Source organism: Pseudomonas sp. PSB18, assembly GCF_014596565.1.
GTDB lineage: Bacteria > Pseudomonadota > Gammaproteobacteria > Pseudomonadales > Pseudomonadaceae > Aquipseudomonas.
This window is the reverse complement of record NZ_NOIN01000006.1, coordinates 1-56,820: the sequence shown is the minus strand read 5'-3', so window position 1 is coordinate 56,820 and position 56,820 is coordinate 1. Positions and strand designations below refer to the sequence as shown.

At 61.0% G+C, this 56,820-nt stretch carries 49 protein-coding genes and 1 pseudogene; 23 read left to right on the top strand and 27 right to left on the bottom strand.

The window, feature by feature from the left end:
• The first annotated feature begins 212 nt into the window (after positions 1-212).
• From galU to ahpF, 4 genes are all read left to right on the top strand, one after another.
• A complete protein-coding gene (galU, locus tag CGA22_RS15435) occupies positions 213-1,052 on the top strand; it encodes a UTP--glucose-1-phosphate uridylyltransferase GalU (protein ID WP_003182953.1) in 840 nt (279 codons plus the stop codon).
• Positions 1,053-1,270: 218 nt separating this feature from the next.
• Positions 1,271-2,626 (top strand): glutathione-disulfide reductase, encoded by a 1,356-nt coding sequence (gene gorA / locus CGA22_RS15430; RefSeq protein ID WP_041022204.1) that lies wholly within the window; start codon positions 1,271-1,273, stop codon positions 2,624-2,626.
• Positions 2,627-2,799: 173 nt separating this feature from the next.
• Entirely contained in the window at positions 2,800-3,363 is a 564-nt protein-coding gene (gene ahpC / locus CGA22_RS15425; RefSeq protein ID WP_020294651.1) for an alkyl hydroperoxide reductase subunit C, read from the top strand.
• A gap of 124 nt (positions 3,364-3,487) precedes the next feature.
• Complete coding sequence (ahpF, locus tag CGA22_RS15420) at positions 3,488-5,050, top strand: alkyl hydroperoxide reductase subunit F (RefSeq protein WP_041022203.1); 1,563 nt, start codon at positions 3,488-3,490, stop codon at positions 5,048-5,050.
• A 227-nt stretch (positions 5,051-5,277) separates the two neighbouring features.
• Here the strand turns inward: ahpF and gloA are convergent, their stop codons facing one another.
• Complete coding sequence (gloA, locus tag CGA22_RS15415; protein ID WP_041022202.1) at positions 5,278-5,799, bottom strand: lactoylglutathione lyase; 522 nt, start codon at positions 5,797-5,799, stop codon at positions 5,278-5,280.
• Between the two features lie 173 nt (positions 5,800-5,972).
• Between gloA and CGA22_RS15410 the strand changes: the two genes are divergently transcribed.
• On the top strand, positions 5,973-6,509 hold the full coding sequence (locus CGA22_RS15410) for a DUF4946 domain-containing protein (RefSeq protein ID WP_041022201.1): 537 nt from the start codon (positions 5,973-5,975) through the stop codon (positions 6,507-6,509).
• 93 nt (positions 6,510-6,602) lie between these two features.
• Here CGA22_RS15410 and CGA22_RS15405 read toward each other — a convergent pair whose 3' ends face one another.
• Positions 6,603-6,968, bottom strand: a complete 366-nt coding sequence (locus CGA22_RS15405) for a histone-like nucleoid-structuring protein, MvaT/MvaU family (RefSeq protein ID WP_041022200.1) — start codon at positions 6,966-6,968, stop codon at positions 6,603-6,605.
• A gap of 319 nt (positions 6,969-7,287) precedes the next feature.
• Complete coding sequence (locus tag CGA22_RS15400) at positions 7,288-8,154, bottom strand: LysR family transcriptional regulator (protein WP_041022199.1); 867 nt, start codon at positions 8,152-8,154, stop codon at positions 7,288-7,290.
• A 144-nt stretch (positions 8,155-8,298) separates the two neighbouring features.
• On the opposite strand from CGA22_RS15400, the gene CGA22_RS15395 reads away from it, so the two are divergent.
• Together CGA22_RS15395 and hppD are read left to right on the top strand one after the other, a co-directional pair.
• Positions 8,299-9,243: a DMT family transporter gene (locus CGA22_RS15395; protein WP_041022198.1), complete on the top strand. Its 945-nt coding sequence runs from the start codon at positions 8,299-8,301 to the stop codon at positions 9,241-9,243.
• 248 nt (positions 9,244-9,491) lie between these two features.
• Complete coding sequence (hppD, locus tag CGA22_RS15390; RefSeq protein ID WP_041022197.1) at positions 9,492-10,568, top strand: 4-hydroxyphenylpyruvate dioxygenase; 1,077 nt, start codon at positions 9,492-9,494, stop codon at positions 10,566-10,568.
• A 125-nt stretch (positions 10,569-10,693) separates the two neighbouring features.
• On the opposite strand, the gene rarD is transcribed toward hppD, so the two are convergent.
• The 3 genes from rarD to CGA22_RS15375 all read right to left on the bottom strand — a co-directional run bounded on the left by rarD (position 10,694) and on the right by CGA22_RS15375 (position 14,311).
• The gene (rarD, locus tag CGA22_RS15385) at positions 10,694-11,578 is read right to left on the bottom strand and encodes an EamA family transporter RarD (protein WP_041022196.1); all 885 of its coding nucleotides are present in this window, start codon (positions 11,576-11,578) and stop codon (positions 10,694-10,696) included.
• Between the two features lie 176 nt (positions 11,579-11,754).
• Positions 11,755-12,768, bottom strand: coding sequence for an aldo/keto reductase (locus CGA22_RS15380; RefSeq protein ID WP_041022195.1), 1,014 nt, complete (start codon positions 12,766-12,768; stop codon positions 11,755-11,757).
• Positions 12,769-13,000: 232 nt separating this feature from the next.
• Positions 13,001-14,311, bottom strand: coding sequence for an MFS transporter (locus tag CGA22_RS15375; protein WP_041022194.1), 1,311 nt, complete (start codon positions 14,309-14,311; stop codon positions 13,001-13,003).
• Positions 14,312-14,470: 159 nt separating this feature from the next.
• Here CGA22_RS15375 and CGA22_RS15370 point away from each other — a divergent pair, with 159 nt between their 5' ends.
• From CGA22_RS15370 to CGA22_RS15340, 8 genes and pseudogenes are all read left to right on the top strand, one after another.
• Positions 14,471-15,595 (top strand): sugar diacid recognition domain-containing protein, encoded by a 1,125-nt coding sequence (locus CGA22_RS15370; RefSeq protein WP_041022193.1) that lies wholly within the window; start codon positions 14,471-14,473, stop codon positions 15,593-15,595.
• A 222-nt stretch (positions 15,596-15,817) separates the two neighbouring features.
• Positions 15,818-16,954 (top strand): glycerate kinase, encoded by a 1,137-nt coding sequence (locus CGA22_RS15365; RefSeq protein ID WP_041022192.1) that lies wholly within the window; start codon positions 15,818-15,820, stop codon positions 16,952-16,954.
• 185 nt (positions 16,955-17,139) lie between these two features.
• A pseudogene (locus tag CGA22_RS27495) lies at positions 17,140-17,859 on the top strand (MCP four helix bundle domain-containing protein); the annotation flags it as partial.
• Positions 17,860-17,901: 42 nt separating this feature from the next.
• Positions 17,902-18,765: a methyl-accepting chemotaxis protein gene (locus tag CGA22_RS27490; RefSeq protein WP_370444494.1), complete on the top strand. Its 864-nt coding sequence runs from the start codon at positions 17,902-17,904 to the stop codon at positions 18,763-18,765.
• A gap of 42 nt (positions 18,766-18,807) precedes the next feature.
• Positions 18,808-19,989, top strand: coding sequence for a pyridoxal phosphate-dependent aminotransferase (locus CGA22_RS15355; RefSeq protein WP_041022190.1), 1,182 nt, complete (start codon positions 18,808-18,810; stop codon positions 19,987-19,989).
• 319 nt (positions 19,990-20,308) lie between these two features.
• On the top strand, positions 20,309-21,106 hold the full coding sequence (locus CGA22_RS15350; protein ID WP_041022189.1) for a hypothetical protein: 798 nt from the start codon (positions 20,309-20,311) through the stop codon (positions 21,104-21,106).
• A 180-nt stretch (positions 21,107-21,286) separates the two neighbouring features.
• Entirely contained in the window at positions 21,287-23,320 is a 2,034-nt protein-coding gene (locus CGA22_RS15345) for a hypothetical protein (RefSeq protein WP_041022188.1), read from the top strand.
• 231 nt (positions 23,321-23,551) lie between these two features.
• Positions 23,552-25,861 (top strand): autotransporter outer membrane beta-barrel domain-containing protein, encoded by a 2,310-nt coding sequence (locus CGA22_RS15340; protein ID WP_139648677.1) that lies wholly within the window; start codon positions 23,552-23,554, stop codon positions 25,859-25,861.
• An 88-nt stretch (positions 25,862-25,949) separates the two neighbouring features.
• Here the strand turns inward: CGA22_RS15340 and CGA22_RS15335 are convergent, their stop codons facing one another.
• From CGA22_RS15335 to CGA22_RS15325, 3 genes are all read right to left on the bottom strand, one after another.
• Complete coding sequence (locus CGA22_RS15335; protein ID WP_041022186.1) at positions 25,950-26,396, bottom strand: hypothetical protein; 447 nt, start codon at positions 26,394-26,396, stop codon at positions 25,950-25,952.
• A 172-nt stretch (positions 26,397-26,568) separates the two neighbouring features.
• Positions 26,569-29,670 (bottom strand): efflux RND transporter permease subunit, encoded by a 3,102-nt coding sequence (locus CGA22_RS15330; protein ID WP_041022185.1) that lies wholly within the window; start codon positions 29,668-29,670, stop codon positions 26,569-26,571.
• A gap of 14 nt (positions 29,671-29,684) precedes the next feature.
• Positions 29,685-30,836: an efflux RND transporter periplasmic adaptor subunit gene (locus CGA22_RS15325; protein ID WP_041022184.1), complete on the bottom strand. Its 1,152-nt coding sequence runs from the start codon at positions 30,834-30,836 to the stop codon at positions 29,685-29,687.
• A 266-nt stretch (positions 30,837-31,102) separates the two neighbouring features.
• Between CGA22_RS15325 and CGA22_RS15320 the strand changes: the two genes are divergently transcribed.
• Both CGA22_RS15320 and CGA22_RS15315 read left to right on the top strand, forming a co-directional pair.
• Positions 31,103-31,804 (top strand): response regulator transcription factor, encoded by a 702-nt coding sequence (locus tag CGA22_RS15320; RefSeq protein ID WP_024777367.1) that lies wholly within the window; start codon positions 31,103-31,105, stop codon positions 31,802-31,804.
• Positions 31,805-31,808: 4 nt separating this feature from the next.
• The gene (locus CGA22_RS15315) at positions 31,809-33,113 is read left to right on the top strand and encodes an ATP-binding protein (protein WP_041022183.1); all 1,305 of its coding nucleotides are present in this window, start codon (positions 31,809-31,811) and stop codon (positions 33,111-33,113) included.
• A 63-nt stretch (positions 33,114-33,176) separates the two neighbouring features.
• Here CGA22_RS15315 and CGA22_RS15310 read toward each other — a convergent pair whose 3' ends face one another.
• Both CGA22_RS15310 and pncA read right to left on the bottom strand, forming a co-directional pair.
• A complete protein-coding gene (locus tag CGA22_RS15310) occupies positions 33,177-33,818 on the bottom strand; it encodes a DUF1345 domain-containing protein (protein ID WP_041022182.1) in 642 nt (213 codons plus the stop codon).
• A 3-nt stretch (positions 33,819-33,821) separates the two neighbouring features.
• The gene (gene pncA / locus CGA22_RS15305) at positions 33,822-34,451 is read right to left on the bottom strand and encodes a bifunctional nicotinamidase/pyrazinamidase (RefSeq protein WP_041022181.1); all 630 of its coding nucleotides are present in this window, start codon (positions 34,449-34,451) and stop codon (positions 33,822-33,824) included.
• A gap of 246 nt (positions 34,452-34,697) precedes the next feature.
• Here pncA and CGA22_RS15300 point away from each other — a divergent pair, with 246 nt between their 5' ends.
• Together CGA22_RS15300 and CGA22_RS15295 are read left to right on the top strand one after the other, a co-directional pair.
• Entirely contained in the window at positions 34,698-36,776 is a 2,079-nt protein-coding gene (locus tag CGA22_RS15300) for a putative bifunctional diguanylate cyclase/phosphodiesterase (RefSeq protein WP_041022180.1), read from the top strand.
• A gap of 248 nt (positions 36,777-37,024) precedes the next feature.
• Entirely contained in the window at positions 37,025-37,333 is a 309-nt protein-coding gene (locus CGA22_RS15295; protein ID WP_041022179.1) for an RcnB family protein, read from the top strand.
• Between the two features lie 4 nt (positions 37,334-37,337).
• Here CGA22_RS15295 and CGA22_RS15290 read toward each other — a convergent pair whose 3' ends face one another.
• A complete protein-coding gene (locus tag CGA22_RS15290) occupies positions 37,338-37,661 on the bottom strand; it encodes a protealysin inhibitor emfourin (RefSeq protein ID WP_041022178.1) in 324 nt (107 codons plus the stop codon).
• A complete protein-coding gene (locus tag CGA22_RS15285) occupies positions 37,661-38,722 on the bottom strand; it encodes a M4 family metallopeptidase (RefSeq protein ID WP_041022177.1) in 1,062 nt (353 codons plus the stop codon). Before CGA22_RS15285 ends, CGA22_RS15290 begins: the two co-directional genes overlap by 1 nt.
• Positions 38,723-38,899: 177 nt before the next feature.
• Between CGA22_RS15285 and CGA22_RS15280 the strand changes: the two genes are divergently transcribed.
• Entirely contained in the window at positions 38,900-39,241 is a 342-nt protein-coding gene (locus CGA22_RS15280; protein WP_041022215.1) for an FKBP-type peptidyl-prolyl cis-trans isomerase, read from the top strand.
• A 16-nt stretch (positions 39,242-39,257) separates the two neighbouring features.
• On the opposite strand, the gene CGA22_RS15275 is transcribed toward CGA22_RS15280, so the two are convergent.
• Positions 39,258-40,379, bottom strand: coding sequence for a cytochrome P450 (locus CGA22_RS15275; RefSeq protein ID WP_041022176.1), 1,122 nt, complete (start codon positions 40,377-40,379; stop codon positions 39,258-39,260).
• 82 nt (positions 40,380-40,461) lie between these two features.
• Here CGA22_RS15275 and CGA22_RS15270 point away from each other — a divergent pair, with 82 nt between their 5' ends.
• Positions 40,462-41,217, top strand: coding sequence for an ArsR/SmtB family transcription factor (locus CGA22_RS15270; RefSeq protein ID WP_041022175.1), 756 nt, complete (start codon positions 40,462-40,464; stop codon positions 41,215-41,217).
• Positions 41,218-41,324: 107 nt separating this feature from the next.
• Here CGA22_RS15270 and CGA22_RS15265 read toward each other — a convergent pair whose 3' ends face one another.
• The 5 genes from CGA22_RS15265 to CGA22_RS15245 form a co-directional block, all read right to left on the bottom strand.
• Positions 41,325-42,344 (bottom strand): branched-chain amino acid aminotransferase, encoded by a 1,020-nt coding sequence (locus tag CGA22_RS15265; RefSeq protein WP_041022174.1) that lies wholly within the window; start codon positions 42,342-42,344, stop codon positions 41,325-41,327.
• 230 nt (positions 42,345-42,574) lie between these two features.
• Positions 42,575-43,960 (bottom strand): dihydrolipoyl dehydrogenase, encoded by a 1,386-nt coding sequence (lpdA, locus tag CGA22_RS15260; RefSeq protein WP_188258640.1) that lies wholly within the window; start codon positions 43,958-43,960, stop codon positions 42,575-42,577.
• 14 nt (positions 43,961-43,974) lie between these two features.
• Entirely contained in the window at positions 43,975-45,249 is a 1,275-nt protein-coding gene (locus tag CGA22_RS15255; RefSeq protein WP_041022172.1) for a dihydrolipoamide acetyltransferase family protein, read from the bottom strand.
• Positions 45,250-46,308, bottom strand: coding sequence for an alpha-ketoacid dehydrogenase subunit beta (locus CGA22_RS15250; RefSeq protein ID WP_041022171.1), 1,059 nt, complete (start codon positions 46,306-46,308; stop codon positions 45,250-45,252).
• 1 nt (position 46,309) lies between these two features.
• Complete coding sequence (locus tag CGA22_RS15245) at positions 46,310-47,545, bottom strand: 3-methyl-2-oxobutanoate dehydrogenase (2-methylpropanoyl-transferring) subunit alpha (protein ID WP_041022170.1); 1,236 nt, start codon at positions 47,543-47,545, stop codon at positions 46,310-46,312.
• Between the two features lie 191 nt (positions 47,546-47,736).
• On the opposite strand from CGA22_RS15245, the gene bkdR reads away from it, so the two are divergent.
• Positions 47,737-48,225 (top strand): Bkd operon transcriptional regulator BkdR, encoded by a 489-nt coding sequence (gene bkdR / locus CGA22_RS15240; RefSeq protein ID WP_003202929.1) that lies wholly within the window; start codon positions 47,737-47,739, stop codon positions 48,223-48,225.
• Between the two features lie 126 nt (positions 48,226-48,351).
• On the opposite strand, the gene CGA22_RS15235 is transcribed toward bkdR, so the two are convergent.
• On the bottom strand, positions 48,352-49,215 hold the full coding sequence (locus CGA22_RS15235) for an MBL fold metallo-hydrolase (protein WP_041022169.1): 864 nt from the start codon (positions 49,213-49,215) through the stop codon (positions 48,352-48,354).
• A gap of 138 nt (positions 49,216-49,353) precedes the next feature.
• Here CGA22_RS15235 and CGA22_RS15230 point away from each other — a divergent pair, with 138 nt between their 5' ends.
• Positions 49,354-50,154: a sulfite exporter TauE/SafE family protein gene (locus CGA22_RS15230; RefSeq protein WP_041022168.1), complete on the top strand. Its 801-nt coding sequence runs from the start codon at positions 49,354-49,356 to the stop codon at positions 50,152-50,154.
• 52 nt (positions 50,155-50,206) lie between these two features.
• Here CGA22_RS15230 and CGA22_RS15225 read toward each other — a convergent pair whose 3' ends face one another.
• The 7 genes from CGA22_RS15225 to CGA22_RS15195 all read right to left on the bottom strand — a co-directional run.
• Positions 50,207-51,076 carry an aldose 1-epimerase gene (locus CGA22_RS15225; RefSeq protein WP_041022167.1) on the bottom strand — a complete coding sequence of 290 codons (870 nt, stop codon included), beginning with the start codon at positions 51,074-51,076 and terminating at the stop codon, positions 50,207-50,209.
• A 192-nt stretch (positions 51,077-51,268) separates the two neighbouring features.
• Positions 51,269-52,549, bottom strand: a complete 1,281-nt coding sequence (locus tag CGA22_RS15220; RefSeq protein WP_041022166.1) for a TRAP transporter large permease — start codon at positions 52,547-52,549, stop codon at positions 51,269-51,271.
• Positions 52,549-53,076, bottom strand: coding sequence for a TRAP transporter small permease (locus tag CGA22_RS15215; RefSeq protein WP_041022165.1), 528 nt, complete (start codon positions 53,074-53,076; stop codon positions 52,549-52,551). Before CGA22_RS15215 ends, CGA22_RS15220 begins: the two co-directional genes overlap by 1 nt.
• Before the next feature lie 76 nt (positions 53,077-53,152).
• Positions 53,153-54,121, bottom strand: a complete 969-nt coding sequence (locus CGA22_RS15210; protein WP_041022164.1) for a TRAP transporter substrate-binding protein — start codon at positions 54,119-54,121, stop codon at positions 53,153-53,155.
• Positions 54,122-54,178: 57 nt separating this feature from the next.
• Positions 54,179-55,084, bottom strand: coding sequence for an SMP-30/gluconolactonase/LRE family protein (locus CGA22_RS15205; protein WP_041022163.1), 906 nt, complete (start codon positions 55,082-55,084; stop codon positions 54,179-54,181).
• Between the two features lie 43 nt (positions 55,085-55,127).
• Positions 55,128-55,949, bottom strand: a complete 822-nt coding sequence (locus CGA22_RS15200) for an NAD-dependent epimerase/dehydratase family protein (protein ID WP_041022162.1) — start codon at positions 55,947-55,949, stop codon at positions 55,128-55,130.
• Positions 55,950-56,227: 278 nt separating this feature from the next.
• On the bottom strand, positions 56,228-56,820 hold a 593-nt coding region (locus CGA22_RS15195; protein ID WP_188258639.1), incomplete at its 5' end, for an OprD family outer membrane porin.

Here is a 56,820-nt window from a genome sequence, read left to right as displayed (position 1 = left end):
CAAGGGCGCCATGATACGCCAAATGCACGCAAACGGTGCCTACGGGCTTGCGGCAGGACCGTTGAACCCCCGAAACGAAAGGCGATTGAACTATCCGCCGGTTTATTTCTCTATGATGGCATCGGTTGGCCAGTGCAGGCATTGTAAGGTGCCCGCGGCCTGATTAGACTGCGCCGAAACTCGTCGTACACACCGCCTTTTAAAGGATTCATATGATCAAGAAATGCTTGTTCCCTGCAGCCGGTTACGGTACTCGCTTCCTGCCAGCGACTAAGGCCATGCCCAAAGAAATGCTGCCGGTGGTGAACAAGCCACTGATCCAGTACGGTGTCGAAGAAGCCCTCGATGCGGGCCTGACGGAAATCTCCATCGTGACCGGCCGTGGCAAGCGCGCGCTGGAAGACCATTTCGACATCAGCTACGAGCTGGAAAACCAGATCAAGGGCACCGACAAGGAAAAATACCTGGTCGGTATCCGCAAACTGCTGGATGAGTGTTCGTTCTCCTACACCCGCCAGACCGAAATGAAAGGCCTGGGCCACGCGATCCTGACCGGCCGTCCGCTGATCGGCGACGAACCCTTCGCCGTGGTGCTGGCGGACGACCTGTGCGTCAACCTGGAAGGCGACGGCGTGCTGACCCAGATGGTCAAGCTGTACAAGCAGTTCCGCTGCTCCATCGTGGCGATCCAGGAAGTCGATCCGCAGGAAACCAACAAGTACGGCGTGATCGCTGGCGAAATGATCCGCGACGACATCTATCGCGTGCACAGCATGGTTGAAAAGCCAAAGCCTGAAGACGCTCCGTCGAACCTGGCAATCATCGGCCGCTACATCCTGACGCCGGACATCTTCGACCTGATCGAACAGACCGAACCAGGCAAGGGCGGTGAGATCCAGATCACCGACGCCCTGATGAAGCAAGCCCAGAACGGCTGCGTCATGGCCTACAAGTTCAAGGGCAAGCGTTTCGACTGCGGTGGTGCCGAAGGCTACATCGACGCGACCAATTTCTGCTTCGAGAACTTCTACAAGACCGGCAAGGCTTACTGATAGCCCACGCTGCGAACTGAAAAAAACGCCCCGACTGGTTCGGGGCGTTTTTTTTGGGGCAATGTATTGCCGTGTCTGGCATAGAACCCTGTGGCGAGGGGATTTATATCCTCGATGAACCTCACCCTGGCATTTTCATTTTCCGCCCCCATAACCAACGCAACGCTGACCCGTCTGGAAACAGCGGGTATGCTGATGGCCTGCCTAAGGAGACAGTAATGGCCTACGATTTTGACCTGTATGTGATTGGCGCCGGTTCCGGTGGTGTGCGGGCTGCGCGGTTTGCCGCCGGTTTTGGCGCCAGGGTGGCCGTGGCGGAAAGCCGTTATCTGGGCGGTACTTGCGTGAACGTCGGTTGCGTGCCGAAGAAACTGCTGGTCTATGGCGCGCATTACGCCGAGGATTTCGAGCAGGCTTCGGCCTATGGTTGGTCGGCGGGCGAGGCAAGTTTCGACTGGGCCACGCTGATTGCCAACAAGGACCAGGAGATCAATCGCCTCAACGGCATCTATCGCAATCTGCTGGTCAACAGCGGCGTGGCGTTGCATGAGGGCCATGCGAAGATCACCGGGCCCCATGAGGTCGAAATCAACGGTCAGCGCCATACCACCGAGCACATCCTGGTCGCCACCGGTGGCTGGCCGGTCATCCCGCAGATTCCGGGGCGCGAGCATGCCATCAGTTCCAACGAGGCTTTTTTCCTCAAGGAACTGCCCAAGCGCGTACTGGTGGTGGGGGGTGGCTACATCGCGGTGGAGTTCGCGGGGATTTTCCATGGCATGGGCGCGCAGACGTCCCTGCTGTATCGCGGTGAGTTGTTCCTGCGCGGCTTTGACGGTGCAGTGCGCAAGCATCTGGCCGAAGAACTGACGCGCCGCGGCCTGGATCTGCAGTTCAATGCCGATATCCAGCGCATCGACAAGCAGGCCGACGGCAGCCTGGCGGTGACCCTCAAGGACGGCCGCACGCTGGTGACCGATTGCGTGTTCTACGCCACCGGCCGGCGGCCGATGCTCGATAACCTCGGCCTGGAGAACACCGCTGTCACCCTGGATGAGAAGGGCTTTGTCCAGGTCAATGAAAAATACGAGACCACCGAGCCGTCGATCCTTGCCATTGGCGACGTGATCGGGCGCGTACAGCTGACACCCGTTGCCCTGGCCGAAGGCATGGCGGTGGCGCGGCGTCTGTTCAAGCCCGAGCAGTACCGCCTGGTGGACTACCGGATGATTCCCACCGCAGTGTTCAGCCTGCCGAACATCGGCACGGTCGGCCTGACCGAGGAACAGGCCCGGGAAGAGGGGTATGAGGTGCAGATTTTCGAAAGCCGCTTCCGGCCGATGAAGCTGAGCCTGACCGACTGCCAGGAACGTACGCTGATGAAACTGGTGGTGGATGCCCGGACCGACAAGGTCCTGGGCTGCCATATGGTCGGTCCGGACGCCGGGGAAATCGTCCAGGGCCTGGCCATTGCCCTCAAGGCCGGCGCCAGCAAGCGCGATTTTGACGAAACCATTGGCGTGCATCCGACTGCCGCCGAAGAGTTCGTCACCATGCGCACCCCCGCGGCCTGACGCTGTTGCATAGGAGCTGCCGGGCTGTGGCAGCTTCTACAGATTTTTTCTATCTATACAGTTCCCTGATAGCCAAAACCAATTATTCGCATCAGCTTTGCCAATGAGCCAGCTCGGGCATGAGTGGGTAAGCTTCTCTCCATCAACTTTTCAACCCTGATGGAGAAACACCGATGCCTATCATCAACAGCCAAGTTAAACCGTTCAAAGCTACCGCATTCAAAAACGGCGCCTTCGTCGAAGTGTCGGACGCCGACCTGAAAGGCAAGTGGTCTGTCGTGTTCTTCTACCCGGCTGACTTCACCTTCGTTTGCCCGACCGAGCTGGAAGACCTGGCCGACAACTACGCCGAATTCCAGAAGCTGGGCGTCGAGATCTACAGCGTGTCGACTGACACCCACTTTGCCCACGCTGCCTGGCACAACACTTCGCCAGCCATCGGCAAGATCCAGTACACCATGATCGGCGACCCGACCCTGACCATCTCCCGCAACTTCGACGTGCTGATCGAAGAAGCTGGCCTGGCTGACCGCGGTACTTTCGTGATCAACCCAGAAGGTCAGATCAAGATCGTCGAAATCAACGACGGCGGTGTAGGCCGTGACGCTTCCGAGCTGCTGCGCAAGATCAAGGCCGCCCAGTATGTCGCCGCTCACCCTGGTGAAGTCTGCCCAGCCAAGTGGAAAGAAGGCGAGGCCACCCTGGCTCCGTCCCTGGACCTGGTTGGCAAGATCTAAGCCCATGGGTCATCCGAGGGCGATCAGCTCTTGACCTAGTAAGCCGCTTCGCCCTCAAAAACGCCCGGGCGAGATTCGCTCGGGCGTTGTTTTTTCTGAAATTCAAAAAATGGAAATCGCCCGTATGTTGGACGCCAATCTTAAAGCTCAGTTGAAGTCATATCTGGAACGGGTCACCCAGCCGATCGAGATCGTTGCCTCCCTCGACGACGGTGCGAAATCCCAGGAAATGCTGGCGCTGCTCAAAGACATTGCCAGTCTCTCCACCCAGATCATGTTGCTCGACAACGGCACCGATGCGCGCAAGCCATCGTTCTCGTTGAACCGCCCGGGAGCCGATATCAGCCTGCGTTTCGCCGGTATCCCCATGGGCCACGAATTCACTTCGCTGGTGCTGGCCTTGCTGCAAGTCGGCGGTCACCCTTCGAAGGCCAGTGTCGAAATCATTGAACAGATCCGCGCCCTTGAAGGCGAGTTCAACTTCGAGACCTATTTCTCGCTGTCGTGCCAGAACTGCCCGGACGTGGTCCAGGCGCTGAACCTGATGGCGGTGCTGAACCCGAACATCCGTCACGTTGCCATTGACGGTGCGTTGTTCCAAGCCGAGGTCGATGAACGTCAGATCATGGCCGTACCGAGCATCTACCTGAACGGTGAGAACTTCGGTCAGGGCCGCATGGGCCTCGAAGAGATTCTCGCCAAGATCGACACCAGCGGCATCGAACGCCAGGCCGAAAAAATCAGCGCCAAGGACGCCTTCGATGTGTTGGTGGTGGGCGGTGGTCCGGCCGGTGCGTCGGCGGCGATCTATGCGGCCCGTAAAGGCATTCGCACTGGTGTGGCGGCCGAACGCTTCGGCGGTCAGGTGCTCGATACCATGGCTATCGAGAACTTCATCTCGGTGCAGGAAACCGAAGGGCCGAAACTGGCCGTGGCCCTGGAAGAGCACGTCAAGCAGTACGACGTGGACATCATGAACCTGCAACGTGCCGATACGCTGGTGCCTGGCACGGACGGCGCGCTGCACGAAGTCCGGTTCGCCAGCGGTGCGCGCCTCAAGGCCAAGACCGTGATCCTGGCGACCGGTGCCCGCTGGCGTGAGATGAACGTGCCGGGCGAGCAGCAATACCGCAACAAAGGCGTGGCGTACTGCCCGCACTGTGACGGTCCGCTGTTCAAGGGCAAGCGCGTGGCGGTGATCGGCGGGGGCAACTCCGGTGTCGAAGCGGCCATCGACCTGGCCGGCATCGTCGCCCATGTCACTTTGCTGGAGTTCGATGTGCAATTGCGTGCCGACGCGGTGCTGCAGCGCAAGCTGCACAGCTTGCCGAACGTGACGGTGATCACCAACGCCCAGACCACCGAAGTGACGGGCGATGGCCAGAAGGTCAACGGCCTGCGCTACAAGGATCGTCCGAGCGGTGAAGTGCGCGATGTGACGCTGGAAGGGATTTTCGTGCAGATCGGCCTGTTGCCCAACACCGACTGGCTCAAAGGTACCGTCGAGCTGTCACCGCGTGGCGAGATCATCGTCGACGCCCGGGGTGAAACCTCCATCCCTGGCGTGTTCGCCGCCGGTGATGTAACCACCGTGCCATACAAGCAGATCGTGATCGCCGTAGGCGAGGGGGCCAAGGCTTCGTTGAGCGCCTTCGACCATCTGATCCGTACCTCGGCGCCGGCATAAACAGCCGGGCACCGGAAAGACAAAACCCCATGGGCCTGGCCCATGGGGTTTTTTATCGAGCTTTCATATCCACCACCGAGTCCTGTGGGAGCAAAGCTTGCTCGCGATAGCGCTAGACCAGTCAACATTGTTGCTGACTGAATTTACCGTAGTCGCGAGCAAGCTTTGCTCCCACAGATTTGTGAAGGGCAAGCCTTGCCCACCACAGGTAGGTTTCTCGGTGGGTCTTAGAGCGGCGCAGGCTGGATAATCTCGACCCAGTAGCCATCCGGGTCCTTGATGAACGCCAGGCTTTTCATGCGGCCGTCGCTCAGGCGCTTCTGGAAGTCACAGCCTAACGCTTCGAAGCGTTCGCAGGCGGCGACCACATCCGGTACCGAGATGCAGATGTGACCGAACCCGCGTGGATCGGTGTTGCCGTTGTGATAGGCGAACGCCGGGTCGCTTTCGGTGCCATGGTTGTGGGTCAGTTCCAGGATGCCGGGGATCGATTTCATCCACTGGGTGCGTGCCGCAGCGTCCGCCGGGATCTGGCGCTTGTCCACCAAGGCGAGGAAATACAGGCTGAATTCGGCTTCAGGGAAGTCGCGTTTTTCCACCAGCGAGAAACCCAGGACGCGAGTGTAGAAATCCAGGGACTTGCTGATGTCCTTGACCCGCAGCATGGTGTGGTTGAAGACGAAGTTGGCCGTGGCGGCATCGGGTTGGGCAGTGACGCCCGGGAAAGTGTCGAGTTCGTGCAGGCTCATGGGCCCTCCGGAAAATAAGTGGGGCAAACGACGTCGCAGGGCTTGGCGCGACGGTTCTGTGGCTTGCTTGAAACATGATACGCAGGGGGCGCCGCATCGCCAAACCATGTGCGGCTATTGCCTGGTGCTGCGGTGAGCTTCAGACTTCGCGATTCGTCCTTGAGTGCAGCGCAATGATTCGACCGTTCCTTTCGTTGTTCGTCCTGTTTTTTGCCATTGTTGCGAGTGCCAGCCTCCAGGCCGCCGAACCGCAGGTCACCTGGCCCCAGGGCTGGTTCATCGAGCCGCTGCCTGCCGGTGCATCTGTCGCGCCGGCGGCACCGGGAACTTCTCGGCAACGGGCGACCAAGAATGACCCGGCAGGCAACGCCGTTATGGTCATGGAGCTGACCGCTACGCCCATCGAGCCCGGTCATCAAGTCAACTTGCAAGGCGTGCTCCTGGAAATGCGCAAGTCGATCCAGAAGGATTTTTTCCAGGGTGGTTATCAAAGTGTATGCAATAAGATTCATGCATCCCTATTGGGCGGGGTAACCGCCCTGGAAACTACCTGTACGATCACGCAGAACGGCCGACATGTGTTGTCTCAGACACTGGTCGCAGCACTTAATGAAGGCCGGGCTTATGTACTGTCCTATGCGGGACAGGCGCATGTGTTTATTGAAAGCCAGGATGAAATACAGTCGGTACGAAATAGCCTGAAACTATAGGGCTATCAACCTAATACGCCAGGTTTACTCCATAAGTTTGAGCCCATGAAAAAAGCCCTGAGGTATTCAGGGCTTTTTTATTCATCCTGGATGTCAGGTACGTACCCAGGAGTCGACGGTGCTCGCGCCGTATTGTTCTTTCCAGGCTTTCAGGCCGCGGTGATTGCCGCCCTTGGTTTCGATCAGTTCGCCGGTGTGCGGGTTCTGATAGACCTTGACCACTCGAGCACGGCGGGTTTTAGGCGCCTTGGCCGATGAAGAGCCCGCTTTTGACGGGTTTGGGTCAAGAATTGCGATGATATCGCGCAGGCCCTTGCCGTAGGTCTTCATCAGTGCCTGGAGCTTTTCTTCGAATTCGATTTCTTTCTTGAGCCCGGCGTCATTCTTCAGCAATTCCAACTGTTTGAGCTGATCCTGAAGGGCCTTTTCGGCTTTACGAAATTCAACGAGTCTGGACAATTATCGTTACTCCAATCAAATATTTGGCTGAGACCAACCGCAGACAAAGCTATAAGCCAAGCGCTTTGAAGCGCCTCGGTGATAAATGACTCTCCTGCTATCCAGCACAGGCAGAAAAATTGTAGTAGTTAAACCGGACAGTGTAAATCGTATCTTTTTCCTCATGTAACAAGAGCAAACGTTTTCCTCAAGTTGAATCGCTATCTGGCGGCAGGCCGGTGTGTACAAAGTATAGATTCAAATGGGTAATCCGATTGGAAGTTGCTTCGATTGTCGATAGATGGCATTACGCTATCGATCGGTAGAGCCCAGCCTTTCTTCATTCAACAGACAAAGCCAATTCGATAAATGCCCGAGTGGCGGGCGAAACCTGGCGACTGTCCAGTACCGCCAGGCCTATCTGGCGAGGAACTGGAGGCGACAAAGGCCGTACGACGAAGCCAGGGTGATCCCCCGGTGGCAGCGAGCCTTCGGAGACCACGGTGACGGCCTCACCCCGGCTGACAGTGTTCAAGGTGCTGAGCAACTGTGAGCAGCGATAGCGCACGTTCGGGGTGAGCCGCGCGGCATTGAACAGGCGAGTGACCAGCTCCGCCGATCCGGCCTCGGTGAGCACGAAGGGGTCGTGGCACAGATCGCTGAGACTCAAGTTGGTCCGGGCGGCGAGGGGGTGGGCGACGGGAAGGAGGGCGACCATCTGGTCTTCCATCAAGGCGAACGTATCGAAACGGTCCTCGGGCAGTACCACGAAGCCGACATCGACCCGTCGCTCATCCAGCCATTGGATGACTTGCCGGTCCGGCCCTTCGTCGATGTGCATTTCAATCCCCGGATGCAAGACGCGATAACGCTGCAGGATGGCCGGCAAAAGCTTCATCGATGAAGTCGGGCCGAACGAGCCGATGCGCAAAGTGCCACGGCGCATGCCGCGGGCGTCGGCGGCTTCCTGGCGCAGGGTATTGGCCAGTCCGAGCATGGCGCGGGCACGCAAGAGCAATTGCTGGCCGATGTCGCTGGGCTCCACCACGGACTGGTGGCGCCTGAACAGTTCGACCCCCAGTTCCTGTTCCAGCGACTTGATGGCGTGGGACACCGCTGACTGACTGATGCCCAAGCGCGTCGCTGCAGCGGTGAAACCATGCAACTCGGCGACCAGGGAGAAGATTTCGAGCTGGGTGAGGGTCATGAGGAAATGTTCATTTTACGATGACTTATTATGAGCTTGATAATGGGGCATCCGATTCGAACTGGATAGACACCACCTTGTGGCGAGGGGATTTATCCCCTCGCCACAAGGTGGTGTACCCCGTTTTATTTGTCTGTGGTGAACATGAAAAACCTCGAACACACTTTTTCGCCCCCCTCGGACCTGCCGGTCTACCTGAAGCTGTCCATGGTCACCATGATCTGGGGCGGCACCTTCGTGGCCGGCAGGATCCTGTCCGATGCCCTGGCGCCCCTGTTGGCCGCCAGCCTGCGCTTTCTGCTGGCCAGTGTGGCGCTGCTGCTGTTCCTCGGCCTGGCGAGGATCCCGCTGGCCAGGCCGACCGTGAAACAGGGCCTGCAATTGGCGGTGTTGGGGTTCTTCGGCATCCTTTTCTACAACCTGTGTTTCTTCTACGGCTTGCACTACATCAATGCGTCTCGGGCTTCGCTGATCGTGGCCTTGAACCCGGCGGTGATCGGCCTGGCGTCGTGGTGGCTGTTCAAGGAGCGACTGAGCCGGTCGAAGGTCGGTGGAATTGCGCTGTGCATCGGCGGCGCCGGGCTGGTCATCGTCAGCCGCGATCCTTCCTTGCTGCAGGCATCCACCCAGGGCTGGATCGGTGATCTGCTGATTTTCGGCTGCGTGCTGGGGTGGGGCATCTATTCGCTGTTTTCCCGGAACCTGAATGAAAGCCTCGGCCCATTGCAGACCGTCACCTGGTCGATTCTGCTGGGCACGCTGATGCTGTGGCTGGCCTGTGCAGCCGGGGGCGAGGTTCGCTTCGAAGCCCTGCGCGGGCTGGACATCAGGCAATGGCTGAGCCTGCTTTATCTTGGCGTGTTGGGCTCAGCCCTGGCCTACATCGCCTGGTACGACGGTATTCGCCGGATCGGCGCGACCCGTTCCGGCGTATTCATTGCCCTTAACCCGCTGACGGCGGTGCTGCTGGGTGCGCTGCTATTGGACGAACGGCTCACGGCCTTGATGTGCGTGGGCGGCGGGCTGATCCTGACGGGCATTTTCCTGTGCAACCGACCCCTTGCGCGGTCGGCGAAAAAGGCGATTTGATAGAGGAGGCGGACAAATCAGGTTACGCTGTGTAGAATCGATTTACGCATACAAGAATAACGACTTCTGGCAGCAGAAGCCTCGCCCGCAAAAGCCTTGGGTCGACAATGAAGATACTTGGGTTACAACTGATCTATGGCGATTTCCTCGCCCGCAGCGTTCGCGGTATCTCCTGCGCGCCACCTTGCACCCTCAGCATGGCCAGCAACTAACGTTCCGTTAATTGATAAGCATGATGAGGCGCCGACATGGCAGATCTATACGAAAACCCGATGGGCCTGATGGGCTTTGAATTCATCGAATTCGCATCCCCTACACCCAATACCCTGGAGCCGATCTTCGAGATCATGGGCTTCACCAAAGTCGCCACGCACCGTTCCAAGAACGTGCACCTGTATCGCCAGGGCGCGATCAACCTGATCCTCAACAACGAACCCCATAGCGTGGCGTCCTACTTTGCGGCCGAGCATGGTCCGTCGGTATGCGGCATGGCGTTCCGGGTCAAGGATTCGCAGCTGGCCTACCGGCGTGCCCTGGAACTTGGCGCCCAGCCGATCCATATCGAAACCGGTCCGATGGAACTGAACCTGCCGGCGATCAAGGGCATCGGTGGCGCGCCGCTGTACCTGATCGATCGTTTTGGCGAAGGCAGCTCGATCTATGACATCGACTTCGTGTTCCTCGAAGGCGTCGACCGTCACCCGGTGGGCGCGGGGCTGAAGATCATCGACCATCTGACCCACAACGTGTATCGCGGCCGCATGGCCTACTGGGCCGGCTTCTACGAGAAGCTGTTCAACTTCCGCGAGATCCGTTACTTCGATATCAAAGGCGAATACACCGGGCTGACGTCCAAGGCCATGACCGCCCCGGACGGCATGATCCGTATTCCGTTGAACGAAGAGTCGTCCAAAGGCGCGGGGCAGATCGAAGAGTTCCTGATGCAGTTCAACGGCGAGGGCATCCAGCACGTGGCGTTCCTAACCGACGACCTGATCAAGACCTGGGATGCGTTGAAGAAGATCGGCATGCGCTTCATGACCGCGCCGCCGGACACCTACTACGAAATGCTCGAAGGTCGTTTGCCGAACCACGGCGAGCCGGTGGACGAGCTGCAATCGCGGGGCATCCTGCTGGACGGTTCTTCCAACCCGGACGACAAGCGCCTGCTGCTGCAGATCTTCTCGGAAACCCTGATGGGCCCGGTGTTCTTCGAATTCATCCAGCGCAAGGGCGACGATGGGTTTGGCGAAGGCAACTTCAAGGCACTGTTCGAATCCATCGAGCGTGACCAGGTGCGGCGTGGGGTGTTGGCGACCGAGTAATACCTGAAGCCCTGTTACCCTGTGGGAGCGAGCCTGCTCGCGATGGCAGTGTGTCAGTCACCGCTGCATTGACTGACAGGCCGCCATCGCGAGCAGGCTCGCTCCCACATGGGGCGGGGTAACTCTCAGGCCCGGCGCCGCTGCCGCGTCAGGTGCTTGAAACCTTCGAACACCAACACCGCCACCGCCATCCAGATGGGGATGTAGGTCAGCCACTCGGCGGCCTTGATGCTTTCCCCCAACAACAGCGCTACGCCTAGCAGCAACACCGGTTCGACGTAGCTCAACAACCCGAACAGGCCGAACGGCAACAGCCGGCTGGCGATGATGTAGGACACCAGCGCCGACGCGCTGATCACCCCGAGCACCGGGATCAGCAGCGACAGCCACGGGTACTGATCGAACACATTGAAGCCTTGCTCACCGCTCTGCACGAACCAGAGTGCTACGGGCAGCATCAGCGTCATGTCCAGCCAGAGCCCGCCCAGGTTATCGGTCTTGATGCGTCTGCGCAGGACGAAGTAGATGGGATAGCCGATCACCACTAGCAAGGTCGCCCAGGAAAACCCACCTACTTGATAGAACTCGTTGCACACGCCAAGGGTGGCGAAGAACACCGCGACTTTCTGCAGGTATGACAGGCGTTCGCCATAGACGATGCGCCCGGTCAGGACCATCGACAGCGGCAACAGAAAATACCCCAATGACACATCCAGGCTGTAGCCGTTGAGCGGCGCCCACATGAAAAGCCAGACTTGCGCGCCCATCAGTGCCGAAGAAACCATCGCGCCGATCAGCAATCGTGGAGTGTCGATCAGGCGCTGAACCAGTGCAGTGACCAGTTTCCATTCCCGCGCCACCAGCATGAACACTGTCATACAGGGCATCGTCAGCAGCATGCGCCAGCCAAAAATCTCCACGCCGGTCAGCGGTGCGAGCAACGAGGTGTAGTAATACATGACGGCGAACAGCGCGGAGGCCGAAACCGATAGGGCGATGCCTTTGGACACGATAAGTCTCTGGAAGAATGAAACAGCACCTGAACAATGAGCACAACACTGTGGGAGCAAGGCTTGCCCGCGATGAAGTCTACGCGATTCACCTGGGGACCGAGGGGCCTTCGTCGCGGGCAAGCCTTGCTCCCACAGCCAGCACGCCACCATGAGGTTCGCTGCACTCAGTGGTTTTATGACGTGCGCGGCACGCGCCCCGGCACGAAATGCCCCACGTCATTGAAGCCCGGCGTCGACGCATGCCCCGGCGTCACCAGCGAATCGATGAAGGCTTCGTCCTCGGCGGTGATCGTCACGGCCTGCGCCTTGGTGTAGCCATCCCACTGTTCCTCGGTGCGCGGCCCGACGATGGCCGAAGTGACGGCGCGGTTGTTCAGCACCCAGGCGATGGCGAACTCGACGATGCCCACGCCTCGTTCCTGGGTGTACTGCTGGATCTGCTGGGCAATGCGCAGGGACTCGACCCGCCATTCGGTTTCCAGGATGCGTTTGTCCTGGCGGCCGGCGCGGCTGTTGGCGTCCGGCGCTACGTCCGGCGCATATTTGCCGCTGAGCACGCCCCGGGCGAGTGGGCTGAAGGGCACCACGCCAAGGCCATAGTTCTGGGCGGCGGTGATCTGCTCGGTTTCCGCCTGGCGGTTGACGATGTTGTACAGCGGTTGACTGATCACCGGGCGGTCGATGCCCAGGCTGTCGGCGATGCGGATCACTTCGGCGATGCGCCAGCCACGGTAGTTCGACAGGCCCCAGTAGCGGATCTTGCCTTGGCGGATCAGGTCGCCGATGGCCGACACGGTGACGTGCAGCGGTGTGTTGTGGTCTTCGCGGTGCAGGTAGTAGATGTCCAGGTAATCGGTGCCCAGGCGCGTGAGGCTGGCCTCGATGCCATTGAACAGGTGCTTGCGGCTCAGGCCGCTGCGGTTGGGCACGCCATCCGCCGGGCCGAAGCCGACCTTGGTGGCGAGCACCCATTCCTGGCGGCGACTGGCAATCGCCTCGCCGACGATTTCTTCGGAACGACCGTTGGTGTAGACGTCCGCCGTGTCGATGAAGTTGATGCCCTGGTCCCAGGCCTTGTCGATGATCCGCAGCGAATCCTCGGTGCTGGTCTGTTCGCCGAACATCATGGTACCCAGGGTCAATGTCGAGACGTGTAACCCGGAATGACCCAGTGTGCGGTAGCTCATGACAAGATCCTTTTTATCGATGGGAAAGGCTCAATCAAACCCCAGAACGACCGTATGGATCAAACACATTTATCAAACACCCAGGAGCCCATATGGGTGAGCCACTGTAGGAGCATGGCTTGCCCGCGATGAATGCGACGCTGTTCCAAGCTCAAACCGCGTTGACTTCATCGCGGGCAAGCCTTGCTCCCACAGTCTTGCTGTCAAAGCCATGCTCCCACAGGGTCTGGTGTCAGGCTTTCAAGGTACGTGTCATGCGCAACGCCAGCCCGCTCCCGCAGACAATCACCCCCGCCAGCAGGTACAACGCCGCATCGGTCGATCCGCTGGCATCTTTCACCCAGCCCACTAGGTACGGGCTGAGGAAGCCCGCCATCTGCCCCATGGAGTTGATCAACGCCAGGCCGCCGGCCGCCGCGCCCGCGCTGAGCAGGGCGGTGGGCACCGGCCAGAACATCGGCAAGCCGGTGAGGGCGCCCATGGTGGCGATGGACAGGCCCAGTATGGCGATGACCGGGGTGCCGGCGAAGTTGACCGCGATCAGCAGCCCCAGCGCGCCCATCAGCATCGGCACCACCAGGTGCCAGCGGCGCTCCTTGTGCAGGTCCGCCGAGCGTCCCACCAACAGCATGAACAGCGCAGCCAGTAGATAGGGAATCGCGCTCAGCCAGCCGATGGTCAGGTTATCGCTGAAGCCCAGGTTCTTGATGATCGACGGCAGCCAGAAGTTGATCGCGTACACGCCACTCTGGATGCAGAAGTACACCAGGCCGAACGCCCAGATCGCCGGGTTCCTGAACACGGCCAGCAGGGAGTCGCTGGCGGTCTTCGGCTTGTCCGCCAGGTCTTGTGCGTGGTCGGCGGTGAGCACGGCGCGTTCTTCAGCGGTCAGCCACTTGGCGTTGGCGAAGGTGTCGCTGAGCAGGAAAAACGCCAGGGCCCCGAGGATGACGGTGGGGATACCCTGCAGCAGGAACATCCACTGCCAGCCCGCCAGGCCACCCTGGCCCGCCGCGAAGTGGTTGAGGATCCAGCCGGAAAACGGGCTGCCCAGCAGGCCGGACACCGGGATGGCCGACATGAACAACGCCATGATCCGGCCCCGGCGGAACGTCGGGAACCATTGCGAGAGGTACAGCACCACGCCGGGGAAGAACCCGGCTTCGGCCGCGCCGGTGAGCAGCCGCAAGGTGTAGAACTCGGTGGGGGTGGTGACGAACAGCAGGCACGTCGACAAGGTGCCCCAGGTAATCATCATCAATGCGATCCAGCGCCGTGGGCCGAATCGGGTCAAGGCCAGGTTGCTCGGCACACCGCACAGCACGTAGCCGATGAAGAAAATCCCGGCGCCGAGGCCGTACACGGTTTCGCTGAACTTCAGCGCGTCGAGCATCTGCAGCTTGGCGAAGCCGACGTTGACCCGGTCAAGGTAGTTGAACAGGTAGCAGATGAAAATAAAGGGGATCAAACGCAGGGTGATGCGTTTGTAGACGCTGTTTTTTTCGTCTGGAGTAGCCAGGACGGCTGTGGCGCTCTGGGACATGGCGAGTCTCTCTTTATTATGATTTTTGCGAGCCAGGGGGTAACGTTGACCGCCCCTTGAGTCTCGGCCAGCCCAGGGCCCCGTGTCTTTGTGCCTGGGCACAGGGTTTGCCCCCGGACCCTGTGCGCCTGACCAATCCCCTTGCAAGGAACTCCGCCCATGTTCGAACTCGATCACGACCTGGCGCAGGACATCGTCGACCGGGCGATGGCGATCCTGCCGTACAACGTCAATGTCATGGACAACCAGGGCCTGATCCTGGGCAGTGGCGAACGCGAGCGGATCAATACCCGTCACGAGGGCGCGCAACTGGTCCTGGCCAACGGCCGGGTGGTGGAGATCGATGCGCATACGGCCTTGCAACTCAAGGGGGTACAACCGGGCATCAACCTGCCGCTGATGCTCGATCAACGGCTGATCGGCGTGCTGGGCATCACTGGCGAGCCGGAGCAGTTGCGCACCTATGCCCAGCTGGTGCGCATGACCGCCGAAATGCTCCTGGGCCAGCGCAACCAGCAGGCCGAACAGCAATGGCGCCGCCAGCGTTGCGATGACTTGCTGGCGTTGTTGCTGGGGGACGCGGGGGATTCGCCGCGGTTGTTGGATGAGGCGCGACAGATGGGCCTCAAGCCGCAGTTGTCGCGGGTGCCGTATCTGTTCGAGTTGGGGCTGGAACATGGGCCAGGGCAGACCGTCGAGGCGCTGAGCGCCTGGCTGATGTCCCGCTACCCCGACAGTTGGTGCTTGACCTCGTCCAAGTCCTCCTTGCTCTGGTGTCGCCCGGTCACCGCCTCGGTGGAGAACGAGCGCTTGCTGGGCAAGCTCGACGGGCTGGGCTGGAATATCCTGCGGGTCGCGGTGGGCGGCCAGGCCGAAGGGCTGGCGGGCCTGCGGCGTTGCTACCGGCGCGTGGGGGACCTGTTGGCCTATGGGCGGGATGTGCTGCCGCAGTCGAGGTTGCTGACGCTCAGTCGCTATCGGCTGCCGGTGCTGCTCTGGCGCCATCGCGACGATGACGCCCTGGACGAGTTGCTCACGCCGTTGCGCAAGGTCATCGCCAAGGACAGCAACGGCCAACTGCTCGCGACCTTGCGCAGTTGGTGCGAGCACGACGGCCAGAGCCAGGCCTGCGCCGAAGCCCTTGGCATTCATCGCAACAGCCTGCGTTACCGCATGGAACGCATCGCCGAGCTCAGCGGCGTAGACCCGCTGCGGCTGGATGGAATGCTGGCGTTGTACCTTGGCATCCAACTGCTGCCACAGACCGAAAGTCCCGCCACATAACCCTGTGGGAGCGAGCCTGCTCGCGATAGCGTCAGTTCAGTCAACATCGATGTGGACTGACACACCGCTATCGCGAGCAGGCTCGCTCCCACAGTGGATCTTCGGTGTACGCACCGGTATTTGTGAATCTGAACAATAATCCCAGGTGTCTTTTGTGCGGCAGACCGGCGCTACGGCAGCGGTCTGCTGGCAGCATGTCGAGCATCGGAACTGGAGACCAAAATGAAAATAATCATCGCCCCCGACTCGTTCAAGGACAGCCTCAGCGCCCAGGGCGTAGCCGATGCCATCGCCGCCGGCCTGGGTGAAGTCTGGCCGGAGGCGCAGTTGATCAAATGCCCGATGGCCGATGGTGGCGAGGGGACGGTGGAGTCTGTGCTGGCTGCGTGCAACGGCGAATGGCGTCGTACCCGCGTCCGGGGGCCCTTGGGCATCGCGGTCGAGGCGCGTTGGGGCTGGTTGGCCGACAGCCGCACGGCGATCATCGAAATGGCCGAGGCCAGTGGTCTGCAGTTGGTGCCGCCGGGGCAACGGGATGCGTGTACCAGCAGCACCTATGGCACCGGCGAGTTGATTCGTGCGGCCCTGGATGAAGGGGCCGGGCGGGTGATCCTGGCGATCGGCGGCAGCGCCACCAACGATGCCGGTGCGGGTGCCATGCAGGCACTGGGCGTGGCGTTGCTGGATGAGCACGGACGACCTCTGCCACCCGGCGGCCTGGCCCTGGCAAAACTGTCGCGCATCGACTTGAGTGGCCTGGACCCGCGCCTGGCCGGGGTGAGTGTCGAGATTGCCGCCGATGTCGACAATCCCCTGTGCGGGCCCCATGGTGCTTCAGTGATTTTCGGTCCCCAGAAAGGCGCTTCCGTGCAGCAGGTGCAGCAACTGGATAAGGCCCTGGCGCACTTCGCCGAACAGTGCGCCCAGGTGTTGAGTCGCGATGTAAGAGACGAACCGGGCAGCGGCGCCGCCGGTGGCCTGGGGTTCGCGGCCAAGGCGTTCCTGGGCGCGCAGTTTCGCACCGGTGTAGACGTCGTCGCCCAACTGACCGGCCTGGCCGCTGCCATCGAGGACGCCGACCTGGTCATTACCGGAGAAGGCCGCTTCGACGCCCAGACCCTGCGAGGCAAGACGCCGTTTGGCGTGGCTCGCATTGCGCGCCGCCATGGCGTACCGGTGCTGGTCATTGCCGGCACGCTGGGGGAGGGTTACCAGGCGCTGTATGAGCATGGCATTGATGCCGCCTTCGCACTGGTCAGCGGGCCGATGACGTTGCAGGAGGCCTGTGCCGACGCACCACGCCTACTGCGCGAACGAGCCCGGGACATCGCCCGGCTCTGGCAGGCCGCAACCCGCTAACCGGTCAATCGTGGCGAGGGGGCAAGCTCTCTCGCCACGATTTTTTGACACATTATGAAATATATTCAGTTGCGCCCCAAAAGAAGCCTTGAGCCCGGTCGATAACGGGTTAAGCGTTCCTATAACTCTTTCAATCGATACGCTGACTGGCATGGACGCTCGACCCATCACACCGAGGTCTTCCCATGTCGTTACGCAGCCTGAATATCGCCCCTCGAGCCTTTCTCGGCTTTGCCTTCATTGCCTTGCTCGTCATTATCCTCGGTGTTTTCGCCGCCGATCGCATGTCGGATGTTCGCCAGGCCTCGCAGGACATGGAGCGGAATGAGGTGCCCAGCCTCGGTTACCTGTCCAATGTGATGGAGAACGTGCTGCGCATGCGCATTCTCTCGTTTCGCATATTGGTCAACCGGGACCCGGCCAGCCTGAAGGAAGCCGAGACCCGTATCGGTGTTCTAGTGGAAAAACTGAACAAGGCCAACGCCGCCTACGCGGCGCTCCCGGCCAGCGCCGAAGAGGCCGGGCTGTACAAGACCTTTTCCATGACTCTTGAAAAATACCTGAAGGATCAGGAGAAAATGCTCGAGTTGTCCCGACAGGACAAGGTTGATGAGCTGCGTGCCCATATCAACACTCGAATCAAGGAAGGCACTGACCTCATGGGCGAGCAGCTTAACGGGCTGATCACGCTGAATGTGGTCGATGCCGGCAAGGCCTCGGCCAGCGCGGGTGAACACTACAGCAGCGCCATCACCGGAATCATTGTCGTCTCGGTCACCGCCGCATTAGCCACTGTATTGCTCGCGGTGCTCCTGACTCGCAGCATCGTCACGCCGCTGAACCGCGCGCTGGAGGCCGCGCGGGTCATCGCCGGCGGTAACCTGGTCCAGGCCATCGAGGTCGATGGCAAGGATGAACCGGCTCGCTTGCTCCAGGCCTTGGCCGACATGCAAGGCAGCCTGCGCAAGACCATCGAGCAGATCGCCGGTTCCGCCACGCAACTGGGCGCGGCGGCCGAGGAGTTGAGTGCGGTGACCCAGGAATCCTCCCGTGGCCTGCAACGCCAGCACAATGAAATCGAACAGGCCGCGACCGCTGTCAATGAGATGACCGCCGCCGTGGAAGAGGTCGCCCGCAACGCCGTGTCGACCTCCGAAGCGTCGAACCAGTCGACCCAGGCCGCGCAGGAAGGACGCAATCGGGTGGTGGAAACCGTCGATGCGATCCAGACCATGACCCACGACGTGCAAGCCACTGCCACTATGGTCGAGGGCCTGGCCGTCCAGGGACGCGACATCGGCAAGGTGTTGGACGTGATCCGTGCCATCGCCGAACAGACCAACCTGCTGGCGCTCAACGCCGCCATCGAAGCGGCTCGCGCAGGGGAAGCCGGACGCGGTTTTGCCGTGGTGGCCGATGAAGTCCGGGCCCTGGCCCATCGCACCGCACAGTCGACCCAGGAAATCGAAAGGATGGTCGCCGGCATCCAGAACGGCACCGGCGAGGCGGTGCAATCGATGCAGCAGAGCAATCAGCGAACCCAGAGCACCCTGGAGCTGGCCCGCGCCGCCGGTGTCGCCCTGGAACAGATCACCCAGTCGATCCACCAGATCAACGAACGTAACCTGGTCATTGCCAGCGCTTCGGAAGAACAGGCCCAGGTGTCCCGCGAAGTGGACCGCAACCTGGTGAACATCCGCGACCTGGCGACGCAATCGGCCTCGGGCGCGCAACAGACGAGTGACGCCACCCACGAACTGTCGCGCCTGGCGGTGGGCTTGAATGCGATGGTGGCGCGGTTTGTGATTTGAGATAGGGTTGAGGCTGGACACCGCATAAACCAGGAGCCGTACATGCGCTATTCAGCCTTGACCCAACGCATCACCGGCGAGGGTGCCGCCGCGTGGCAGATCCACGATCGGGCACTGGCCATGCGTGAGCAGGGCAGGGACGTGTTGTTGCTGTCGGTGGGCGATCCGGATTTTGACACGCCGCGGGCCATCGTCGACGCCGCCGTGGACAGCCTGCGGGCCGGGGACACTCACTATTGCGACGTCCGTGGCCTCCACGGTCTGCGCGCCAGCATCGCGGACCGTCATCGTCGGCGTAGCGGCCAGTCGGTCGGGGCTGAGCACATCACGGTGCTGCCGGGCGCGCAGTGTGCGATGTATGCGGTCGCGCAATGTCTGCTCGACCCCGGCGACGAAGTCATCGTGGCCGAGCCTATGTACGTCACCTACGAAGCGGTGTTCGGCGCCTGCGGGGCGAAAGTGATACCGGTGGCGGTACGCCCGGAGAATGCGTTCCGGGTCGAACCGGCCGATGTGGCCCGCCTGATCACCCCGCAGACCCGGGCCCTGCTGCTCAACAGCCCCAACAACCCCTCCGGGGCCAGCCTGCGACTGCCCACCTGGCAGGCGCTGGCGCAACTGTGCATCGAGCATGACCTGTGGCTGATCAGTGACGAGGTCTACAGCGACCTGTTGTACGAGGGCGAGCACATCAGCCCGGCCAGCCTGCCGGGCATGGCCGAACGCACCGCGACCATCAACAGCCTGTCCAAATCCCACGCCATGACCGGTTGGCGCATCGGCTGGGTCATTGGCCCCGAACCCCTGGCCGAGCACCTGGAGAACCTGTCGTTGTGCATGCTGTTCGGTTTGCCGGAGTTCGTGCAGCGGGCGGCCCAGGTGGCGCTGGAGCAGGATCTGCCTGAGGTGGCGCAGATGCGTGAGGAGTATCGCCAGCGTCGCGACCTGGTGTGCGCCATGCTGGATGACTGCCCGTGGCTCACGCCCATTCGGCCCGACGGTGGCATGTTCGTGATGGTGGATGTGCGCCGGACGGGGCTCGTTGCCCAGGCATTTGCCGAGCGGCTGTTGGATGGGTATGGCGTGTCGGTGCTGGCGGGGGAGGCGTTTGGGCCGAGTGCGGCGGGGCATATTCGCATTGGGTTGGTGGTCGACCGGGTGAAGCTGACGGAGGCGTGCCGGCGGATTGCGTTGTGTGCGGCAGAACTGATTCGATGTGCTTGAGGGGCGGTTGAAACGCTTTCACCTCTTGGCTCTCAACCATGGCGGACAACTCCAAGTTGTAAAAAAGCGTCCGCTATGACTAATCAACATTCAAGTGCCTATCCTTATTGTTTACAGCCGCTCCAATGCCTTTTTCGTTTCAAAACATCCGGTGATCGCGGGCTGTCTGCGCACGTATCGCTCCGTCAAATCCGATAAACGGTATTCAGACCTGTCAGATATGACAGTAGGCAGTCGGATAAGTCCAGTGCCTAATTGAATCGAGGGTTTCTCTAGAAAAACATGTGCACAAAAGCACTTTCTCCGGAGTGAATATGTGATGTCATCTCCTAACGAGCAAATCACCGCTCAGCCATTGCGTATAGACGGAGTGAGTGATCAGGATCCGGAGGGCAAGATACCGCTGGAACAACTGATTAATGGCACAACCGGAAGAATACCGCGTTGGGCGGATTTTCCTGATCAACCTGGGGAATATACCGATCTTGTCGTATTTTGGGTTCAGCCTAATGACAGAGAAATTTATCGGAATAGATATACGCCCGCTGATGACAGGCCGGAGTTTACGTTTCCGATAACGCCTCAAGACATGAGTGTGGACGGTATCGCTTATATTCATTATCTGTTGACTAAGCACGACGGTAATACGGATCCTTCACCCGTACGCCGGCTGACCATCGATCATACACCTGTGCTTGTGCCGACGTTGGCGGAACCGACCTTTCCGGACAGCAACCTATGGGGCTACCTCAACTGCACTTCACCCGTGCCGATCTGGGAAAAGGTCCGAGTGGCAATAGCGCCGGAATCCATTTTCAGCGGGCAGGATGAATGTGTTCTTGAATGGCAGGGTTTTGACACTTTGAATGGTAGTCCACCGGCATTGACGCCTGTTTATGAGTTTCGCAAAACGCTAACTAGTAGCGAGGCGGTCAATGGCTTTGTCATGGAGATCCCTTTCGTACCTTACGTAAAGCCCATGGTGAATAACGATTCCGGTATTGCTCAATATACGATTTATCGAAATCGTATTCCCATAGCCAAGTCGTATAAAGGCTTGGTCAAAATTGACCGCGTCATTCCTGGGGAGGAAATGCCGTGCGGGGGATTTGCTTGAGGGAAATGGAGTTTGGGTAAGGATGAGTGTGTAAGTCGGGTCGAAGCAAGATAAGTGCTTGAGGCGTTCGTCGGTGTGGTTGGATAGATCCGCCAATTCAAATCAGGTGGTCGAGTCGATGCGTGTGGTCAATCTGGGTTCGCATGACTTGATCGATTTAATGTCATGGAGAAACGAGAGATGACTAGTAGAAGCGTAAATGTAAATGGTGAGATCTTGACGCTGCGGCAGATTGCCGACCGTTCTCGATTGGCGTTGCGCACCTCGACGACACGTTCCGGTGTCTTGGTGGAGACGCCAATCATTGTCGGTAAGATTGTAGACGACTTGATACCTAAATCGATACTGGATTCGGGTACCATGATTCTGCAGTTTAAAACCGCTGAAATTCAACCTCCTGATGAATTTGATGCATGGAGTTTGTACCAGCTTGCACCGGATGGGTCAGAAACATTAGTGGATCAACGAGCCTTCGGTCCGATAGGTAATCGCCCAGTATTACTTGATGTTCCAATACCAACTGTTCCGCTGCTGGATACTGACACGACTAAGGGTTCAAGTACTTACCAATACCAATTTAATATTATCTGGGGAGGCAATACTAACCCAGATCCATTGCCTTGGGTCCCCGTTGAAATTGACCGGTATGCACCTGAACATGACAAATCATCAGGCGTGAGGCTAAAGCCAGAGGCGGCTGAATTCGTAAACTTGAGCACCGGCGAAGTCATTGATGACGAGTGGCTCGATAACAATACGGCACTTGAACTCACCGTCAATACGACCTATGCCTTCTATCGTGAGGACGACCGTATTGACGTCTATGCAGGGTCCAATTATGGCATCGGGACGCCGATCCACACGCAAACGTTGGCGCCGTCAGGCGAGGTGTCCGTGCCAAAGGCTGATATCCCAGAACCGGATGGGCTCTACTATATTTGGTATGTGTTGCATGACGTGGTGGGCAATGAAAGTGAACCCGCATTCGCGAGTCCTTTCAATGTCCAGAAGCGTCCTCGACCTCTACTTCGAGATCCCGTTATTCCAAAAGGGATATTGCCGGATGTCATAGACCTAGCCGACTTGGAAAGCCCGGTTTATGTAGAGGTGCCCTACACCATCAACGGCCAGGAGAACGATCAGATTCTTCCGCTGATTCGCAATGCCAATGGCAATACCTCATTTAATTTGCCGCCGCAGCCGTTAGGTACGGAGGTGCCTAACAAAAGGCTCCAGTTTCTCCTTCAGAAAAATGTGTTGGTTGCACTTTGGGGGAACTCTACTGCGGACTTGCCTGTCTTTGCGGAATATAACTTTTCACGAGGTGTCGAGGGCCTGATTCCCTCCAATCCGACGGAGTCCGCCCTGGATTTTACCTACCGCGGCCCTATAAATCCGATTTTTCCAGGGTTGGAAAACCCGAACATGGTGAAAGTTACGGTTGTAGCAGTCAATGGTTCCGGCACACTCAACCATATTACTGCGGACGACCGGGGAAAACCGGCGACAATCAGCACACCAATGGTTGACGGGACCAGTACCTGGGTGCCAGTTGGCGATGAACTTGCCAAGTTGTGGTTCGATGGACAGGAAGTTCACAGTGAAGCGCTCGTGGCCGGGACGGTGTCGACATTAACGTATGAGATGGATGCTGCATTCATTGACAGCGTCGGGGTGGGTAGAAAAATTGCCCATTGGACCATTGAGGAAAATGGTGGCCGTAACCGAATGAGGTCACTGCCTACCGAGGTCCAGATCGATGCCGTTAAGGTTGATTTACCCCCTCCTAGAATCAGCGTATTTGGATCGGGAAGTTATGTTTCGTGTGCTTCCTTGATAAGGAATACTTGGGCATTGCCGGTGAAGATTGATATCGATCCGGTTCATATGCCTGCCGGCACTGTCGTTACCTTGAAGTCAGTTGGTACAAGGGATTCGCTAGGGCTTGATCCTATTATTGGCACAGAGTACAGCGATACTTACACTATCTTGGGTACGGAGCCGGGAGGGGAGTTCCAAAAAAATATCGAGCCTTATCTGACAAAAATTAAACCCATCCAGCCTCCTTATAGTTCCGGTCTGCCGAATGGCTTTATAAAGGTATGGTATGAGGTGACTATTGGAGGCGTGCTCACGCCTTCGCAAGAGTTTTTTAATGAGGTTTCTCTACTTAACACCAGTCATAACTATTGCGAAGGAACTCCAACTCTGTAGTCGGCATTGCGCCAATGTCGGGAACGATTCGATTTCTCGACATTGGCGCTTGGTAAGACGAGGAAAAACCCCGCAGCACGATCGGACTTTTCCTACATCAGTCTGTGACAGATATCTGTAGTTTACCCGCCGTCTGGGTGAAGGGTTCGTCGCTCGTTAATCAACTTCGTCATTCTTTGTGGAGTGGCAACTGTGGGTAGTTCTGTTATGCGATCAATAAAGTACGTTGGAATGAGACCGGGGACAGCAAGATGGCTAAGCAGTTCGTCGCTGTCTTTGTCATTATTACTGGTTGAACCAACACTAGCCGGGACATTGGTCGGCCAAAGCGAGACCATTACCAACGGTCACGCCGTGGAAAGCTGGGCGCTTTCGCAGAACGCCACATTGAATGTCGATGGTGCGCAAACGCTCGATATCGTTGCTACACAATCGACGGTAAATGCCAGTGGCGCCACTACCGAACGCATTATTGGCAGGCAGGATTCAACCGTAAACCTGTCAAACACCACGGTCGTCGGTGGCAACTCGTTTGCCGGGCTGGAGCTCCAGAACAGCAGTGCTACCGTCAACGGCAGCACCATCACTGGAAATAGCCTGGGTTTATCGGCCCTGCATGTTGTCGGTACGACGACCGGCTCGACGGTAACGGCTACGGACAGCAGCTTTACAGGCGTCACGGGCGGTGCTCTCGCGACAGCCTTCAGTTCCCTGGGGTTCTCGAACTCGACAGTCGAGGGGACGGGAGCCACCAGCTTCGGGCTTTCGCTGCGCAGTGCTTCAGCGTCCGCCAGCAACGGCACACGCATTATCGGTGGTCAAAATGGCGTCGTCATGGGGCTTGAGACTGGCATATCCACTGCCAGCCAGCTAACGCTGGATCGGTCGAGTGTCGAGGGCAGAAACGGTTCTGCCATCGTTGTGGATTACGCCGGCGGATCTGCTCCAGTTGCGCAGATCGACGTGCTCAATGGTTCGACGCTCACCGGCAGCAACGGGACGATTCTGGAGGTGCGTGGGGCGGGTGACGCCGCCATGAATGTCGGACTCAGCGACCTGACGGGTAATGTCCTGGTTTCCGACAACAGCACCGCCGCATTGACGTTTACCCAAGGTTCTTTGACCGGTGACATAACGGCCGAGGCGGGCAGCACCGCGACGGTGGCGCTGCAACAAGGCTCGCACTTGACCGGTGTCATGACCAATGTCGCGACGGCCGGTATCGACGCTCAATCGAGTTGGACCATGACGGGCGACAGTCAGGTCGGTGACCTCACGCTCAATGGCGGTACGGTGAGAATGGGCGCCGATAATGCGTTCTATCAATTGAACGTGGGAACCTTGTCCGGCAATGGCCTGTTCCTCATCGGCACCGATTTTACGACCAACCAGACCGATTTTCTCAATGTCACGGGAACAGCGACTGGCAATCATCAACTCATGGTTGCCAGTAGCGGCGTCGACCCGGCCAGTGGTCAGCCTATCCAGGTGGTCCATACCGGAGGCGGGGACGCGTCGTTCTCCCTTGCCAATGCCGGTGGCGAGGTCGACCTGGGGGCATACTCCTATGGCTTGAAGCAGAGCGACACCGGCAACGATTGGTTCCTGGATCCGACGGCCCGCACAGTCAGCCCTTCCACCCGCGCAGTCATGGCGTTGTTCAATACCGCGCCGACGGTGTGGTATGGCGAACTCACGTCGTTGCGCAGCCGAATGGGGGAGTTGCGCTTCAATCCGCAGAAATCCGGTGCCTGGCTCAGGGCTTACGGTAACAAATACAACGTATCCGACAGCTACGGCGCGGGCTACCGCCAGGCCCAGCAGGGCTTCACGCTGGGTGCAGACGCGCCTTTGCCGGTAGGCGATGGACAGTGGTTGCTGGGGGTCATGGCCGGTCATAGCACTTCGGACCTGGATCTGCATTACGGTACTTCGGGCACGATTAAAAGCTACTACATCGGTACCTACCTGACATGGATGGACGATGTCAGCGGCTACTACGTCGATAGCGTGCTCAAGCTGAACCGGTTTCGGAATGAAGCCAAGGTCGGTATGAGCGATGGGCGTCGATCCAAGGGCGACTATGACAACAATGGCCTCGGCGGTTCGGTGGAGGTCGGTCGCCATATCAAGCTTGACGATGGTTACTTCATCGAGCCGTTTACCCAATGGTCTGCCATGGCGATACAGGGGAAGGATTATCACCTGGACAACGGCTTGCAGGCAGAGGGTGACCGCACTTATTCATTCTTGGGTAAAGCCGGTGTGACGCTGGGGCGCGACATGCAACTGGACAACGGCGCGACGGTACAGCCTTATGTTCGTGCGGCATTCGCCCATGAGTTTTCCAAGAACAATGAAGTCAAAGTCAACAACAACGTGTTCAACAACGATCTTTCCGGATCACGCGCTGAATTGGGAGCAGGTATTGCCGTCAACCTGTCGCAGCGCTGGCAAGCTCACGCCGAAGTTGAATACATGAATGGTAAGGGTATTGAAATGCCAATAGGGGGCACCGTCGGCGTGCAATTCAAATGGTAGGGTGCCAACAGCAGACCATCTGATGAGTGGTTAATCAGAAAACAAAAGCCCTGATTCAGAGTCAGGGCTTTTTTTATGGCCATTTAATTTACGAGCTGAGTACAGTATCAAAGCGACCTCTGCACAAATAGCTGCCGTTCCCATCGGCCTTGTCAATGTTCGCTTCGAATGATCCAGTGAAGCGTTGTGATGATCCCATTGTGTAGGTGATGCTTCCGGATCTCGCTTTCTGCAGGGTTGGATTGTCCGGATCTTCGTAGTTGTTGTAGATCAGATTGACGTGTCGATCGATATCGGTAATTTCCGCACCGATAGCGTCCTTGATATCTCTCGAATAGGTGATCGTGAATGTCCTGGGTTTGCCGTTGCTCCATTCAGTGGCGATCACGACCCACACATCACCCCGCACAGGGGTGGTAGAAGCCCTCAATGTGGTGAGGGCGGCGCTGAAATTCGAATTGTCTTCAAGGTTGGCAGTGAAGTCCACCTCGGTCTCAAGGGGGGCATTATCTAAGTTTGTGGCTGCGCTGCTCATGAGTAAAAATCTCCATACTGTTCGACGGAAGATCCAGCGGCATCCTACGATGTCGCATGCGTGGACAGTTCATATAAGACTCATATTCTTCCGCTGTATACTGTCAGACATTACAACTATACAAAGCGCAGCTTCTGTGCTTGATGCCGTGTGACGTCCTTGTCAAACCCATTCAGTTAAGATCCTTCCGGCGACCACGCACCAACCTCATCACCCCCACAAAAAACACCGGCACAAACACCACCGCCAACGTCGCGCTGATCATCCCGCCAATCACCCCGGTCCCGATGGCCTGCTGGCTCGCCGAACTGGCCCCCGTGGCGATTGCCAGGGGCACCACGCCGAGGATGAACGCCAGGGAGGTCATGATGATCGGCCGCAGGCGCAGGCGTGCGGCCTGGAGGGTGGCGTCGACCAGGTCGTGGCCTTCGTCGTACAGGCTCTTGGCGAACTCGATGATCAAGATCGCGTTCTTCGCCGACAGGCCGATGATGGTGACCAGGCCGACTTTGAAGAACACGTCGTTGGGCATGCCGCGCAACGACACCGCCAGCACTGCGCCGAGTACCCCCAGCGGTACCACCAGCAGCACCGAGGCGGGAATCGACCAGCTCTCGTACAGCGCCGCCAGGCACAGGAACACCACCAGCAGTGACAGGCCCAGCAGGATCGGCGCCTGGCTGCCGGACAGGCGCTCCTGCAAGGACAACCCGGTCCATTCCTGGCCCATGCCCGCCGGGCCCTGGGCCACCAGCCGTTCGATCTCCGCCATGGCCTGGCCGGTGCTGTAGCCCGGTGCCGGTTCGCCGGAAATGCTGATGGCCGGGTAGCCGTTGTAGCGGGTCAGTTGCGTCGGGCCCTGGGTCCACTTGGCCTGGACGAAGGCTGACAACGGCACCATTTTCCCGGCATCGTTGCGCACATGGATCTTCAGCAGATCGGCCACCTGGCTGCGCTGGTCGCCTTCGGCCTGGACCACCACCCGCTGCATGCGCCCCTGGTTGGGGAAATCGTTGATATAGCTCGAGCCCACGGCGGTCGCCAGCACGTTGCCGACGTCGGCGAAAGACACCCCCAGGGCATTGGCCTGCTTGCGGTCGACTTCCAGCTGTACTTGTGGCGCTTCGGCCAGGGCACTCTCGCGCACATTGATCAGCCCTGGGCTTTTTTCGGCGGCGGCGAGCAATGCGTCGCGGGCCTGCATCAGCGTCGCGTGGCCGAGACCGCCGCGATCCTGCAGGCGGAACTCGAAGCCGCTGGACGTGCCCAGGCCATCTACCGGTGGCGGCAGTACGGCAAAGGCCATGGCGTCCTTGATCCCGCCGAAGGCCTGGTTGGCTCGCTCGGCTATGGCGCTGGCCGAGTCGTCGCTGCCACGGTGTGACCAGTCCTTGAGGGTGGTGAACGCCAGCGCCGCGTTCTGCCCGCTACCGGAGAAACTGAAGCCCAGGATCACCGTGCTGTCACCGACACCCGGCTCGCCGGCGTTATGGGCTTCGATCTGCTCGACCACTTGCACCGTGCGGTTCTTGCTCGCGCCGGGCGGCAATTGGATGTCGGTGATGGTGTAGCCCTGGTCTTCCACTGGCAGGAACGAGGAGGGCAGGCGGCTGAACAACAGGCCCATGCCCACCAGCAGTAAACCGTAGATCACCAGGTAGCGCCCGCTGCGCTTGAGGGCATAGGCGACCCAGCCTTGATAGCGCTCGCCCAGTCGATCGAAGCGGCGATTGAACCAACCGAAGAAGCCGCCCTTGGCGTGATGTTCGCCCTGGCCGATGGGCTTGAGCAAGGTGGCGCACAGCGCGGGCGTCAGGCTCAGGGCCAGGAACGCCGAGAACAGGATCGACGTGGCCATGGACAGCGAGAACTGCCGATAGATGACCCCCACCGAGCCCGGCATGAACGCCATCGGAATGAACACCGCCACCAACACCAGGGTGATGCCGATGATGGCCCCAGTGATCTGGCGCATCGCCTTGCGCGTCGCGTCCTTGGGCGACAGCCCCTCGCTGGCCATGATCCGTTCGACGTTCTCCACCACGACGATGGCGTCGTCCACCAGGATGCCGATGGCCAATACCATGCCGAACATGGTCAGCACGTTGATGGAGAAGCCCAGGGCCAGCATGATGGCGAACGTGCCCATCAGCGCCACCGGCACCACCAGGGTCGGGATCAGGGTGTAGCGGATGTTCTGCAGGAACAGGAACATCACGGCGAACACCAGCAGCATGGCCTCGCCCAGGGTGTAGATCACTTTGGTAATGGAGACCTTGACGAATGGCGAGGTGTCGTAGGGGATCTTGTATTCCACGCCGGCCGGAAAGTAGCGCGCCAGTTCATCCATTTTCGCCCGTACCAGGGTCGCCGTGCTCAAGGCATTGGCCCCCGGCGACAGCTGCACGCCGACGGCCGTGGAGGGCTTGCCGTTGAGGCGCGTGGAAAACTGATATTCCTGGCTACCGACTTCCACCCGCGCCACGTCGCCGATGCGCACGGTGGAGCCGTCGGGGTTGGCCTTGAGCACGATGTCGGCGAATTCTTCCGGCGTCGACAACTGGCCCTTGACCAGGATGGTCGCGGTGATTTCCTGGGTGCCGCGGCTCGGCAAGTCGCCAATGCTGCCCGCTGAAACCTGGGCGTTCTGCGCCAGGACCGCGGCGTTGACATCGGCCGGGGTCAGGTTGAAGCCGAGCAGTTTCTGCGGATCGATCCAGATCCGCATCGCCCGTTCGGCGCCGTACAACTGCGCCTTGCCGACGCCGTCCAGGCGCTTGATCTCGTTCATCACGTTGCGCGCCAGGTAGTCGCTGAGGGCGACGTCGTCGAGCTTGCCGTCATTAGACGTGAGGGTGATCAGCAGCAGGAAACCGGCCGAGACCTTGTCCACTTGCAAGCCTTGCTGGGTGACCGCCTGGGGCAGGCGCGACTCCACCGCCTTGAGGCGGTTCTGCACGTCGACCTGGGCCAGTTCCGGGTTGGTGCCGGGCTTGAACGTCGCGGTGATGGTGGCGCTGCCCAGGCTGCTCTGGGAACCGAAGTACAGCAGGTTGTCGGCACCGTTGAGTTCTTCCTCTATCAGGCTGACGACATTCTGGTCTACGGTTTGCGCCGAGGCACCGGGGTACACCGCGTAGATCTCGATCTGCGGTGGCGCGACGTCCGGGTACTGGGCCACCGGCAATTGCGGGATCGCCAGCACACCGGCCAGCAGGATGAACAGCGCGACCACCCAGGCAAATATCGGGCGGTCGATAAAGAACTGCGGCATGGGAAACGTCCTGCTTACTGACCAGAGGCAAGTGGAAGAGGGGAGCTGTCGATCCGGACTTTTTCACCGGGACGGGCATGTTGCAGGCCTTCGACGATGATGCGGTCGCCCGGCTTCAAGCCGTGGGTGATGATCCAGCGGTTGTCCTGTACGCCGCCCAGTTCCACCGGTTGCAGGCTGACTTGCTGCTCGGCGTCTACCAGCAGCACCTGGGCTGTACCTGCGCTGTCACGCTGGATGGCCCGTTGCGGCACGCTGATGCCCTGACGGTCGAAGGCCAGCTCCAGGCGCACGCGCACGAAGCTGCCGGGCAACAGGTCGAGGTCGGGGTTGGGGAATTCACTGCGCAGGGTGATCTGGCCGGTGCCCGGGTCGACGGTGATGTCGGTGAACAGCAATTTGCCCGGCAGCGGATAGAGGCTGCCGTCATCCTGGATCAGCGTGGCCTTGGCCTGGTCCTGGCCGACCTGCTGCAACTGGCCGGAGCGCAAGGCCCGGCGCAACTCGTTGAGTTCGCGGGTCGATTGGGTGAGGTCGGCGTGGATCGGGTTCAGTTGCTGGATGAGGGCCAGCGGCGTGGTTTCGTTCTGCCCCACCAGCGCGCCCTCGGTCACCAGCGCCCGGCCGATGCGTCCGGCAATCGGCGCGGTGACCGTGGCATAGCCCAGGTTCAACCGGGCCCGCTCGACAGCAGCCTTGTTGGCGGCGACATCGGCGGCGGTCTGGCGTGCGGCGGCGCGGGCGTTGTCGTAGTCCTGGGCGCTGATGGCGTTGTCCTCGATCAGCCGGGCGTAGCGCTGCTCCTGCAAGCGCGCCTGGAACGCGTTGGCCTCGGCCTTGCGCAACGCCGCCTCGGCGCTGTCCAGGTCGGCCTTGAACGGGGCCGGATCGATGCGGAACAGCACGTCGCCCTTTTTCACGTCGCTGCCTTCGCGGTAGACCCGCTGCAACACCACGCCGGGCACCCGTGCGCGGACTTCGGCGATGCGCGGCGCGGCGATACGTCCGCTCAGCTCGCTGCTGATGGACAGCGGCCGGGCTTCGACGGTTTCGATGGCAACGGTGGGGCGCGGCGCTTCGTCCGTGGGCGGCGAGGCCTTGTCGCAGGCGCTCAACGACAGTACCCCGAGCAGCAGGCCCAGGGTGGCGAAAGAGTTCTTTGGCATGGTGCTTCCCCAATGATGAACCTCGCCATGCTACGGAGAGCGATTGGGGACAGCGGTAAAGCTTTGTAGGGGGTGTGTGAAATTGTGTAAGGGGTTTGTTCGCGGGTGGGTGAGGGCGTATATCCTTGGCAGCTTGAGATTTTCTGCGCCTGGCAGGGCCTCATCGCGAACAGGCTCGCTCCCACAAAGTTCACGCAAACCCTGTGGGAGCGAGCCTGCTCGCGATAGCGGTGTGTCAGGCGCCACAGCACTTTCTGGAACCCCCCATGCCCAACATCCTCCTGGTTGAAGACGACACCGCCCTCAGCGAACTGATCGCCAGTTACCTGGAACGCAACGGTTATCAGGTCAGCGTGCTCAGTCGGGGCGATCATGTGCGCGAACGGGCGCGGGTCGATCCGCCGGACCTGGTGATCCTCGACCTGATGCTGCCGGGGCTGGACGGCTTGCAGGTGTGCCGCTTGCTGCGGGCCGATTCGGCGACCTTGCCGATCCTGATGCTGACCGCCCGGGACGACAGCCACGACCAGGTGCTGGGCCTGGAGATGGGCGCCGACGACTACGTCACCAAGCCGTGCGAGCCACGGGTGCTGCTGGCGCGGGTGCGCACCTTGCTGCGGCGCAGCAGCCTCAGCGAGCCGCAGACGGCCAACGACCGCATCCTCATGGGCAACCTGTGCATTGATTTGTCCGAGCGCACCGTGACCTGGCGCGGGCAAGCGGTGGAGTTGTCCAGCGGCGAGTACAACCTGTTGGTGGTGCTGGCCCGTCATTCCGGTGAAGTATTGAGCCGCGACCAGATCCTGCAACGCTTGCGCGGCATCGAATTCAACGGCACCGACCGCTCGGTAGACGTGGCGATTTCCAAGCTGCGGCGCAAGTTCGACGACAACGCCGGCGAAGCGCGCAAGATCAAGACGGTGTGGGGCAAGGGGTACCTGTTCAGCCGCTCCGAGTGGGAGTGCTGAGTCGATGTGGAAGCTGTTGATCCGTCTTTACCTGGTCACCATCGTGTCCTACAGCGCCGCGATCTACCTGATGCCCGAACTGGTGATCCGCCTGTTCCATGAACGGTTCATGAGCTACAACCTCGACTATTCCCGTGGCCTGCAAACCCTGATGAGCAAGCAGTTCCATGCCGTGCCGAGTGAGCAATGGCCGGCGCTGGCGGCGCAGATGGACAAGGAGTTCGACCCGCTGCGCATCGAACTGGCCGCCATCGATGACGGGGACTTCAGTGCCGATGAGCAAGCCCGTCTCAAGCGTGGTGAAAACGTGGTGCGGCTCGGCGACTGGGCCTGGCGAACCCTGGCGGTGGCGCCGCTGGACGAGCGCATGGCGGTCAAGATGGTCGTTCCTCCGGATCCGGCCGACGTCAGTTGGTTGTACTGGAGCATCAACGTGTTGATCGGCGCGACGATGCTGGCGTGCCTGTTGCTGTGGCTGCGGCCGCACTGGCGCGACCTGGAGCGTCTCAGGAGCACCGCCGAACGCTTCGGCAAGGGCCACTTGAGCGAGCGCACGCACATCGCCTCCAGTTCGAACATCGGTAGCCTGGCCCATGTGTTCGATACCATGGCCAGCGATATCGAAAGCCTGCTCAATCAGCAACGGGACCTGCTCAACGCGGTCTCCCACGAACTGCGCACGCCTTTGACCCGGCTCGACTTCGGCCTGGCCCTGGCGCTGTCCGATGACTTGCCGCCGGCCAGCCGTGAGCGCCTGCAAGGGCTGGTGGCGCACATTCGCGAGCTGGACGAGCTGGTGCTGGAATTGCTCTCCTACAGTCGGTTGCAGAACCCCGAGCGTTTGCCGGAACGGGTCGAGGTGCCGCTGGACGAGTTCATCGACAGCATCCTGGGCAGCGTCGACGAGGATCTGGCGGCGCCGGACGTGGTGATCGACGTGCTCTTGCATGGCGCGCTGGAGCGTTTTGTCCTAGACCCGCGGCTGACGGCCCGGGCGCTGCAGAACCTGTTGCGCAATGCCATGCGTTATTGCGAGAAGCGGATCCAGGTCGGCGTGCGAGTGGGCGACGAGGGCTGCGAGATCTGGGTCGACGACGACGGCATCGGCATTCCCGACGGTGAGCGCGAGCGGGTGTTCGAGCCGTTCTACCGCCTGGACCGCAGCCGCGATCGCGCCACGGGCGGCTTCGGCCTGGGCCTGGCCATCAGCCGCCGCGCCCTGGAAGCCCAGGGCGGCACCTTGATGGCTGATGTCTCACCGCTGGGCGGCGCACGCTTCAGGCTGTGGCTGCCAACGCGACAGCCCTGACCGCCACGGTGCCCGTGGCGAGGGAGCTTGCTCCCGCCGGGCCGCAAAGCGGCCCCCTCAACATCACCCAAACAACCCCGCCGCAATATTGATCGAGAACCCGAGAATCGCCGTGTTGAACACAAACCCGATCAACGATTGCGCCAGCACGATCTTGCGTAGCTGCCGCGTGGCAACGCCGACGTCCGACGTCTGGACGGCCACGCCGATGGTGAACGAGAAATACAGGAAGTCCCAATAATTGGGCGTGGTCAGCCCTTCGGCAAACCGCAGGGCCGGCTCCTTGCCGTCCCAGGTGTAATACAAGCGCGCGTAATGAACGCTGAAGATTACCCCGATCAACAGCCATGAACCGATCACCGTGAGCGCGGTGAAACCGTAGTGCATCAGCTTGCTTGCGGTTTGCAGGTCGCGGCTGCCGGCCAGCTCGAAGGTGATGGTCGCCAGGCTGGCCAGCGCCGCGATGCAGACCACCAGCAGGACCAGCCCGGCATTTTCGTCTTCGATCTCGGCGATGCGCCTGACGTCGGGCGCTTTGGCTCGCACGGTCAGCCAGACCATCAGCGCCAGGTACGTCCAGACTCCGACATTCCAGCCGATGAGGATTTTGCCGATGACCGAATCCGCGGGAACCAGGAGTCCCGCGATCAGGCCAAGGGCCGTCGCGCCGGAAAGGCGTGGGTGGGTGCGAGCGAGGAAGGGCACAGGTTAGTTCGTCATGTCGGTGGACTGAATCAATTGCACACCCGCTTGTTGCATCCGTCGGAGCGCCGCGTCTAGCGAACCCTCAATATCGATTCCCCGGCAGGCGTCGAGCACCACGACGGCGTTGAACCCTGCGATCCGGGCATCCAGGGCGGTGAACATCACGCAGAAATCCAGGGCCAGCCCCACCACATAGACGGTGTCGACGCCACGCTCCTTGAGGTAGCCCGCCAACCCGGTGGGCGTCTGGCGGTCGGCCTCCATGAACGCCGAATAACTGTCGATATCCGGGTTGCAGCCCTTGCGGATGATCAGTTGGGCGTGGGGCAGGTCTAGTGCCAGGTGCAACGCCGCGCCTTGGCTGCCTTGTATGCAGTGGTCGGGCCACAGGGTTTGTTCGCCGTAGGGCAATTGGGTGGTGTCGAACGGTTGCTTGCCGGGATGGCTGGACGCAAACGAAGCATGCCCGGCCGGGTGCCAGTCCTGGGCGAGGACGACCTGGTTGAATGAATGGCCCAAGCGGTTGATCAGCGGCACGATCTCGTCGCCTCCTGGCACGGCCAGCGGCCCACCCGGGATGAAGTCGTTCTGTACGTCTATCACCAATAATGCAGCGGTTGTGGCGCGGGTCATTGCTGCGTTCTCCTTGAAGTCGTGTGCAAGCTTAGCCGAACCGGATCGGATCCAGTATCCTCACAGGGCCTGCTTGCGAAGCGGCGGCACATCCGGTGGCAATCTCCATACAGACCAAGATGTCTTTCGTCGCAAATATTCCAACCTTGATGGCTTTTTGATACTTCTTCCAAAGGGATTGGGTACAATCCCGGCCTCAACCGGGCATGGAGGCAGTTCGGCGTTTCAGCTACGAGAAAACTCCCCATGCTCATCGGCAGTTATTCCCCCGCCCTTGTTTTGATTTCCCTAATGGTTGCAGTACTGGCGTCCTACACCGCGCTGGATCTGGCCGGGCGTATCGCCACCGCCCGTGGCCGCGCTGCCCACCTCTGGATGGCCGGGGGTGCGTTTGCGATGGGGGTGGGCATCTGGTCGATGCACTTCATCGGCATGCTGGCATTCACCTTGCCAGTGGAGCTTGGCTACGACCTGTCGATCACCGCGCTGTCGTTGCTGATCGCCATCCTTTCCAGTGGTTTTGCCTTGTGGCTGGTCAGCCAGCCACGTTTGCCGGCCTGGCAGTTGGCTTTCGGTGCTCTGATCATGGGCGCTGGCATCAGCACCATGCATTACACCGGCATGGCGGCCCTGCGTATGCAGCCGGGCATCGACTACGATCCGACGCTGTTCGGCGCTTCGCTGGTGATCGCGGTAGGGGCCTCCGCCGCGGCGTTGTGGATTGCCTTTCGCCTGCGCCACAACAGTCCCCATGTACGACTGGCCCGTGCCGGTGCCGCGGTGATCATGGGCGTGGCCATTGTCGGCATGCATTACACCGGCATGGCCGGGGCGCAGTTCAGGGAGGGCAGCTTCTGTGGTTCCCTCGACGGCTTGAGCGGCAAGGGCCTGGACAACGTGGTGCTGATTACGACGCTGGCGGTGCTGGCCATCGCCTTGCTGACGTCGATTCTCGACGCGCGTCTGGAAGCCCGCACTGCGGAATTGGCCCAATCGTTGACCTTGGCGAACCGGGAACTGACTCAACTGGCCCTGCACGACCCCCTCACCGGATTGCCCAACCGGGTGTTGCTGGCGGATCGCATCGACCAGGCCATGCACCGGGTGCAGGAGCAGGGTGGCTGCTTCGCCTTGATGTTCATCGACCTGGACGGCTTCAAGCCGGTCAACGACGCCTTTGGCCATCACATGGGGGATTTGCTGCTCCGGGATGTGGCTTTGCGCCTGCGCGAAGACTTGCGCAGCCAGGACACCCTGGCGCGGATCGGCGGTGATGAATTCGTGCTGCTGGTGCAACTGGCCGAGCCCGACGATGCCCTGCGGCTGGCGGCGCGCCAGGTCGGTTTGATCGGCCGCACGTTCCGGGTCACTGAGCATGATCTGCAGATTTCCGCCAGCGTCGGTATCGCGCTGTTCCCCGGTAACGGCCTGAGCGCCGAAGAGCTGCTGATGAACGCCGACGCGGCGATGTACCACGCCAAAGGCGCCGGCAAGAACGGCTACAGCTTTTTCGATGCCTCGATGAACAGCAACGCCCGCAAGCAATTGCAGTTGCTGCAAGACTTGCGCATCGCCGTCGAACAGCGGCAGTTCAGCCTGCATTATCAACCCAAGTTCGACGCCGCCAACGGTCGTCCGGTCGGCGCCGAGGCGTTGCTGCGCTGGCACCATCCGACCCAGGGCCTGTTGATGCCCGACACCTTCATCGACCTGGCGGAAAAAACCGGGCTGATCATCCCCATCGGCGAATGGGTACTGAACGAGGCCTGTCGCCAGATGCGCGAATGGTACGTGCTCGGTTATACCGATTGGCGTATCGCCGTGAACCTCTCGGCCTTGCAGTTCTGTCACGCCGGGCTGGTGCAAAGCGTTGCCAAGGCGCTGGAGGTTCATCATCTGCAGCCCAACAGCCTGACCCTGGAAATCACTGAAACCACCGCCATGAGCGACGCGGATGCCAGCATGACGGTGCTCCAGCAGCTTTCGGACATGGGCGTGGATCTGTCCATTGACGACTTCGGCACGGGTTATTCGAGCCTGATGTATCTCAAGCGACTGCCGGCCAACGAGCTGAAGATCGATCGCGGCTTCGTGCGTGACCTTGAGCACGACAGCGACGACGCTGCCATCGTCTCGGCCATCGTCGCCCTCGGCCAGGCCCTTGGCCTGCGGATCGTCGCCGAAGGGGTGGAAACCGATGTGCAACAGGACTTCCTGACCCAACTGGGCTGTGATTCGCTGCAAGGCTATCTGCTGGGCCATCCAATGCCGGCCGATCGCTTCCTGCAGAATATCCGCCAGGTGCCACGCTTGGCGGTGGTCTGAAACAGCGTCCCCTATCCACTGCCACTCCCACACTGGATTTGTGTACACCACAGGACCCTGTGGGAGCCGGGCTTGCCCGCGAAGGCGGCAGTCCATCCAACACCTCTGTGGCAGATGCGCCACCATCGCGAGCAAGCTCGCTCCCACAGGTTTTGTGCATCCGGTTGGACGCTGGTCGCGACAGTAAAAGGAATGATTCGCCGCCGTTGAAGTCGGAGATTCAGTACCTTGATAACTGGAGTCTTTCTATGCGCAAACCAACCCTGATCGCCAGCCTGGCCCTGATTGTCGGCCTTGGAGCCCTTGGGCCTGTTGCACAAGCGGTCGAGAAAACCGGGGATGCCTTGGAGCATTCGCCGAGCAATGGCCGCAGGCTGGTGGAGAACGACCGGGTACCCGCGGATTACCAGCGCGCGGACAGGGCCATGAAAGACTGGAAACAGAAGAAGCTCGAACAGCCGACAAACGACCAGCAATGGGTGCATATCGACGATAAGTACTTGCTGATCGAAACCGTGTCCGGCGCGATCGTCAAGATCGTTCCGGCCACGCGTTAGGCCTTCAGAGCACTTCTCCTTTGTCCCACAAGTGAACCAGCTCGCCGGGTGCCCGATCCTCGGGCACCTGCAACACCATTTCATCGTCCTGGTCGTTGGCGCGATAGCGTACTTCGATCTGGAAGAAGCGTTGATCCCCTCGGCCCGAGGTGGAGGAGGTCAGCGGCAGGCAACCCTCCAGAACCGAACAGATGCGCGTGCGCTGGTCGAGGTCGCATTGGGCGAACTCGATTTCCCGCGGACGGGTCAAGGCATGGATCGCTGCCACGCCGCCCTGGCGCGACAGGCGCACCACCGCGTTGTCGTCAAGGTCTGGAAGGGTTTTCATCAGCTCTCCTCGGTCAGGTTGACGCCGACCTGGGCCCAACCGTCCTGTACCGCGCGTACCTCCCGCTCGCCGAAGCGCCGGCGGGCATGCTCGACGGTCAGGTGGGCGAAGGCACTGAAGGTCGCGTCGTTGGCCAGGTTCCTGTCGCACAAGGTTTCATACCAGATCCGGCCGGCCTTTTCCCAGGCAAATCCGCCCAGTGCGGTGGCTATCAGATAAAAGGCTCGGTTGGGAATGCCGGAGTTGATGTGCACGCCGCCGTTGTCCTCACGGGTGATGACGAATTGGCGCATGTGAGCGGGTTGCGGGTCCTTGCCTAGCAGCGGGTCATCGTAGGCGGTGCCGGGATTGGCCATGCTGCGCAGGCCGTCGCCGTTGATCTTGTCGGTGAGCAGGTCGGCACCGATCAGCCAATCGGCCTGGTCGGCGGTCTGCTCGAGGACGAACTGCTTGACCAGCACACCGAACACGTCCGAGATGGACTCGTTCAAGGCACCGGATTGATTGGCATAGATCAACCCGGCTTCGCTTTCAGTGACGCCATGGGCCAGCTCATGGGCCACGACATCCAGGGAGCGGGTAAAGCGCTGGAAAATTTCCCCATCGCCGTCGCCAAAGACCATCTGCGCGCCGTTCCAGAAGGCATTTTCGTAGCCCTCGCCGTAATGCACACTGCCCACCAGGGCGAAGCCTTTGTTGTCGATGGAGTCGCGACCCAGCACCTTCCAGAAGAAATCATAGGTGGCGCCCAGGGCGTCGTAGGCCTCGTCCACGGCCGCATCGCCGCTGGCTGCCTGGCCCTCGATGCGCACCGGCTGGCCGGGCAGTTCCATGCCGTTCTGGGCGTCGTGCACGCTGCGCTGTGGGTGTCCGGCCTTGCCCGGCTTGGGCAGCACAGCGGCGGCGGGAGGGTTGCTGGGCGGACCCGGGTTGTGCCGCAGGCTGCGCACATGGGTCAGGGTGCCGAGGGCACTGGAGCGTTGTTGTTCGGAGCCGTGGGCGATGATGCGGTTGAGGATATAGGGGGGAATGAAGCCGTGGAGAGGGCGAGAGTCGATCATCAGAACATCCTTATCTGAATAACGGGGTCGATACCCATGTGAACCGACGCGGGCGCTGCGGTTCCCTCCTGCTTCCGGGATTCAACTGTCAGCAGCACGCTGTGCGCTACGCAGCAAGGGTTGCCAGGCGCGCTGATTTCTGCGAAAAACCGCGCCTGGAATCACACGGGAATGCCCATGAACGAAGCACTGCAAATCATCGACCTGGAACAGGGCGACGGTAAAAGCGTAGTCAAAGGCGCGCTGATTACCACTCAATACCGCGGCACCCTCGAAGATGGCACCGAGTTCGATTCGTCCTACAGCCGTGGCAAGCCCTTCCAGTGCGTGATCGGTACCGGTCGCGTCATCAAGGGTTGGGACCAGGGCCTGATGGGCATGAAGGTCGGCGGCAAGCGCAAGCTCCTGGTGCCGTCCCACCTGGCTTACGGCGAGCGATCCATGGGCGCCCACATCAAACCCAACGCCAACCTCATCTTTGAAATCGAACTGCTGGAAGTGCTGACCCGGGACGATTGACGGGCGCCGGGGCAGGTCAGGATGCTTGCGAGCTGAATGTCGGGATGCGTCCGTTGACCGAAGGTCGGTAGCTCCAGGTCAGGCTATCCCATCGCGGTTCGCGTTCAAGTATCAGCGCCAGTGTGGCCTGGGCGATGCCCAGCGCCAGGGTTTGCCCGGGACATTCGTGACGCCCGGTTCCGAAGCTGAAGCTGCGACGGTTCGGCCGATTCAGCAAGAAGTCGTCCGGCTGCGGATTGAGCAGAGGGTCACGGTTGGCCGAGGCCAGCAGCACCAGGATCACGTCGCCGCTGTTCAGCGTCGTGCCGAGGATTTCGCAGGGAGCGGCGACGAAGCGGCGGGTGTTTTGCACGCCTGGGTCGAAGCGCTGGACTTCGGCCAGCAACGGGCTGATCTGCCTGGGATCGACCATGATTGCCCGGCGTAACGTCGGATCGCGGATCAGCGCCAGGCAGGCGTTGCCGATCAAGCCCGCCGTGGCTTCATAGGTCTGCGAAAGCAGGCCGATCAGGTTGGCGACCAGGCTGTCCGGGTCGGTTGCCATGCCCTGGCAGATGCGCGTCAGCAGAGGGCTGTCCGGCGCCTCGATGCGCTCCCGCAATAGCGTTTCCAATCGCTCGGTGGCCCGGTGTGCCGCGTCCAACTGCGCGGCTCGACTCAAGGGCGACAGGCAGGCGACAAAATCTCCCGTCAATTCACTGACCAGGCGGCTTTGCGTCGGACTGAAGCCCAGCAGCGCCGCTACCACGCTGGCCGGTCCGATGAACTGCCGAGGGTGCAGGTCTGCGCCGCCATCGGTGATGACACCTGTCCTGACCAGTGCCTCCACCTGTTGCGGACCGATGTCCTGCAGCCCCGGTGCAATGGCCGATCGGGGGCAGTGTTGGCGCTCGCCTTCGGTCATGCGCATCAGGCGCCCGAATACCCGACCGGCAGGACCATCGGCAATGGCTTTCGGCACGGGTTCGTGGTCCGGACGCACATGGCAATCGGCGTGGCGCAGCACGGCGCACACCGCCTCGGCGCTGCTGGCGATCCACAGCTTCAGCCGCGGATCGAAGGTCAACCCGCCCTGGGCTCGCAGGCTGGCGTAGTAAGGGTAGGGGTCGGGATGGGTCGCGGCGGTGATCGGGTCCATGCAGCGCTGCCTTGTTCGTGATGACGAAAGTGTTGCTACTATCTCCAGTTGATGCACGACTTGATTCGTCCGGGAGCGAAATATGAATGCAGAACACGCTGATCTCGGTGTGTCCCAGGTGGCTGCGGCGATTGCGGAACCTGCGCGTACCCGGATGCTCTGTTCGTTGATGGACGGTCATGCCCGCACCAGTACGGAATTGGCGAGCATTGCCGAGGTCAGTGCCTCCACTGCCAGCGCGCACTTGGCGAAGCTCAAGGACCTGGCCTTGGTGCGGCTGTACGTCCAGGGCCGCCATCGCTATTACAGCCTGGCGGACAAGCGCGTCGCCCAGGCGCTGGAAGCGTTGATGGTGATTGGTCAGAAACCCGCACCGGCTTTTGTGTCGCGCACCCCGGATCGCCTGCAATTCGCCCGCACCTGCTATGACCACATGGCTGGTACCCTGGCGGTGCGGCTGCATGACCGCATGATCGAAGCCGGATGGCTGGTAGAGATGGAAGGGCAGGATTATCGGCTGAGTGAGTCCGGCCAGACGTTATTCGAGGCGCTGGGCATTGACGTCCAGGCCCTGGCCAGTGAGCGACGCCGATTTGCCTGCCCCTGCCTGGACTGGAGCATGCGTCGGCCGCATCTGGGCGGTGCGTTGGGGGCGGCGTTGCTGCAGTTGGCGATCAAGCGCCAGTGGGTGACCCAGGATCTGGACAGCCGGGCATTGGCGGTGACGACCAAGGGGCGTCGGGAGATGGTTGGGCGATTGGGTGTCAGCGCAGAAAGGGATGTTGAACCCGCTGGCGCCATCGCGAGCAGGCTCGCTCCCACAGTGGAATTGCGTTGAACGCCAGCCCCATGAACACTGAGAAGCCCCGTGGGAGCGAGCCTGCTCGCGATGGCGTCATCAGCAGCACCGCCACGCGGGGGAGCAAGCCCCCCGGTACTATCGGATCAGACCTTGACGATCCAGCCCGCTGGCGCTTCCACGTCGCCGGTCTGTACGCCAGTCAACTCTTTATAGAGCTTCTGAGTGATCGGGCCGACTTCGGTTTCGCTGTAGAACACGTGCAGCTTGTCCTTGTAGCTGATGCCACCAATCGGGCTGATCACCGCCGCCGTACCGCAGGCACCGGCTTCCTTGAAATCCGCCAGCTTGTCGATGAACACATCACCTTCAACCACTTCCAGGCCCAGACGGGTCTTGGCCAGTTCGATCAGCGACAGACGGGTGATGCCCGGCAGGACCGAAGGGGAGTTGGGCGTGACGAATTTGTTGTCATGGGTGATGCCGAAGAAGTTGGCCGAGCCGACCTCCTCGATTTTCGAATGGGTCAGCGGGTCGAGGTAGATGCAGTCGGCGAAGCTGGCTTTCTTGGCCTGGGAGCCGGGCATCAGGCTGGCGGCATAGTTGCCACCGACCTTGGCGGCGCCGGTGCCTTGTGGGGCGGCGCGGTCGAAGCTGGAGATCAGGAAGTTGTGCGGGGTCAGGCCGCCCTTGAAGTAGGCGCCGACCGGAATGCAGAAGACCGAGAAAATGAACTCGGGCGCGGTGCGCACGCCGATGTTGTCACCCACGCCGATCACGAAGGGACGCAGGTACAGCGCGCCGCCGGTGCCGTAAGGCGGGATGAAGCGCTCGTTGGCGCGAACCACTTGCTTGCAGGCGTCGATGAACTGCTCGGTGTCGACGTGTGGCATCAGCAGGCGGGCGCAGCTGCGCTGCATGCGGGCGGCGTTCTGGTCCGGGCGGAACAGGTTGATCGAGCCGTCCTTGCAACGGTAGGCCTTGAGGCCTTCGAAGCACTGCTGGCCATAGTGCAGGGCGGTGGAGCCCTCGCTGATGTGCAGCATGTTGTCTTCGGTCAGGGTGCCGGTGTCCCAGGCACCATTGCGCCAGTGCGACAGGTAGCGCTTGTCGGTCTTGATGTAGTCAAAGCCCAGTTTGTCCCAATTGATGCTCTCGTTACCCATGACACCCTCTATATCTTCATAACCGTCGAAACGGTCAAGGCTTCTGACGTTTTTTTGGATGGGGACAACAATACTTCATTCCAGGGGTGTTTCGCAGCCTCACTCGCATGATTGTTCCCATGCTCCGCTCGGCAATACTTCAACGGACGCTCCGCGTTCGGCTTTGGGACGCGGAGCGTCCCTGGCTGCGTTCCCACGCGGAGCGTGGGAACGATCCTCAGGTCGCTATCTCACAGATGCAACGCATGCCCCAATGCCCGCAACGCGGCTTCCTGCACCGCCTCGCCCAGGGTCGGATGGGCGTGGATGGTGCCGGCAATGTCTTCCAGCCGTGCGCCCATTTCCAGGGACTGACCAAATGCCGTGGACAATTCCGAGACACCGACGCCGACTGCTTGCCAGCCGACGATCACATGGTTGTCCCGACGCGCCACCACCCGCACGAAACCACTCTTCGACTCCAGCGTCATCGCCCGGCCGTTGGCGGCGAACGGGAAGCTGGAAACGATACAGTCCAGACCGGCTGCCTTGGCTTCGTCCGGCGTCTTGCCCACCACCACCAGCTCCGGATCGGTGAAGCACACCGCCGCGATGGCCGCCGGGGCGAATTCGCGTGCCTTGCCGGCGATCAGTTCGGCGACCATTTCGCCCTGGGCCATGGCTCGGTGGGCGAGCATCGGTTCGCCGCTCAGGTCGCCGATGGCCCAGACGTTACGCATGCTGGTCTGGCAGCGACTGTCGATTTTCAGCGCCGAGCCGTTCATCGTCAGGTTCAAGGCTTCGAGGTTCCAGCCCTGGGTATTGGGTTTGCGACCGACGGCCACCAGGACCCGGTCGGTGGCCAGGTTCAAGGTATCACCGGCGGGGTCACGCACTTGCAGCGTGCCGGCTTGGGCATCGAAACCTTCGACGCTGTGCTTGAGGTACAACTTCACGCCCAACTGCTTGAGCGCCTCATGCACCGGCTGGGTCAGTTCGCCGTCGTAGGCCGGCAGGATCCGTTCCTGGGCTTCCACGACGCTGACCTCGGCACCGAGCTTGCGGTAGGCGATGCCCAATTCCAGGCCGATGTAACCGCCACCGACCACCACCAGGTGCTTGGGCAGCGAAGTCGGGGCGAGGGCTTCGGTGGAAGAAACGATGGGTCCACCAATGGGCAGCATCGGCAGGTCGACGCTTTTCGAGCCGGTCGCCAGCAGCAGGTGTTCGCACTGGATGCGGGTCTCGCCGACCTCGACGGTCTTGCCGTCGATGACCTTGGCCCAGCCGTGAATGACCTGGACCTTGTGCTTTTTCAGCAATGTCGCCACACCGGTGGTCAGGCGATCGACGATGCCGTTCTTCCATTCCACGCTCTTGCCGATGTCCAGCGCCGGCGCCGACACGGTGATACCCAGGGCCGAGCCCTGGCTATGGTGTTGCGCCTGATGAAATTGCTCGGCCACATGGATCAACGCCTTGGACGGAATGCAGCCGATGTTCAGGCAGGTGCCGCCCAGCGCCTGACCCTCCACGAGAATGGTCGGGATGCCTAGCTGGCCGGCGCGGATCGCCGCCACGTAACCGCCAGGGCCACCGCCAATGATCAGCAGGGTGGTGTTCAAAGTCTGTTGCATGCCTGCTCCTGGTATCAGTCCACAAACAAGGTGGCGGGTTGTTCAAGCAGGCCACGCAGGGCCTGGATGAATTGCGCAGCGTCCATGCCGTCGACCACCCGGTGATCGAAGGAGCTGGAGAGGTTCATCATCTTGCGAATCACCACCTGGCCTTTGATGACCACGGGCCGCTCGACGATTTTGTTCACGCCGACGATCGCCACTTCCGGCAGGTTCAGCACCGGCGTGCTGACGATCCCGCCCAACGCGCCGAGGCTGGTCAGGGTGATGGTCGAGCCGGACAGTTCATCGCGGCTGGCCTTGCCATTGCGGGCTGCCGTGGCCAAGCGCGCGATCTCCGCCGCGCTGTCCCACAGGCTGCGGGCCTCGGCATGACGTACCACCGGCACCATCAGGCCAACGTCGCTCTGGGTCGCAACCCCGACATGCACCGCACCGGAGCGGGTGATGACTTGGGCTTCGTCGTCGTAGCGCGCGTTCATCTGCGGGAAGTCCCGCAAGGCCACCACCAGCGCCCGCACCAGGAACGGCAGCAAGGTCAGCTTGCCACGGCTTGCGCCGTGTTTTTCATTCAGGTGAACCCGCAGCTCTTCCAGGGCAGTGACGTCGATTTCCTCGACGTAGCTGAAATGGGCGGCGCGTTGGGTGGCTTCCTGCATGCGCTGGGCGATCTTGCGACGCATGCCGATCACCGGGATCTGCTGCTCGTCGTGGCGCTCGGCGTAGCCTGAACCGCCCTTGGCCGGCGTCGAAGGGCCTTGGGCCAGATACGCTTCCAGGTCCTCGTGCAGCACGCGGCCGGCAGGGCCGCTGCCCTGGACCAGACGCAGTTGGATGCCCAGGTCCAGTGCGTGTTTGCGCACAGCCGGCGAGGCCAGTGGGCGCTCGTCGGGATCGCGGGCCACAGGCGCCTGGGGTTGCTGGGCCGGGCGGGGCGCGGCGGCAGGTTTTTCCGCCACCGGCTCAGGTGCTTTGGGCGGCGCGGGTTCGGCGGCTGGAGCCGCAGACACGGCCGGCATCTGTGCCGATTCCTTCAGGTTGCCGGCACCTTCCACTTCAATACGGATCAGTTCGCTGCCCACCGCCATGACTTCACCCGGCTCACCGCCCAGGGCGATGACCCGGCCATGCACGGGCGAGGGGATGTCCACCATGGCCTTGTCGGTCATGACATCGGCCAGGACCTGATCCTCGGTCACCAGGTCACCGACCTTGACGTGCCATGCCGCCAGTTCTACTTCCGCGATGCCTTCGCCGATGTCCGGCATCTTGATAACGTGCGTGCCCATTCAGACCTCCATGACCCGTTTCAACGCCGCGCCCACACGGGACGGCCCTGGGAAATACGCCCACTCCTGCGCGTGCGGGTAGGGGGTATCCCAACCGGTGACGCGCTCGATAGGGGCTTCCAGGTGATGGAAGCAATGTTCCTGGACCAGCGACACCAGCTCGGCGCCGAAGCCGCAGGTACGAGTGGCTTCGTGGACGATCACGCAACGGCCGGTCTTCTTCACCGACTTGACGATGGTGTCCAGGTCCAGCGGCCACAGGCTGCGCAGGTCGATGACCTCGGCATCGATGCCGGTTTCCTCGGCGGCGGCCTGGGACACGTAGACCGTGGTGCCGTAGGTGAGGATGGTCACGTCCTTGCCGGGACGGGTGATGGCGGCAACATCCAGCGGTACCGTGTAGTAGCCGTCGGGGACCTGGGCCGTCGGGTGTTTCGACCACGGCGTCACCGGACGATCGTGATGGCCGTCGAACGGGCCGTTATACAGGCGCTTGGGTTCGAGGAAGATCACCGGGTCATCGTTCTCGATGGAGGCGATCAGCAGGCCCTTGGCGTCATAGGGGTTCGATGGCATCACCGTGCGCAGGCCGCAGACCTGGGTGAACATCGCCTCGATGCTCTGGCTGTGGGTCTGGCCGCCATAGATGCCGCCGCCGCAGGGCATGCGCAGGGTCATTGGCGCGGTGAACTCGCCGGCCGAGCGATAGCGCAGGCGCGCTGCTTCGGAAATGATCTGGTCCGAGGCCGGGTAAACGTAATCGGCAAACTGGATCTCGGCCACCGGCCGCAATCCGTAGGCGCCCATGCCTACGGCCACGCCGACGATGCCGCTTTCGGAGATCGGCGCGTCGAACACCCGCGAGGTGCCGTATTTGTTCTGCAGGCCTTCGGTGCAGCGGAATACGCCGCCGAAGTAGCCCACGTCCTGGCCGAACACCACGACGTTGTCGTCACGTTCGAGCATCACGTCCATGGCCGAGCGCAGGGCCTGGATCATGGTCATGGTGGTAGTGGTCATGGCGGTATCCAGCGCAATATTGTTGTTGTGATCGTTCATGTCAGATCCCCAACTGCTGACGCTGGCGCTTCAAGTGCTCCGGCATCTCTTTGTAGACGTCTTCGAACATCGTCGCGGCGCTCGGTACCTGGCCGCCGGCGAGGGTGCCGTACTGTTCGGCTTCCTTCTGGGCCGCGATGATCTGGGCTTCCAGCTCGGCGGTGACGGCGGCGTGTTCTTCTTCCGACCATTGGCCGATGCGGATCATGTGTTGCTTGAGACGAACAATCGGGTCGCCCAGCGGGAAGTGGCTCCAGTCGTCGGCCGGCCGGTACTTGGACGGATCGTCGGAGGTGGAGTGCGGACCGGCGCGGTAGGTGACCCATTCGATCAGGGTCGGGCCGAGATTGCGGCGGGCACGTTCGGCGGCCCAGCGCGAGGCGGCGTAGACAGCCATGAAGTCGTTGCCATCGACCCGCAGCGAGGCGATGCCGCAACCGACGCCGCGTCCGGCGAAGGTGGTGGCTTCACCGCCGGCGATGGCCTGGAAGGTGGAAATTGCCCATTGGTTGTTGACCACGTTGAGGATCACCGGCGCCCGGTAGACGTGGGCGAAGGTGAGGGCGGTGTGGAAGTCCGACTCGGCGGTGGCGCCGTCACCGATCCAGGCCGACGCGATCTTGGTGTCGCCCTTGATCGCCGAGGCCATGCCCCAGCCCACGCCCTGGATGAACTGCGTGGCGAGGTTGCCGGAGATGGTGAAGAAACCGGCTTCCTTGACCGAATACATGATCGGCAACTGGCGGCCCTTGAGCGGGTCCCGCTCGTTGGACAGCAATTGGCAGATCATGTCCACCAACGGCACGTCACGGGCCATCAGGATGCTTTGCTGGCGATAGGTGGGGAAGCACATGTCATCGATGTTCAGCGCCAGGGCCTGGCCGCTGCCGATGGCTTCCTCGCCGAGGCTCTGCATGTAGAACGACATCTTTTTCTGGCGTTGGGCGACCACCATGCGGTTGTCGTAGATCCGCGTCTTGAGCATGGCGCGCATGCCCTTCTGCAAGATGTCGAGGGGCACGTCTTCGGCCCACGGACCGTGGGCATTGCCCTGGTCGTCGAGCACGCGGATCAGGCTCCGGGCCAGGTCGGCGGTATCGGACGGTTCAACGTCGATGGAGGGTTTGCGCACCGTGCCCGCATCGCTCAGGTGCAGGTAGGAGAAGTCGGTCTTGCAGCCGGGACGGCCCGACGGTTCGGGGACGTGCAGGCGTAGCGGTTCGTACGCTGGGTTCATGGCTTTCTACGCTCGATCTTGTGAATTTCTTGTAGTGGGCGCGCTAGCTGACAAATCTCTTAGGTAAGGAGAATTGTCCTACAACAATCATAGGCTCGACGGCGAAGAATATTTTTCTCTGTTGGCTTGCTGTTCGGACCATTTGCAGATAAAAAATCTGCACAACGATAAAAATCAGGAATATCTGTCTCATGCGTAAACTGGATCGCACCGACATCGGCATTCTGAACAGCCTTCAGGAAAACGCCCGCATCACCAACGCCGATCTCGCCCGTTCGGTCAATCTTTCGCCGACGCCGTGCTTCAACCGGGTCCGGGCCATGGAGGAGCTGGGGGTGATCCGCGAGCAGGTCACGCTGCTGGATGCCGACCTGCTGGGCCTGCACGTCAACGTGTTCATCCACGTCAGCCTGGAGAAGCAGGTGGAGGAGGCGCTGCAGCATTTCGAAGAAGCGATCTCGGACCGGCCCGAGGTGATGGAGTGCTACCTGATGGCGGGCGATCCGGATTACCTGATCCGCGTGCTGGTGCCGACGATCCAGTCCCTGGAGCGGTTCATGATGGACTTCCTGACCAAGGTCCCGGGCGTGGCGAACATCCGCTCCAGCTTCGCGCTCAAGCAGGTGCGCTACAAGACGGCGTTGCCGCTGCCGGCGAATGGGTTGACGTTGGGTACCTGAGCCTCAACGGATAGCCGCGACCCCCTGTGGGAGCGAGCCTGCTCGCGATAGCGTCAGCGCCTGCGACATCAATGCAAGCTGACCCACCGCTATCGCGAGCAGGCTTGCTCCCACAGGGTTTGGCCCTCAAAGCTGGTTGAGCGGAATCTTCAGGTACGTCACGCCATTGGCTTCGGCCGGCGGCAAGTTGCCTGCCCGCACATTGACCTGGATCGCCGGCAACAGCAGCGTCGGCATGCCCAACGTGGCGTCGCGCTGGGTGCGCATCGCGACGAAGGTGGCTTCGTCGATGCCGTCGTGAACATGGATATTGTGCTGGCGCTGTTCGCCCACGGTGCTCATGCAGTGGGGCTCGCGATGATCCGGCGGATAGTCATGGCACACATACAGCCGCACGCTGGCGGGGAAGGCCAGCAATCTGCGGATCGAGGCGTAGAGCTGGTGGGCGTTGCCGCCAGGGAAGTCGCAACGGGCGCTGCCGACATCGGGCATGAACAGCGTATCGCCCACCAGGATCACATCGTCGTCGATCAGGTAGGCCATGTCCGCCGGGGTATGGCCGGGCACGTGCAACGCGGTGGCCTTGAGGTTGCCGATGAAGAAGGTTTCATCGGGGCCGAACAAATGATCGAACTGCGAACCGTCCACGGCAAACTGCGCTTCGAGGTTGAACAGCGCCTTGAAGACGTTCTGGACCTGGCCGATGGACTGGCCGATGGCGATCTTGCCACCCAGCTCCCGACGCAGGTAGGGCGCGGCGGAGAGGTGATCGGCATGGGCGTGGGTCTCCAGCAGCCATTGCACGGTCAACCGGTGTTCCCGCACGAACGCGATCACCCGGTCGGCCTGCGTGGTGCCGCTGCGCCCCGAGGCCGGGTCGTAATCGAGCACCGGATCGACCACCGCGCATTGCCCTGCGTCCCGTTCATAAACGACATGGGTGTAGGTCTTTGAAGCGGGGTCGAGGAAGCTTTGGATCTGCGCGGGCATGACGACTAACCTGTGCGGAAGGAGAACCGGTTGCAACACCTGAGGTTTACAACATATGGTCCGCAGCTTAGTGAGGGCCAAGGCGTCCTGCAAATGCGATCGCACCTGCCAACAGGTGTGCGCGGCTTGAGAGAACCTATGTTACTGGCAAGTTTTTTCGGCGTGGTCATGGGCCTGGTCCTGGGGTTGACCGGGGCGGGCGGAGGTATCCTCGCGGTGCCGGCGTTAGTGCTGGGCCTGGGCTTGACCATGACCCAGGCCGCGCCCGTGGCGTTGTTCGCCGTGGGCAGTGCGGCGGCGGTGGGCGCCATCGATGGCTTGCGCCACGGCCTGGTGCGCTATCGCGCGGCGTTGCTGATTGCATTGCTGGGGGCGGTGTTTTCGCCGTTGGGCATTTTCCTGGCCCATCAGCTCCCGGAAAAAATCCTGATGATCCTGTTCAGTTTGTTGATGGTGCTGGTGGCGGTGCGCATGTTGCGGCGGGAGCGCGCGCAGCCGGGGCCGAGCGACCACGGCGCGGCCAGTTGGGGCCAGAAGAACTGCATGCTCGACCGCCAGACCGGGCGCCTGGCCTGGACTCCGCGCTGTACCGCCACGCTGGCGACGCTCGGCGCCGTGACCGGCGTGGTGTCCGGCCTGCTGGGCGTGGGCGGCGGTTTCCTGATCGTGCCGGCGTTCAAGCAACTGACCGACGTGCAGATGCGCGGGATCGTCGCCACCTCGCTGATGGTCATCAGCCTGATTTCTCTGATCGGCGTGGTGGGGGCTTTTCATGCCGGGGTGCGTATCGATCAGGTCGGGGCAGTGTTCATCGTCGCCAGCATTGTCGGAATGCTGCTGGGCCGACGGCTGGCGTCCCGGGTCCCGGCCCGGGTGTTGCAAGTGGGATTTGCCGGGGTGTGTCTGGGGGTGGCGGTGTACATGTGGGTGCGGGCGTAATGTGCGCAGCTGTGGAAAGCCAGTGTGGGAGCAAGGCTCGCCCCCCACAGGATTACAGTGGCTTGCACCGCATCGAAAACCCCAACGCCACCGACTGTCCTTGCTCCAGCAGGCGCAGCCCCGGCCTCCCTGGCAGGTGATGGGCATTGACCGGGTGGCTGACCGGTTCGATGCAAAAGAAATCCAGGCCCACGGGGCAGTACAGCAGGAAATAATCGCTGCCGCTGGCTTGGCATTCCAATGCATAGCCCAGGTCGGGCTGCTCGATCAGGCAGTGTCCGTCCCAACCGCCGAAACCATTGTCCACGAGGGTATCCGGCAGCACGCGAGGCTGCTGGAAGTCCCAGTGCGCGGGGAGGTCACTCAACTGCGTCGGCAGTTTCGTGGCGTCGCACAACCAGACGTGGGTGGCGCGGGTCTGCAGGCGGGTGTTAATGGTCCGGGGAAAGTAGGGATGCAAGCCCAACCCATGCCAGGCCGGCTGTTCGGCCAGGTGGGTAACCTGCATCGATAGCTGCAATTGGCCGCCGTCCAGGCGGATGCGCAGGCTGGCGCAATAGGCGAACGGGTATTGGCTGTGCAGTTGCAGCAATGCCTCCTGAGGGCCCTGTTCGATCACCTGCCACGCTTGTTGCCAGGCGCTGCCGTGAATCGGAAAAGGATCGTTGGGGCTGTTGGCCTCCAATGCCAGCCAGCCGCCGGGACAATCGAAGCCGCCGTTGGCGATCCGGTTCGACCAGGGGATCAATGGAAAACAGCCGAGCTTGCCGGGCAGGCGGTTTTCCAGCGCCTGGGGTGCGGGCGGGCGCAACAGAGGCTGGCCGTTGCTGCGCAAGGTCCAACTGACCAGGCTGGCACCCAGGTGAGGCGCCACGGTGAGGTGGGTGAGTTCGTCTTCGAGGTGCAGGAGGGGTGGCATCATGATTATCTTGCCTGCTGGGGAGAAGGTCTAATGCGAACGCTGTTGTGGCGAGGGAGCTTGGCTGTGGGAGCAAGGCTTGCCCGCGAAAAAGGCGAGACGGTTTCAAAGTAAAACCGCATTGACTTCATCGCGGGCAAGCCTTGCTCCCACAGCAAGCTCCCTCGCCACAAGGGGGCTTGCTCGCTTATGGGATTACAACACCAGATGCGGCAACCACAGCGAAATGGCGGGGACGTAAGTCACCAGCATCAGTACCAGGAACAACATGGCGTAGAACGGCAGCAGGGCCTTGACGGTGGATTCGATGCTGACCTTGCCGATGGCGGAACCCACGAACAGCACCGCGCCCACCGGTGGCGTGATCAGGCCGATACCCAGGTTCACCAGCATGATCATGCCGAACTGCACCGGGTCGACGCCGATGCCCATGATCACCGGCATCAGGATTGGCGTCAGGATCAGGATCAGCGGTGCCATGTCCATCACGGTGCCGAGCAGCAGCAACATCACGTTGATGCACATCAGGATCACGTAGCGGTTGTCCGACAAGGTCAGGAACGCGGTGGTGATCTTCGCCGGGATTTCCATCAGCGTCATGATGTAGCCGAAGCTGGCGGCGAAGCCGATCAGGATCATCACGATGGAGATGGTGCGTACCGTACGGTGCATCAGTTTTGGCAACTCGCTCCACTTGTAGTCGCGGTAGACGCACATGGTCACGAAGAATGCCCAGACCACGGCAATGGCGGCCGACTCGGTGGCGGTGAAAACACCCGAGAGAATGCCGCCCAGGATGATGAACAGGGTCATCATGCCCCACATGGCTTCCTTGCAGATCTTCAACGCTTGCTTGAGCGGAATCACCTCGCCCTTGGGGTAATTGCGTTTTCTGGCAAAGACCAGGCACAGCGCCATCAGGCAGAGGTTCATCATGATGCCGGGGACGATGCCGGCCATGAACAGCGATCCGATGGAAACGGTGCCGCCAGCGGCGAGGGAGTACAGCACCGCGTTGTGGCTGGGGGGTGTCAGCAGCGCTTGCACCGAACCACTGACGGTGACGGCGGTGGCGAACTCACGCGGATAGCCGCGGCGTTCCATTTCCGGGATCAGCACCGAACCGACCGAAGCGGTATCGGCTACCGAGGAACCGGAGATCGCGCCGAAAAAACTCGAGGCCACGAGGTTGACCAATGACAGGCCACCGCGCACGAAGCCTACCAACACACTGGCAAAGGCCACCAACCGGCGGGACATGCCGCCCTCGGCCATGATCGCACCGGCCAGGACGAAGAAGGGAATGGCCAGCAACGAGAATTTGTTCACGCCGCCCGTTATCTGAATCATCATGGCCTGGAACGGAATATCGATCCACCACGCCCCGATCAGGGCGGCAGCGCCCAGCGCGTAGGCGACCGGCATGCCGATCAGGATCAACAACAAAAAACTGCCCAGCAGAATCAGAGCGTCCATTAAGCGGCACCTTCGTTTTCTTCAACCAGGTCGAACTGCACGACCCGACGCTTGCTTTGATCACCCAGCAAGAGCTTTTCCAGGACAAAAATCAGTGTCAGGAAACCACCGACCGGGATCGGCATGTAGGTGATGCCGACGCGCAGGGTGGGGATGGCGCTCATGAATTGATTCCAGGTGGTCATGCACAGCTTGGTGCCCCAGATGGTCATGAAAATGCACACCGCGGCCATCAAGAGCTGGGTGAAAACCGAAGCCAGGGTCTGCCAGCGTGGAGGCAGCCGGCTGGTGACCATGTCCACGGCCATGTGCGAGCCGGAGCGGTAGCTGGCGGCGGCACCGATGAAGGTAAAGACGATCATCAGCAAGATGGCGGTGGGCTCTGGCCAGCTTGAGCCGGTACCGAGTACGTAGCGGGCAAACACCCCCCACGGAATCATCAGCGCAACGGCAAGGACAGAAAGGCCGGCCACCCAGATGCAAGTCATGTAAATCGTGTCGTTGATACGCAGCAGTAAATTCTTCATCGGGTTCCACCGTAACCGGGCGCGCCTTTTAACCGCAGGCGCGCCCAGCCTTTTCATGAATACAGATCGAGAGGGGTTATTGGACCGCTTCGATACGCTTGATCAGATCGGCGTATGGCGCGCCGTATTTGGCCCGGATCGGTGCGGTGGCGTCGTAGAAAGGTTTCTTGTCGACGGTGATGAACTCGACGCCGGCAGCCTTGAGTTTTTCTTCACTGGCGGCGGACTTCTTGTCCCACAGCACGCGCTCTTCGGCCTGGGCCGCCTTGGCGGCTTTTTTCACCATGTCCTGCTGCGCCGGCGTGAGCTTGTTCCAGGTGATTTTCGACATCACGATCGGCTCGGGCAGGATCAGGTGACCGGTCAGGCTGTAGTACGGGGCGTTCTGGTAGTGGTTGTGCTCGAGCATGGTCGGCGGGTTGTTTTCCGCGCCGTCGATCACGCCGGTCTGCAGGGCGCTGAAGATCTCGCCGGTGTCCATCGCAATACCGTTGCCGCCCATGGCGTTGATGGTTTCGATGAACATCGGGTTGCCCTGCACACGAATCTTCATGCCCTTGAGGTCTTCGAGCTTGCGCACTGGCTTCTTGGTGTAGAGGTTGCGCGTGCCGCCGTCCATCCAGGCCAGGGCCACCAGGCCGAACTCGGAGTTGGTGATCCGGTCGAGGATCGCATCGCCCACTTCACCGTCGATGACGGCGCGCATGTGGGCCTGGTCGCGGAAGATGAACGGCATGTTGAAGACGTTTACGTCCGGCACCACAGGGCCGACGATACCCAGGCTGACGCGGGACATCTGGATTGCGCCGGCTTGCATCTGCTCGATGACTTCTTTTTCAGAGCCCAGTACGCCACCTGGGAAATACTTGAACTTCAACTCGCCGTTGCTCTCCTTTTCCAGGGTTTTACCCATGGATTCCTCGGCGACCACGGTCGGGTAGCCCTTGGGGTGGATGTCGGCGATCTTGATATCGAGGGCATGAGCCGCCTGAGCCAGAAAGGCCAGGGGCAAAGCGGCGATCAAAAGCGTGCGTTTGAAATTCATGATCAATCTCCAGTGTTGTTGTTTTTATGTGCTCATCCGGTGAAGCGGCCATGCAGGTCAGTTTGTGGAGTGCTTCAATTCTCCGAATGCGGGTTCAGCCAGGCCCTTGACCCCAGGGTTGAGGGCGAACACGCCCCCGGCCAGGGATTGCGGGTCGTTGTCGTCGCCTGGGCGGATCGAGGTGACGAACAGGGTGTCCAGACGGCTGCCGCCAAAGGCGCACATCGTCGGTTTCTTCACCGGTACGGCCAGCGAACGGTCCAAGCGGCCATCCGGGGTAAAGCGATGGATCAGCCCGGCATCGTTGGCGCAGATCCAGTAGCAACCTTCGGCATCCACGGCCGCGCCGTCGGGTCGTCCGGCCAAGGGCTGCATGTCGACGAACAGCCGCCGGTTGGACGGCGTGCCGCTGTCGGTGTCGTAGTCGAAGGCCCAGATCTGCTGCACCAAAGGGTGGGAGTCGGAGAGATACATCGTCCGTCCGTCCGGGCTGAAACCGAGGCCGTTGGGCACGATGAAACCGCTTAGTTGCGCCTCGACCGGGCTGCGCTGTCCCGCCTCATAACGGTACATCCGGCCCTGGTCGACGTTGGCGCCCATGTTCAGCACCATGCTGCCGGCCCAGAAGCGCCCCTGCCGGTCGCAACGACCATCGTTGAGGCGCATGTCGGTGCGGCTGTGTTCGACGTTCGCATACAGTTCGCTGTCGAGGCTGCCGTCATCGTTGGGGTGCAGGCGGAAGAAACCGCTCTCCATGCCGGCGATCCAGCCACCGTCCTGGTGGCGAGCGATGCAGGCGAGCATTTCAGGGGCTTCCCAGCCCTTGAGTTGGCCGGTCCCGGCGTTCCAGCACTGCAGGCCGCCGCTGGGGATGTCCACCCAATACAGCGCGTTTTCTTCGGGGACCCACACCGGGCTTTCCCCGACGGCGTTGCGTGCGTCGACAATCAATTCAGCTTGCATGGTGATTCCCTTGTGCATTCGTATCCCATGAAAAACAGGCGAATCAGTCGTCGAACGGGCCGGCCGCTACGAAAGCACCGCCCTGGTAGATCCTGGCCGGGTCATCGGCGGCCGGCATCGGCTGGGCTTCGACCTTGGCACGGAAGATTTCGGAACTGTCCTTGGGCTGATAACCCAAGTGCGCAGCGTGGCTGTTGTCCCACCAGACATCGCGGTTGGCGGACATGCCATACACCACGGTGTGCCCGACTTTCGGGGTGTAGAGCGAGCATTCGATCAGTTGGGTGAGGTCGTCGTAGCTCAGCCAGGTACTCATCATCCGGCGGTTCTGGGGTTCGACGAACGACGAGCCGATGCGGATGCTGACGGTCTCGATGCCGTAGCGGTCGAAGTAGAAACTGGCCATGTCTTCGCCGTAGGACTTGGACAGGCCGTAGTAGCCGTCCGGACGGCGAGGGGAGAGGGCGTCGAGGGCTTCGTCCTGCTTGTAGAAACCGATGACGTGGTTGGAGCTGGCGAAAATGACGCGCTTGACGCCGTGCTTGCGCGCAGCTTCATAAATGTGGAACACGCCGCTGATGTTGGCGCCGAGGATTTCTTCGAACGGGCGCTCTACCGAAACACCACCGAAATGCAGGATCGCATCGACGCCCTCCACCAGTTGATGCACCGCCTGTTTATCGGACAGGTCGCACAGCACCACTTCCTCGCTTTCATCGATGGCCGGGGTCATGTTGGCGATGTCCGACAGGCGAATGTGCCGGGCGAAAGGCTTGAGGCGTTCGCGCAGGACTTTGCCCAGGCCGCCGGCGGCCCCGGTCAACAACAGGCGATTGAAAGGATGACGAGTGTGTGTAGTAGTCATGGAGTTACCTGAGCGAACAGTGAGAGGTATCAGTTATAGGTTGCCGTTTGACCGCTGGAAAATATCCTTGTCCTTACCTGATCTCCCCTGTGGGAGCGAGCTTGCTCGCGAAAGCGGTGGGTCAGCTTGCATGGATGTTGGATGTACCGCCGCCATCGCGAGCAGGCTCGCTCCCACAGTGGGCCGGTGATGCCTGCCGCCATCCCTGTGGGAGCGAGCCTGCTCTCGATGACGGCAGCCCAAACGCCATCTGATCCAGCAGACCCACCGCAGCCGCCTTACAACAAACTCATCGGGTAGCTGATAAAGATGCGGTTTTCATCGAACTCATTGGTGCTGAAGTCTCGCCGCAGCGATGAATTGCGCCATTTCACATTGAGGTTTTTCAGCGCACCGCTCTGCACGGTGTACGCCAGTTCGCTCTCACGGCCCCATTCCTTGCCGTCGTCCACCGTGGCGGTGTGCACGTTGTCACCGCTGATGTAGCGGTTCATCAGGGTCAGGCCCGGCACGCCGACGGCGGCGAAGTTGAAGTCGTGGCGCACTTGCCAGGATTTTTCCTTGGCGTTGTCGTAGCTGGAGTTGTAGCTGTCGTTGGCCAGGGTGCCGCCGCTGGTGCCGTTGACGCGCATCCAGGCATCGTCGCCGCTGAGTTTTTGCAGACCGACGTAGAAGGTGTTGCCACCGTACTTGGCCGAGAGCATGGCGAAGGCGGTCTTGTTGTCCAAGTCGCCGGCCAGGGCACTGCCGTTTTCCTTGCCGATGAAGTAGCCGAGGTTGGCGCCCAGGGTCCAGTCGCCGATGGGCTGGCTGTGGGTCAGGTTGAAATACTGCTGCTGGTAGATGTCGCTCAGTTCCGAGTACCAGACGC

What these genes read in the sequence shown, in the direction of transcription:
- CGA22_RS15290 (WP_041022178.1), bottom strand. Translation starts at nt 37,661, where the DNA reads ATGAAAACCCTTCCAGACCTTGACGACAACGCGGTGGTGCGCCTGTCG.
- CGA22_RS15270 (WP_041022175.1), top strand. Translation starts at nt 40,462, where the DNA reads ATGAATGCAGAACACGCTGATCTCGGTGTGTCCCAGGTGGCTGCGGCG.
- ahpF (WP_041022203.1), top strand. Translation starts at nt 3,488, where the DNA reads ATGTTGGACGCCAATCTTAAAGCTCAGTTGAAGTCATATCTGGAACGG.
- CGA22_RS15285 (WP_041022177.1), bottom strand. Translation starts at nt 38,722, where the DNA reads ATGATCGACTCTCGCCCTCTCCACGGCTTCATTCCCCCCTATATCCTC.
- CGA22_RS15230 (WP_041022168.1), top strand. Translation starts at nt 49,354, where the DNA reads ATGTTACTGGCAAGTTTTTTCGGCGTGGTCATGGGCCTGGTCCTGGGG.
- pncA (WP_041022181.1), bottom strand. Translation starts at nt 34,451, where the DNA reads ATGACCCGCGCCACAACCGCTGCATTATTGGTGATAGACGTACAGAAC.
- CGA22_RS15255 (WP_041022172.1), bottom strand. Translation starts at nt 45,249, where the DNA reads ATGGGCACGCACGTTATCAAGATGCCGGACATCGGCGAAGGCATCGCG.
- CGA22_RS15380 (WP_041022195.1), bottom strand. Translation starts at nt 12,768, where the DNA reads ATGAGCTACCGCACACTGGGTCATTCCGGGTTACACGTCTCGACATTG.
- CGA22_RS15300 (WP_041022180.1), top strand. Translation starts at nt 34,698, where the DNA reads ATGCTCATCGGCAGTTATTCCCCCGCCCTTGTTTTGATTTCCCTAATG.
- CGA22_RS15215 (WP_041022165.1), bottom strand. Translation starts at nt 53,076, where the DNA reads ATGAAGAATTTACTGCTGCGTATCAACGACACGATTTACATGACTTGC.
- CGA22_RS27490 (WP_370444494.1), top strand. Translation starts at nt 17,902, where the DNA reads ATGCAAGGCAGCCTGCGCAAGACCATCGAGCAGATCGCCGGTTCCGCC.
- gloA (WP_041022202.1), bottom strand. Translation starts at nt 5,799, where the DNA reads ATGAGCCTGCACGAACTCGACACTTTCCCGGGCGTCACTGCCCAACCC.
- CGA22_RS15315 (WP_041022183.1), top strand. Translation starts at nt 31,809, where the DNA reads ATGTGGAAGCTGTTGATCCGTCTTTACCTGGTCACCATCGTGTCCTAC.
- CGA22_RS15280 (WP_041022215.1), top strand. Translation starts at nt 38,900, where the DNA reads ATGAACGAAGCACTGCAAATCATCGACCTGGAACAGGGCGACGGTAAA.
- CGA22_RS15400 (WP_041022199.1), bottom strand. Translation starts at nt 8,154, where the DNA reads ATGACCCTCACCCAGCTCGAAATCTTCTCCCTGGTCGCCGAGTTGCAT.
- CGA22_RS15375 (WP_041022194.1), bottom strand. Translation starts at nt 14,311, where the DNA reads ATGTCCCAGAGCGCCACAGCCGTCCTGGCTACTCCAGACGAAAAAAAC.
- CGA22_RS15235 (WP_041022169.1), bottom strand. Translation starts at nt 49,215, where the DNA reads ATGCCCGCGCAGATCCAAAGCTTCCTCGACCCCGCTTCAAAGACCTAC.
- bkdR (WP_003202929.1), top strand. Translation starts at nt 47,737, where the DNA reads ATGCGTAAACTGGATCGCACCGACATCGGCATTCTGAACAGCCTTCAG.
- CGA22_RS15325 (WP_041022184.1), bottom strand. Translation starts at nt 30,836, where the DNA reads ATGCCAAAGAACTCTTTCGCCACCCTGGGCCTGCTGCTCGGGGTACTG.
- CGA22_RS15340 (WP_139648677.1), top strand. Translation starts at nt 23,552, where the DNA reads ATGAGACCGGGGACAGCAAGATGGCTAAGCAGTTCGTCGCTGTCTTTG.
- CGA22_RS15345 (WP_041022188.1), top strand. Translation starts at nt 21,287, where the DNA reads ATGACTAGTAGAAGCGTAAATGTAAATGGTGAGATCTTGACGCTGCGG.
- CGA22_RS15410 (WP_041022201.1), top strand. Translation starts at nt 5,973, where the DNA reads ATGATTCGACCGTTCCTTTCGTTGTTCGTCCTGTTTTTTGCCATTGTT.
- CGA22_RS15335 (WP_041022186.1), bottom strand. Translation starts at nt 26,396, where the DNA reads ATGAGCAGCGCAGCCACAAACTTAGATAATGCCCCCCTTGAGACCGAG.
- CGA22_RS15200 (WP_041022162.1), bottom strand. Translation starts at nt 55,949, where the DNA reads ATGACTACTACACACACTCGTCATCCTTTCAATCGCCTGTTGTTGACC.
- CGA22_RS15370 (WP_041022193.1), top strand. Translation starts at nt 14,471, where the DNA reads ATGTTCGAACTCGATCACGACCTGGCGCAGGACATCGTCGACCGGGCG.
- CGA22_RS15365 (WP_041022192.1), top strand. Translation starts at nt 15,818, where the DNA reads ATGAAAATAATCATCGCCCCCGACTCGTTCAAGGACAGCCTCAGCGCC.
- CGA22_RS15320 (WP_024777367.1), top strand. Translation starts at nt 31,103, where the DNA reads ATGCCCAACATCCTCCTGGTTGAAGACGACACCGCCCTCAGCGAACTG.
- ahpC (WP_020294651.1), top strand. Translation starts at nt 2,800, where the DNA reads ATGCCTATCATCAACAGCCAAGTTAAACCGTTCAAAGCTACCGCATTC.
- CGA22_RS15275 (WP_041022176.1), bottom strand. Translation starts at nt 40,379, where the DNA reads ATGGACCCGATCACCGCCGCGACCCATCCCGACCCCTACCCTTACTAC.
- CGA22_RS15295 (WP_041022179.1), top strand. Translation starts at nt 37,025, where the DNA reads ATGCGCAAACCAACCCTGATCGCCAGCCTGGCCCTGATTGTCGGCCTT.
- CGA22_RS15355 (WP_041022190.1), top strand. Translation starts at nt 18,808, where the DNA reads ATGCGCTATTCAGCCTTGACCCAACGCATCACCGGCGAGGGTGCCGCC.
- CGA22_RS15350 (WP_041022189.1), top strand. Translation starts at nt 20,309, where the DNA reads ATGTCATCTCCTAACGAGCAAATCACCGCTCAGCCATTGCGTATAGAC.
- CGA22_RS15265 (WP_041022174.1), bottom strand. Translation starts at nt 42,344, where the DNA reads ATGGGTAACGAGAGCATCAATTGGGACAAACTGGGCTTTGACTACATC.
- gorA (WP_041022204.1), top strand. Translation starts at nt 1,271, where the DNA reads ATGGCCTACGATTTTGACCTGTATGTGATTGGCGCCGGTTCCGGTGGT.
- CGA22_RS15330 (WP_041022185.1), bottom strand. Translation starts at nt 29,670, where the DNA reads ATGCCGCAGTTCTTTATCGACCGCCCGATATTTGCCTGGGTGGTCGCG.
- CGA22_RS15395 (WP_041022198.1), top strand. Translation starts at nt 8,299, where the DNA reads ATGAAAAACCTCGAACACACTTTTTCGCCCCCCTCGGACCTGCCGGTC.
- CGA22_RS15220 (WP_041022166.1), bottom strand. Translation starts at nt 52,549, where the DNA reads ATGGACGCTCTGATTCTGCTGGGCAGTTTTTTGTTGTTGATCCTGATC.
- lpdA (WP_188258640.1), bottom strand. Translation starts at nt 43,960, where the DNA reads ATGCAACAGACTTTGAACACCACCCTGCTGATCATTGGCGGTGGCCCT.
- CGA22_RS15205 (WP_041022163.1), bottom strand. Translation starts at nt 55,084, where the DNA reads ATGCAAGCTGAATTGATTGTCGACGCACGCAACGCCGTCGGGGAAAGC.
- CGA22_RS15225 (WP_041022167.1), bottom strand. Translation starts at nt 51,076, where the DNA reads ATGATGCCACCCCTCCTGCACCTCGAAGACGAACTCACCCACCTCACC.
- CGA22_RS15245 (WP_041022170.1), bottom strand. Translation starts at nt 47,545, where the DNA reads ATGAACCCAGCGTACGAACCGCTACGCCTGCACGTCCCCGAACCGTCG.
- CGA22_RS15210 (WP_041022164.1), bottom strand. Translation starts at nt 54,121, where the DNA reads ATGAATTTCAAACGCACGCTTTTGATCGCCGCTTTGCCCCTGGCCTTT.
- CGA22_RS15250 (WP_041022171.1), bottom strand. Translation starts at nt 46,308, where the DNA reads ATGAACGATCACAACAACAATATTGCGCTGGATACCGCCATGACCACT.
- galU (WP_003182953.1), top strand. Translation starts at nt 213, where the DNA reads ATGATCAAGAAATGCTTGTTCCCTGCAGCCGGTTACGGTACTCGCTTC.
- hppD (WP_041022197.1), top strand. Translation starts at nt 9,492, where the DNA reads ATGGCAGATCTATACGAAAACCCGATGGGCCTGATGGGCTTTGAATTC.